This is a genomic window from Mycobacterium sp. WMMD1722 (genome assembly GCF_049315205.1).
Classification (GTDB): Bacteria; Actinomycetota; Actinomycetes; order Mycobacteriales; family Mycobacteriaceae; genus Mycobacterium.
This window is the reverse complement of sequence record NZ_CP186056.1, coordinates 5,110,168-5,167,838: the sequence shown is the minus strand read 5'-3', so window position 1 is coordinate 5,167,838 and position 57,671 is coordinate 5,110,168. Positions and strand designations below refer to the sequence as shown.

Genomic DNA, 57,671 nt, shown 5'->3' with positions numbered 1-57,671 from the left:
GATCTGGACGTCCGACTGGCCGCCGGGGAGGTGCTCGGCGCCGGGGACGAGACGGTCGCGGGGGTGGTGCTCGACGGCGCGGTGGTCGCCCGGCTGCGCGTCAGCGCTGCGCGCACCGCCCTCAGTTCCCTGGATGTGCGCGCGATCGAACACGCCGCCGTGGTGGCGGCGTTGGAACTGCTGCGCGCCCGCACTGCGGCCGAGGTCGAGCAGCGGCTGCGCGGATCGCTGGTGGCCGACCTGCTCAGCGCCGACGGCGGCGACATCGCTGTGCTCGCCGAACGCGCCCGTCGGCTGGGGTGGGATCTGTCGGGCGACCAGATTCTGATCGCCGTGCGATGCGCCGAGCCACCGCACCGCGGCGGCCGGCCCGCCGCCGATCGCCTGCTCTCGGCCGCCGACCGCGCCGTCGCCGGAATGCCGGCGAAACCGCTGACCGCCGTGCACCGCGGGGATCTGGTGCTGGTGTGGGCCGAGCATCCCGGCGCCGGCGCGGCACGCGAGGTGGCCGCCCGGATCGTCGAATCCGTCGCGGTGAGCGGGCTGGGCACCGCAGCCGTCGCCGCGGTGGCCCCACCCGCGCCCGCCGCCGAGCTGGCCGCCACCTTCCGCACTCTGCGCGGAGCGTTGTCGCTTGCCGCACAATCGGATTCGCCGGCGGTCATCGACCTGCGGGAAACCGTGCTGGACCATCTGCTGCTGCAACTCGACGATCCGCAACGGTTGCGTGCCTTCGCCCGCGCGGTACTCGGACCGGCGCTCGACTACGACCGCGACCGCGCGGCCGCGTTGCTGCGCACCGCACGGGTGCTGCTCGACCACGACCTGGACCGGCGGGCGGCGGCTGCCGCCCTGCACCTGCACCCCAACACCGTCGCGCAGCGCATGCGCCGACTCGAGGAACTGACCCAGCTGCGGATCGGCCGCCCTCGGGATCTGCTGCAGCTGACCGCGGCGCTGACCGTCGCCCAGATCGCCGGCATGGGATGAGGCGTCGGCCCGGCGGCTGACACACTGGACCGATGGATCATCTCTCGCCGCTCGAACAGATCGGGATACGGCTCCTACGCCTGCACGATCTGATGTATCAGAAGTCGGGCGGACGCATCGGCCATCACATCCCCTTCGCACCGCCGAGTCTGCTGCTGCACACCACCGGCGCCAAGACGGGCATCGCCCGGATCAACACGCTGACCTACGCCGAGGACGGCGGAAAGTACTACATCGTGGCGTCGCTCGGCGGCGCCCCGAAGGCACCGGGCTGGTACCACAACCTCAAGGCGAACCCCGACGTCGAGATCAACCTGGGCACCCGCCGCCTGAAGGCCACGGCCACGCCGATCATGCCCGATGATCCGGATTACGCACGGCTGTGGCGGATCGTCAACGACAACAACTCCGGCCGCTACGACGCCTACCAGAAGCGCACCACCCGCCCGATCCCGATCGTCGAGCTGGCACCCTAGAAGAGCTCTTTGGCCAGCAACTCCAGCGTGGTGTCGCGGGCCGGCGCGGTCGCCGGATCGGTGCCCCGGCGCGCGGATGCGACGGGATTGACCATCACCTCGTCGACGCCGAACTCGGCGGCCAGCGCGCGGACCTGATCAGCCGCCTCGGCCGGCGAGCCGACCACCGCGCGGGCGAGCCCGTGTTGGATCACCGCCTGCGCCTGCGCGCCGAGCTCCAGCTGTTCGGCGTCCTCCACGAGGTCCAGCGGCGTGAGCGGCTGACCGGTGCGCAGCCGAGCCATCATCTGCAGATTCGGCAGCATCAGGGACATCGCCTCGTCGTGGGTGTCGGCCACCACGGCGTTGACGGTCAGGAACGTGACGGGTTCGGCCGTCAGGTCGCTGGGCCGGAACTCCGACCGGTAGACCTCCAGCGCCTCCTTGGTGCCCTGCCCGGAGAAATGGTGGGCGAAGACGTAGGGCAGACCCTTGGCCGCCGCGAGGTGCGCCGAGTACATCGACGAACCCAGCAGCCACAGCCTCGGCTCCGACCCGGCGGCGGGCGTGGCCTTGAGGATGTAGTTCTCCCGCATCAGATTTCGCGGCAGCGACACCCGCACACCGTCGGTGCTCATCAGGGCCGCGACGTCGTCGAGGTACTGCGGGAAGCGTTCGATGTCGGTGTCGTCCCGGCCGGCCGCGCCGCGCAGGGCCATCGACGTCACCGGATCCGAACCCGGCGCCCGCCCGATGCCCAGGTCGATGCGGCCGGGATGGGCGGCCTCGAGCAGCGCGAACTGTTCGGCCACCGCCAGCGGCGCGTGGTTGGGCAGCATCACCCCGCCGGAACCGAGCCGCAGCGCCGAGGTGTGGGCGGCGAGATGGGCGATCAGCACGGGCGGGCTGGTGGCCGCGACGGCGGGCATGTTGTGGTGCTCTGCGATCCAGAAGCGGGTGTAGCCCAGTCGGTCGGCGGTCTGCGCGAGGCGCGTGGTGGCGGCCAGCGCATCCGAGGTGGACTGGTCGGTCCGCACCGGAACGAGATCGAGGACGGAAAGGCGCATGGCAGGGTCAACGCATCCGGGTGGCCGTACGTTCCCGGGCGGCGGTCCTCACCGGCCCGCCATCCGCTTGGCCGCGGAGAAGACGGCGTCCATCATCGCCGGGGTGAGCCTGCCGGTGAACGTGTTCTGCTGGCTGGGGTGGAAGCAGCCGAGCAGCGTGACGTCCCCGATCACCGCCTCGACGAGGTGACCGAATTTCGGCGCCGGGACCGGCACGACGGCGCCGGCGCGGCGCAGCATGTCCAGCGCGGCCTTCCAGGCGAAACCGCCGAGCGCCACCACCACCCGAACCTCCGCAGCGACCAGACGCCACTCCGCGTCCAGCCACGGCGCACACGTCGCCCGCTCGGCCGGCGCCGGCGCATTGCCCGGCGGCGCACAGCGCACCGCGGCGGCCACCCGCGCGCCGGTCATGGCCAGGCCGTCGGCGGCGTCGACGCACAGAGCCTGATTCGCCAGTCCGGCCCGGTGCAGCGCGGCGAACAGGAAGTCACCCGAGCGGTCGCCGGTGAACACCCGGCCGGTGCGATTGGCCCCGTGCGCGGCCGGCGCCAGGCCGACGACGAGGATGCGCGGGTGCGCGTCGCCCAGTCCGGGGGCCGGCCGGCCCCAGTACGGCTGCTCGGCGAAGGCCTTGCGCACGGCCACCTCTTTGCGGGCGACCTGCTCGCGCCACTGGACGAGCCGCGGACAGGCGCGGCACACCGAGACCAGGGCGTCGAGTTCTGCCAGCGTCTCGGTGGCCGCCGCCAGCGAGGCCACGGGCGCCGCCGACTCCGCGACCGCGGTGTCGGAGGTGGCGGGGTCCGAGGGCCAACCCGAGCCCGGCGGGACCGGCGAGGCGAACTGCGCGCCGGTGCGCGGATGGGGTAACTGCACGGCTCCACTGTGCATCGCCGCGAAATTCGCTCGCTACCGGGTTGCGGCGCTGCTAGATTCGGCCGCGATATCCATGATCACCGGCAAACGCGGTCCGCTGCTCCTCATTCTGTTCTCGGCGTTGAGCGCGGGTGCAGGCAACGGCATCTCGCTGGTCGCGTTCCCGTGGTTGGTGTTGCAGCGCAACGGCTCCGCGGTGGACGCGTCGATCGTCGCGATGGCGGGCACCCTGCCGCTGCTGGTCGCCACGCTGATCGCCGGCGCGGCCGTCGACTATCTGGGCCGGCGACGGGTGGCGATGATCTCCGATGCGCTCTCGGCACTGTCGGTCGCGGCGGTGCCGGTGCTGGCGCTGACCTTCGGCGTCCAGGTGATCAATGTCGCCGTGCTGGCCCTGCTCGCCGCCCTGGGCGCGCTGTTCGATCCGGCCGGGATCACCGCGCGCGAGACGATGTTGCCGGAGGCCGCACAGCGGGCCGGCTGGACGCTCGACCATGCCAACAGCGTGTACGAGGCGGTGTTCAATCTGGCCTACATCGTCGGGCCGGGGCTGGGCGGTCTGCTGATCGCCACCCTGGGTGGGGTCGACACGATGTGGGTGACCGCAGGCGCCTTTCTGCTGTCGATCGGCGCGATCGCGGTGCTTCGGCTCGAGGGCGCCGGGGCGCCCGCGCGCGACCAGATCCCTGACCGGGTCTTGGCCGGCATCCTGGAGGGTCTCCGGTTCGTCTGGCGCACACCGGTTCTGCGTACGCTGGCGATCGTCGAGCTGATCGCCACCGGTCTGTACATGCCGATGGAGAGCGTGCTGTTCCCGAAGTACTTCACCGACCGCGATGAGCCCGCGCACCTGGGCTGGGTGCTGATGGCCCTGTCGATCGGCGGTCTGGTCGGCGCGCTGGGCTATGCGGCGCTGTCCCGGTACGCCAATCGCCGCACGGTCATGCTCACCGCGGTGCTCACCCTCGGCATCGCGATGACGGTGATCGCCTTCCTGCCGCCGCTCCCGGTGATCCTGGCACTGTCGGCGATCGTCGGGCTGGTGTACGGCCCCATCGCGCCGATCTACAACTACGTCATGCAGACCCGCGCACCGTCGCATCTGCGTGGGCGGGTGGTCGGGGTGATGGGCTCGCTGGCCTACGCCGCCGGGCCGCTGGGTCTGGTGGTCGCCGGACCCCTGGCCGACAGCGCCGGTCTGCACGTCACCTTCCTGGCGCTCTCCGTGCCGATGGTTCTGCTCGGTCTGGTCGCGGTGGGGTTGCCCACGCTGCGGGACCTGGACCGTCCACCCACTACCGGGGCGGGCGCGGACTAGCGCCGGAACCTGTCCAACCACGTCCGCAGGCGAGTGGCCCGGCGGAACCGCGGGCACGCTCCCGGCGGGCACAGCGCGCAGTCGCTGCCTGAGCGGTGGTGCTCATGGGCGGAGCGGCCGTGTCGGCACACACACAACTCTGTCTCCACGCGAGGAGACATTACTACGATCCGCCTTTGCTCCGGCTAGGCCAACCGGTACTGCCGCGCCCAGTCCACGGCGAGCTGACCGCCGGCGCCGGTGTCGCCGCCGAAGTCATCGAGTTGCAGGCACAGATGCATCGAGCGGGGCGGGAAACGGCTGGGGTCGGTGCTCTGCGCCCACTGCTGTCCGTCGACGAAGACGGCGATCCGCTCGGGGGTCCACTCCACCGCCCAGCTGTGCCACTGCGTCGCGTCGACGAAGGTCTGATGACCCTCGCGCCGGTCGTCGGACCCGTAGTGCAAGTTGTAGTCGACGCGCTGGCGGTCGGCAGTCACGATCTCCATGAAATCGACCTCCCCGCCAATCGGCCAGTCGTTGGCGTCCGGCCACAGCAGGGCCACCGAGTGGTAGGTCTCTGCCGCCACGGTCGATCGGGCGCACACCTCCCACCGCCCGTACATCTGGCCACCGCCGCGCCAGGCCATACCGCCGGAGTTGCCGACCGCGTCGCCGGCGATCGTGAGTTCGCCGTCGGCGACCGAGATGGCCGCGGGTGTCCGGCGGCCGTTGCCGTCGTGGCCCGGGCCGTCATAGAGCCACCAGTCGTTCAGCGCGGACGGGGCGTCGAACCCAGCCTCGCGATCCGGAACACCCCAACCCTGGGTGTCGGCGGCGGTGGCAGCGCAGTTCCCGTTCGACGACGGCGCTCCCTCCGCGGCCCCCGTAAGGCATCCAGCGAGAATGGCGGGAACACTGACGACGAACAGCGAATTCCGTAGCACGCGAGGAAGTGAGAGTTCGACGAGTCGAGGCATTACTCAAAATATCACGGAATTTATGTCGCCAATTCTTCCCGCGGGCCTCTACGCTGTCCTCGTGAGAATTCGGAAACATTCGCCCTCCGGCGACGGCATTCGGTGGTGACCGCGCGCCGTATCGCCCTGGCGGCCGGTCTCGCGTTCTCCGCGGTGTCCGCCGCTGCAATCGCCGCCCGTTACGTCCCGATCACCCATCACGCCGCCGTCGTCGCAGCGGCCTTCGTCCCCGTGCTGTCCCTCTGTGCTTTCGCGGCCTTGCTGTTGTCGGTCGCGGCCCGGCATTGGCCGGCAGCCGTGGCGGCGACAGGTTTGTCCGTGACCGCCACGGCTGTTCAAATGCCGCAGTACCTACCCGCCGAAGCCCGCACCGGCGCGGTGACCGTACGGGTCATGACCGCCAATGTGCATCTGGGGCAGGCAGATACCGAGCAACTCGCGCGGTCAGCCGAGGATCGAGCCGACATCCTCGCGGTCCAGGAATTGACTCCTTCGGCGGCGCGACGGCTCTCATCTCGACTCTCACCCACCTTCCCATTCCGGGTCGTCGAGGCGCGCGACGAGGCGGCGGGCGCGGGCCTGTGGAGCCGGTACCCGATCCGCGACGCGCAGCGCATCCCCGGCTATCGGATGGTGATGCTCAGCGGTCGCGTGCACATCGACGATGGCGGCACCGATCCGACCGTGGTGGTCGGGCACATGTCCGGGCCCTGGCCGCAGCCCGTCGCCGACTGGCAGGCAGACATTGCGCAGGCCAGCGAGACCATGCGGGAGTTGGCCCGCGGGGCGAATGGCGCGGCAACCGTCGTGATGGGCGACTTCAACTCCACCCTCGACGCACGTCCGTTCCGGGCTCTGCTGCACAACGGATTTCGGGATGCCGCCCAACAGGCCGGGGTGGGCAGCCCGCCCACCTACCCCGCGGATTCAGCCGTCCCGCCACTGATTGCGATCGACCACGTGATCTCGCGCGGCGCCACAGCGGTCTCACTCTCGGCGGTGGCCCTACCGGGCTCCGATCACCGGGGACTCGTCGCCACCCTAGAGTTCGACTGGTCCCCGTCGCGGTGAAATTCCAACTGCGCGAACAACTCCTCGTAGCGGCGCACCGATTCATCCCAGGACGCCGGATCGTCGTTGCGGGATCCCCGCATCCGAGCCAGCCGGTACAGGGCCTCTCGCAGTGCCTCGACGTCCCCCGGCGGGAAGAACACACACCCTCGGTAACCGGCGGCCGAGTCCACCAGGGCCGGAATGTCGGACACTGCGACAGGTAGCCCCAGAGACATGCCCACGTGCAGCGGTCCACTGGCCGACGAGCGGCGGTACGGCAGCACGAGTGCATCAGCGCCGGCCAGCCAACGCGCGGCCTCGGCATCGCTCACATAGCTGTTGACGAAGGTGATCCGGTCCGCGAACGGGCTGCCGGCGATCAGTTCGGCCGGCGACGTCCAACCTTCCCAGGTCTCCCCGATCACGGTCAGCCAGAACGGGTTGCCCTCGGGGAGGTCGTTGAAGACGCGAACCAGATCCTCCAACCCCTTGTAGGGCCGGATGGTCCCAAAGAACATCAGGTTGACCCGGTCGGCGGGTGCTTCGCGCAACATATGCCGAGGCGCTGCCGAATACTGTTCGTACGGCCCGTGGTGGATCACCTGGACCGGTCGCGAGCCGACCTCGTGCGCGTCGGTCAGGGGCCCACGGTCGGCCTCCGAGTGGATGACGAACCCGTCCACCATCGGTGTCAACAGCCGCATCACCGCGCGCGCGTAGCCCGCGGCCAGCGGTATCTGCGCCTCGCCGGTGTCCTGCAGCTCGTGCATCTCCAGCACAATGCGCGAGCCACGCAGCCGGGCCACCGCCGCCAGCAGTAGGTAGGTGTGCGCGACCGCGCCTGTCCACCAGTGCATCACGACGGTGTCCGGACGTTCGCGCCACAGCATCCGCACCGCGACGAGAAGAGACGGGAACCAGAACCAGTCGACGCCGTCGTAGACACGCACACCGGGCGGGTACACATGGTCGGAGATGTGGGCGCCCACCCGGTCGGCACCCGGGTACAGACGCCGTGGGAGCAGCCGCCGGATCAGCACGACCGAGACCCGGTGGCGTTCACTGAGCGCACACGCCAGCGCGTGTGTGTAGTGACTGATCCCACTGACGAACCGGGTCCCCGACCCGATCACCATCACCCGAGACTGTTGAACCACGCGACGATGTCCTTTCCTTGGATGCACGACGGGTCCATGTGCTCACCGCTGCACATGACCGTGGAGATGTCGGCGACACCCCCGTATCGCCGCTCGAAGGCCGTGGCGTTGCGGTCGGTGGGCACCAGCTGGTCATCGGGTGTCACGTAGAAGCGCAATTTCTCGTCTTTCATCTTCGCCACCGGTATATCGATCGGATTCACCGCCGATATCGGCACGTCGGAATTGGCGTCCTCGGCCTGTGCAACATATTTGGGTTCTAGCGAACGGACATCCAACAATGGGTTGATGGCCACCATTCCGGAGATATTGAATTCGCCGCCGGCCATCAAATTCGTCGCGGCGATGGCGCCCATGGATTCGGAGAGTAGAAACAATTTGTCGACTCCGTAGTGCTCGGCAGATCCATAGGCCAGATCGGCGTAGACACGGCGGGACGCGGCATTCCCCCACACGTTCCCGCCGGCCCGGCTGGCGACGACGACATAGCCGGCGCCGGTAAGCGCCTCGGTCAGCTCACGATGCGGCTCGTCGACGTCGAGGATCGTCTCGTCGCGGTCCATGCCGTGGAAGAACAGCACGATGCCGCGCGGCTCCGCGCCCTTGCGCGAGACCCCCACCGCGTTCTCGCCGTCGAGGGTCAGGCGGTAGTACTCCAGTTCCTGCCGCGCGCACGCCGTGAAAGTGGCGATCAGCACCGCCACGGCGGACACCGCGGCCAGGCATCTCGAACGCACGATCTACCCCCATCCCCCGCCGCCGCGGTAGACCTCCGCGATCCGATCGGCGCGGATGTCGGCGGTATAGGCCCGGCGCACCCGGTCCTGTCCCGCCCGGGCGATGCGTGCGCGGAGCTGTCCGTCCCGCAACAGCCGGGACAGCGCCCCGGCCAGGGCTCCAGGGTCTCCCGGCGCGACGAGGAGGCCGGTGCGGTCGTGGGTGATGAACTCGAGCGGGCCACCGGACGCGCTCGCCACGACGGGCACACCGCAGGCCTGCGCCTCGAGCAGGATGAGTCCGAAGGGTTCCTCGAACGACGGACAAGCCAGGATGTCGACCGCCTGCAGGACCGCGGGAACGTCGTCGACCTGGGGCACGATGCGCAGCGCATCGCCGAGGAGCCGGTCGCCGAGGGTCCGGAGCTCGGCCAGATATCCGCCGCCGTCTTTGCTGGGGGAACCCACCAGCGCCAGCTGCGCCTCGACCCCCGAGGCCCGCAGCTCCGCCACCGCCTCGACGAGGACGTGCAGACCCTTCTCGGGGTCGAGGCGACCGACGGCGGCGATCAGCGGGACCTCGGGCGCGGCGGCCAGCCGGGTGCGCCAGTCACCCGGCGCGGCGGCGGCGCCGAAGCGCTCGACGTCGACGCTCTGCGGCACCACCACGACCTTTTCACGCGCCCACCGAGGCAGCTGGTCACGCACCGCCGAGCTGATCGCGATGGCCCGGCCGGCGATCCGCACCGCCACCCCCATGAACAGCCGCCCGATGCCGGGCGCCACGATGTCGTGCAGCTCGAGCACCGGCGTCGCGCCGGTGACGCGGCCCGCCACCGCGCAGTCGAAATGCGTGATGAGGCAATTGGAGTGAATGACCTCCGCGCGGCTACGGCGCACCAGCGTGACGATGCCGATGATCGCCCGCACCGTGCGGATCGGTAACCGCGCCAGTTCAGCCACGCTGTTGAAGCCCCTACCTGTGTTGGGCCGGAAACCCTGTCGCCGAGGCAGATCGAGGTCGTAGAACGTCAGACCCATGTCACGCCAGCGGCTCTCGAAGCTCCCGCTCCGCTCGGCGGCCAGCATCATCTCGAGTCCGCGAGACGACAACCGCGGCGTGACGTTGAGCAGGCTGTGCTCGGTCCCCATCACGTCGCGAGCGGAGGACACCGCGAGGACCCTGGTCATCGCGCCAGCCTCGGCTCGCACACCAGCCGGGCGGGGCCGGCCGCGAGGACGTCGAGCGCCTGACGCATCTGCGCAGCGTCGACCGCGTTGTCGTGGAAACTGGCCGTCGCGATGGTGGAGTCGCGGGTGTGGGTCAGCGCGATCGTCACGCCCAGCGGTCCGTCGGGGTTCCCGCCCGCGGCGTAGATGCTCGGCTCGCCGAGGAAGAACGGAATGTGCTCGAGGTAGGGCGAATCTCCCAGATCGGTCACGGTCACCACCAGCGGCGCATGCGGGTCGTAGGAATCCGGCTGAGCCGTTCGGTATCCGAATCCACCCGCCCGTATGGACGTGAGGATCTGATTCGCGAGAGGCCGACCGGACCGCAGGGTGGTCTTGACCGACGCCGCGAACTCCTGCGGCGTCATGTCCGGCTCAAACCGCATCGGGACACCGGCGACGAAGTTGCCGTTGATCGGGCCGGCGCCCAGATACTTGCGCAGGTCCATCAGGACGTGGATGTCACGGGACACGGCCAAGCCGGCTGCCCGCATCGCGCTCAGCACGGCGCACGTCAGCAACACGAACCTGCTGGGCGTGGGAGTGAACCGCCGGCCCCAGTCGACCATCTCGTCGGTGCGGCTGCGCGGGAACGCCACCACGGCGGTGCGCCGCGACGGCTCCCAAGCCAGCATGGTGCCCGAGGCTTGCGGGTACTCCGGCTCGAACTTGTCGGCCAGCGCCGTGCGGATCAGCGAGGGATGCCGGCCGAAGGTGCGCAGCCCCGCGGTCAGCAGCGGGAACCGGCCCGTCGTATGCGACGACCACGGGGCCACCTGGCCGGTGAACGCGGTTTCCGCCACGCCGCCCAGGTACTCGAGGAAGCTGCGGCCGTCGCCGACGGCATGCGCCATCACCAGCCCGAGATGATGCGGATAGCGGATGAAGGTCAGCGGCCCGCCATCGCTGTGGCGCGTCCACATGTCGTCGAGCATGTCTCCGACGGGCTGGCCTGGGACGCCGGTTTCCTCGACGACCATCTGTTCGGGCCGGCGGTCGCCGATCCAGCGCCGTTGCGAGGCATCGAAGCGCCAATCCAGGCGGCTGTGCGGATAGGCCTCGGTCAACGCCCCGATGGCCTGTTCGATCTCCGCGACGGCCGGCGTGTCGAACGGACCGATGATCAGGGCGGGTCGCGAAGAGCGCCACGGCCGGTCGCGGCGCTCCACCGTGTGCGTCACCGGCCGGTCACCTCGTCGGGGGGCGGTGGACGTAGACGCCGAGATCTCGTTCGTCTTCGACAGTCTGCCAGCGTGGGTCATCTCTGAGTCGCTCCCTCAAGTTCGTCACTGCGTCGTATGGGAAGAGCCCGAAATAGGCTCCGTAGTCGGCCATCGGTTCGGTCAGCACCAGATAGGTGGTGGCGTCGGTTCTGGCGTCGATAAGCGTCATGAACGCGTCGAAGTCCGCGTCGTCGGCGAAGTGCCTGCCCAGCAGCTCCGGCTGGAAGATCAGCGAATGATCGTATCGCTCATCGTATTCCGCGTAGCGGACGTACTGGCCGGCGCTGCGTTCCGGCCAGACCGGGCTCAGCGGGGTGATGTAGGCGGGATAGTCACCCTGGGTCAGCAGATCGTCGGCGGCCCTCACCTGCGCCGCGGTCAGCAGGTTGGTCGACCAGTTGCCGAAGTACGCCTGCGCCGAGGCCGCCGTCACCAGGAGCAGAACCGCCACAGCCCCGGCCGCACGCGCGGTGGCGGCACGCAGGCCGGCCAGCAGGATCGGGGCGAACAACAGGGCGCACCCCGGCAACGAGTACAAGAAGACGCGGAAGACCGCCTCGCCCCCGTAGCCCTGGCCCCCGAGGATAAGGACCGGACTCAGCGCCAGCACGCCCAGCGCCCACACCGGTTGTCCTCTGCGCCAACGGATGACGAGCACCAGCGCCGCGCCACACCACATGGCCACCGACAGCGTCCGCATCACCGTGCTGGTGAGCAGCTGACCGACGGCACCGGGCCCCGGGATGTTGGTCGAGGCGTTGCCGACGACGTCGAGGGAGAAGTTGGCGTATTCGCGGGTGGTCTCGAAGTTGTAGAAGAACAACGCCAACAGCATCGCGGCCATCGGCAGCAGAATCCACCACGGCCTGAACTTGCGCCCGGCCACGAGCAGTCCGACCGCGAGAAAGATCCAGTAAGGGGTCAGCTGGTGGGAGATGGTGATCGCGGCGAAGAGCACCAGGATCAGCGGAACGGCCACCGGGCGTTCCCGCGACAGGCCCGCCAGGGTGAACAGGGCGACAGTCAGCAGCATCGCCACCGCCTGGGGGGCGAAGTAGTCCTGCTCCACCCAGTTGAGGGTGACCACGATGAACGCGGCCACCAGCCCCTGGTCCGTGCCGAGCCGCCATGCGCGCGCCGCCGCGTACACCAGCCCGGCCATGGCGAGGTGGAAGAAGAGCGTGAACCAGTGCGCGACGTCGATCGGCGGGACGCCGGTGAGATCGGAGAACCAGGCGGTGACCGCGAACAGGCCGGGCCACCCGTTGTAGACGTCCACCCCATGTGCCAGAGCATGATTCGCCTGGATGTAGTCGACGACGCCGAGGTGTTTGTAGGTCCACGCGTACATCGGGACCTCGGTCGAGACCACCCGCGGTAATCGCTGGCACACGATCATGGCGACCGTGGCAGCCACCGCCGCGGAGGCGTTCCTCTGGCGGATGGCGATCGCGAAGGCGCCCGCGGCGAGCAGGATGGACAACGCGTACAGGGGCGAGGCGGCGGCCAGCAGTCCGAACTGGCTGGCGGGGGCGGACGGGATCGTCCGAACCCCGTAGGCGAACGCGCCCAGGCAGGCGAGCAGGACGAGCCACGGCAGTCGAAGTGACAGCCACGGTGAGCGGCGCCGATCGGCGACCTCGCCAGTCGTCGGGTCGGCCGGGGCGTGGCGTCCCTTGCCGGCCACCGCCGTGTTCACGCCGTGGTCCGTTCACGTCGGGCCAGCACCGCGCAGCGGGAGAGGGCGCCGACCACGGTGGCGAGCGCCAGGCCCGTCAGCACCGCCGGGGGGTCGTAGACACCGATCATCAGTAGTCCGGTGACGGCGAGGACGCAGACGGCCAGTCCAGCGGTCGGGATCAGGGCCAGCCTCGCGGACCGCGGCAGTTGCGCGAAGAAGGAGACCGCGAGGCAACCGGGGCCGGTCAGCACGAACGCGGCGATGATCAGTGCGCGTAGGCCCGGGGGCAACGCCTGCACCGTGCCCAGCGCCGCGACGGCTCCGGCCAACAGGCCGCTCAGCGCGAGCCGACCCGACGTGCCGGCAGGTCCGGACTCGCCCCACATGCGTCCGTGACGGACGTCGAAGTGCCGCAGTAACACCGGGCGCGGCCTCAGTGGCGCCGCACGGCGCCCCGACAGGCGCCCACGCACCAGTGACCACGGTCCAAGGATCACTCCGGACATCTCGGCCCGCTTGAGGGACCGTAGGCCCGGCGCGGCGTCGGCCGAGGCATCGTCGCGCACCTCGGTGACCCGGCCCAGGTGGCGCAGCCCGATCACCAGGCGGCTGACGACGAGGGTGAAGGTGCGGGGGCTCACGAGGAGTTTGGTGATCCACGCGCTGAGGCCGATTCCGTAATTGTGCATCTGGGTGCGCAGTCCCTCGACGGTCCGCCGGTGGCTGTGCCACACGACCGCCGCGGGTTCCCTGACCAGCAGGTGACCCGCGACCATTATGCGCAGGAAGATGTCCACATCCTCGCCGCTGCCCGTCGGGGCACCCGCGCCGAGGGCCTCGTCGAACCCGCCGAGCTCGGTCACGACGGTGCGGCGCACCGCGAAATTGGCGCCGGTGCCGAACTCCGAGACCTCCAGCGGGAACAGCCCGCCGCCCGATGGGGTCCGCAGGTCGTAGACCGCCGGATCCCACCGCTGCGCCCAGCCGACGCGCCGGTCGAAATACGACTGCGCCGGCGTGACCAGTTCGGAGGTCGGCACCATGCCGCAGACGCAGGCGACGCGCTCGTCGCGGGCGAAGCCGTGCGCGAGGTTGCGCAGCCACCTCCGGTCGATCACCACGTCGTCGTCGGTGAAGGCCACGATGTCATGGCGCGCGTCGCGCAGACCCACGTTGCGAGCAACCGACAATCCCTGCCCGACCGCGTCGACGACTCGCACCGACCGGCCCCGGTAGGCCTCCACGACCGGGCGGGTCAATCCGCTCGCCGGGTTGTTGTCGACGATCAGCACCTCGAATTCGGGGTAGTCGAGACCGCCGAGGCTGCCGAGGACGGTGCGCAGCTGATCCGGCCGGTCCCGGGTGCAGATGACGATCGAGATCGGCGGGCGTACGGCGTGGCGGTCCAGGGGGGCCGGGTCGGCCAGCCCCCCGGCCGCCTCCCGCACCGCGGCGAGGTCGATCTCGCCGCGCTCGATGCCGACCTCCACCGACCCGCGTGGACGGTCGGCGTTCCAGATCAGCAGCCGCGCCCGCCGGTAGCCGTCCGCGCCGGCCAGCCGCGCCCGGTCACCGTCGAGCCCACGCTGGTCTATCTCACCGATCCACGTGGCGCCGTCCCATCCCGGTGCGCCGTCGTCGGGCAGCACCGGATGCAGCGTCGGGACCGGCCCGGCCGGCCGGAGTGCGTCGGTGCTAGACATCCGCGCACACCTCCTCGCGATGACGGAGAACCCGGAAGTGAACGCCGGCTGCGACGGTGAGCCCGATCTGGTGCACCAGCACCGCAACGGCTCCGCCCAGGGCTCCGTAGGCATCGCACAGGACCGGCATCACGGCGATCATCACCAGCGCGCCAACCGAATTGAAGACCAGGGGCATGCGCAGGCTGCGGCGGGCCTGCTGCAGCGCCGCCCAGACGATGTAGGGCACCCGGCAGATCGTCGCGGCACAGAGCACAGCGACGACGGCGAGCGTATCGGAGACGCCGTACTGGGGATTGAGGAACTGCAGCGCCGTGGGCACGACCAGAACAACCGCGGCGGTGCCCGCGATCGTGAGCGCTCCCGCGCGCAGCAGGATTCCGCGCGCCATGGTGCCCGCGTGCTCGGGTGAGCTCGAGGCGTGCACCACCAAAGAGACCGCCATGGCGGCGGCGATGTAGTCGAACGTGGTGACGATCGAGAACGACAGTGCGAACAAGGCGCCGCCGGCGGCGCCGGCGAACACGGTCACGAGGAACGGCGTGAGTGTCACCACGCCGATCCCCATCGCGGACAACGCGACGGTGCGCACCACGACGCGCCGGAACTCTGCAGAAGCGCGGTCCGCCGAGATCATCGCGGTCGTCGGCAACTCGCGCCCGTCGACGATGATCCGGATCAGGACGGGCTGAACGATCAGGACGATGACCAGCACCGGCAGGACGACGGCCAGTTCTACGCTGTGCCAGCCCACATAGACCGAGAGCGCCGCCAACAGAACGATTTTCGCCAACCCGAGCGAGATGTTGACCGTCGGAACCCAGGCCGCCCGCCCGACCGCGGTCATCGTGGCGTTCTGCAGGTTGAACGACGCCCAGCCGATGATGCCCACCGCCACGAGGACCGCGACCGCCGTCGAACCCCGGACCTGCTCGAGCAGAAGTGTGGTGCCCAGGGCGCCCAGCACACCGGCCGTCAGGGCCAGCGCCAGGAAGACACGCTGACCCATCCAGTAGATGCGGGGGCGGGCCGTTCCGACGGCGGGCAGCAGCGCACTGTAGGCGTCACCGACACCGACGGCGACGACATTGCCCACCGCGAGGATCACCGCGAGAATCGCGGTCATGACACCAAGGTGTTCCGGCGCCACGAATCGGGCCGCGAACCCCCAGAACGCGACGCCCAGGCCGGCGTTCGCCACCGACGACAGGGCCATGGCGGCGGCGTCACGATGGACCCGCCGGACGCCGAATCGCGAGCGGGCTTCGCGCGCAGGCGAGTCCGTCAGCGCGGTCACGATGCCCTCTCCGACCCCTCTGTCATCACGAGATTCGTTGCCACAGGCCTAATCCGCAGCCGGATCGGACTGCGACGATCCGACTTCGCCACGCGGCGCGCCGCAACGAACTCGCGCCGGATGGTGCGCAGGACCCGCACGCCGTCGCGCACGGCGTTGAGATTGCTGTCTCCGTGGATGCGCGACGCCTCGAAGCTGTACACCTCGGCCACCGACAGTCGGCTCATCGCCACCCGGACGTTGATCAGCGTCTCGATCTCGAAACCGTCACCCCACTGGTCGACGTCGCTGTCGGTGGCGGGCAGTCGCATCGCGTCCAGGCACTCGCGCCGGAATGCGTTGTATCCGTAGCAGAGGTCGGTGTAGCGGCACGGGAATAGGACGTTAACCACCGCGTTCAACCCCCAGTTGCCCGCTCGCCGGAAACGGGTGATGTCAGCACTCCCGCCGCCTTCGACGAATCGCGAGCCCTTGGCATAGTCAGCTCCCGCGGTCAGCGCCGCGACGTAGCGCGGGATCTCACCGGGGTCGGTGCTGCCGTCGGCGTCGATCATCACGATGATGTCACCTGTCGCGGCTTTGAATCCGCACGCGAGTGCGTTGCCCTTACCCGAACGAGTCTGCTTGACCTGCAGGGCATCTGGCCACAGTCGGCGACTCACCTCGACCGTGTCGTCGACTGATCGGCCGTCGACGAACACGATTTCGTCGACGTCGACAGGCATCCGTGCCGCAACATGAGGCAGGTTGCGGGCCTCATTCAGCGCGGGAATGACGACCGACACCTTGGGCCGCTCGCCGATGGTGGACAGTTCGCCCCAGATCTTGGTGTTCGTGGCCATTCCCGTCTTCCTGTATTCGGATTGATGGAAGTGCGTTCGTGAAGTGCGGTGGTGTTGCGCGGTGACCACTTCGGCCCTGTACGCGGCGTTCGTCGGGTGGATCCGCCAGTGCGATCCGGCCGGCGCTAGGGGCACCGACCCTGGTTCGAAGAAACGAGAGCACACCGCTCGAATTTTCTTACCGAGCAGTAAGTTCATCCGCGAACAAACATCGCACAGACATAGCTGTCGATCAACTCGGGCGGCGCAGCGCGGCCTCCGAAAGCGGGGTACCGAACCGGATTCTCGCACGCAAATGCCTGTTTTCAACGTCGGAACAGGTCGGCGTCAGGTTGCGGCTCGAAGTAGCCACAAATTTGCCCAATATGCGCGCGACCGTCAATTTACTGGAGATCGGAATGTCAGAGCGTGGCCTCATCGCGCCGCTCACGCGACGGTTTGCATGCCTGTGATCAGCCACGATCGGAGCAAGTCACAATTTGACAGCTAGGTCAAGAAACGTAAGGCCGACGACGGGCCGAGCAGGCAGAATCGCCGCGAACATCGTATGCGGAGCGTTGCGGGCGCACGCCCAAGCCGGGCGCTGCCGGAGTTTCGGCCCGCCAGCTCTGACCCGTTTGTGACGCCTCGCGAAATGTGTCCGGCGTCACATCACGGAATCGCTGTACCGCGACGCCCGAACCTTCGACGGCGCCAATCCTTTCGGTGACCTGCGGAAATCCTGTGAATTACCTGCCGCAGGAGACGGCCGATGGCCCGAAGCTACTCCACCCGGGCGGAGGCGGTCGCTGAGGCGCGGACGCGTCGAACTGTTCCGCAGGTGTCCTGGGCAAGATGATCTCGCCGCAGAACCTGGCGATCGCCTCGGCCGCGGCCGGGCTCGACGGCAAAGAGCGAGAGATCTTCTGGCGGGTCGCCCTCGGGAGTCCGGGCTTCCTGGCGCTGATGTGTGCGCTATCGGCGCTGCAGGCCGGCCCGGTGCTGTCCTGGATGGTGCCGTCGTGAGCGCTCGTAGCATGAGGCCATGGATGCGCTGGCCGAGCTGAAGTCCGAACTGCCCGACGGTGTCGTGGTCACCGACCCGGACATCGTCGCCTCCTACCGGCAGGACCGGGCCGCCGACCCGAGTGCGGGGACGGCGCTGTCCGTCATCCGGCCCACCCGCACCGAGGAGGTACAGACGGTGCTGCGCTGGGCCTCGGCACACCGGATCGCGGTCGTGCCGCGCGGTATGGGTACCGGGCTGTCCGGCGGTGCAACGGCACTGGACGGAGCGGTGGTGCTGTCCACGGAGAAGATGCGGGACATCGCCGTCGACACGGTCACCCGCACGGCGGTGGTGCAGCCGGGCCTGCTCAACGCCGAGGTCAAGAAGGCCGTCGCCGAGCACGGCCTGTGGTACCCGCCCGACCCGTCGTCCTACGAGATCTGCAGCATCGGGGGCAACGTCGCCACCAACGCCGGCGGCCTGTGCTGTGTGAAATACGGCGTCACCACCGATTACGTTCTCGCACTGCAGGTCGTGCTCGCCGACGGCACCGCGGTGCGCCTGGGCGGCCCCCGGCTCAAGGACGTCGCCGGCCTGAGCCTGACCAAACTGTTCGTCGGCAGCGAAGGCACGCTCGGCATCATCACGGAGGTGACGCTGCGTCTGCTGCCGCCGCAGCACACCCCGTGCACGGTGGTGGCGACCTTCGATTCCGTGGAGACCGCCGCCGACGCGGTGGTCACCATCACCGGCCGGATCAGGCCGTCGATGCTGGAGTTCATGGATGCGGTCGCCATCAATGCGGTCGAGGACAAACTGCGGATGGGTCTGGACCGCAACGCCGCCGCCATGATGGTCGCCGCCTCCGACGACCGCGGCGCGGCGGGCACCGAGGACGCCGAGTTCATGGCGAAGGTGTTCGCCGATGCCGGCGCGACGGAGGTCTTTTCGACATCGGATCCCGACGAGGGCGAAGCTTTCGTCGCCGCCCGACGGTTCGCCATCCCGGCGGTCGAGGCCAAAGGCGCGCTGCTGCTCGAGGACGTCGGCGTGCCAGTGCCACGACTGGCCGATCTGTGCGCCGGCATCGAGAAGATCGCCGCCGATCGCGACTTGATGATCTCAGTGATAGCGCACGCCGGCGACGGCAACACCCACCCCCTGATCGTGTTCGACCCGGCCGACGCCGCGATGGCCGAGCGCGCGCAGACCGCGTTCGGCGAGATCATGGACCTCGCCGTCGGACTGGGCGGAACGATCACCGGTGAACACGGGGTCGGCCGCCTCAAGCGGCCGTGGCTGGCGGGTCAGATCGGGCCCGAGGCGATGGAACTGAACCGCCGCATCAAACAGGCACTCGATCCGCACGCCATCCTCAATCCGGGCGCCGGGTTCTAGGCGGCACCCGGCGGCTGATCCATAGACAGGAACGGGGAGACTGCGCGATGAGTGATGCTGGGCCGATCGGTGCGGTGCCCGCCGTCGAGGTGCCGCGCTACGCCGGAAAGGGGACCTTCGCCCGGATCGCCGACGTCCACGAGGTCGGCGATTACGACGTGGCGATCCTCGGGGTGCCCTTCGACGGGGGCACCTCTTACCGGCCGGGAGCCCGGTTCGGGCCGATGGCGGTCCGGCAGGCCGCCCGCACCTTGCGGCCGGGCTACCACGTCGAACTCGGCGTCGCACCGCTGGAGGTGGTGCAGGTCGTCGATGCCGGCGACGTCACCGTCACCCCGTTCGACATCGACGAGGCGTGCCGCCAGATCCAGCGCCACGCCGCCGACGTGCTGGGCGAGGGCGGCCACCGCCGCATTGTCTCCATCGGCGGGGACCACACCATCGCGCTGCCCAACCTGCGGGCGCTGCACGCGGTGCACGGACCGGTCGCCCTGGTGCACTTCGACGCCCATCTGGACACCTGGGACACCTATTTCAACGCCCCGGTCACCCACGGCACCATCTTCCGGCGGGCATTCGAGGAGGGTCTGTTGGTGGAGGACCACTCGATCCACATCGGGATCCGCGGACCGATCTACGACCGCGCCGACCTCGACGACGACGCCACGATGGGGTTCCGCATCATCCGCGCCGGTGACCTCGACGTCATGGGCATCGACGCGGCCGTCGACGTCATCCGGCGGCGGGTGGGCGACGAACCGGTGTATCTGTCCGTCGACATCGACGTGCTGGACCCCGCCTTCGCCCCCGGCACCGGCACACCCGAGTCCGGCGGGCTGACCGCGCGGGAACTGTTGCGAATGCTGCGGCGCCTCACCGGCCTGAACCTGGTCGGTGCGGATGTCGTCGAGGTCGCGCCGGCCTATGACCACGCCGAGATCACCTCGATCGCCGCGGCGACGGTGGTGTTCGACCTCGTGGCACTGATGGTCGAGGGTCGCCAGGTGGTTGACACTTAGGCTTCCAATGTCGTATGCATGAGACATGACGACGCGTCTGTCTCACGAGGTGCCCCGTTTCGAGCTGGCCTCGGCGCGGACCTGGGCGGCTCCGTGGTCGATGTATGCGGCGTTGCGCGACCACGATCCGGTGCACCGCGTCATACCTCCGGACGCCCCGCACCTGGACTACTACGTGCTCTCTCGACACGCCGACGTCTGGCGAGCCGCCCGCGACCACGAGACGTTCTCCTCGGCGCAGGGTCTGACCGTCAACTACGGCGAACTCGAACTGATCGGCCTGGCCGACAATCCGCCGTTCGTCATGCAGGATCCCCCGACGCACACCGCGTTTCGCAAGCTGGTCTCCCGGGGTTTCACGCCGCGGCAGGTCGAGGCGGTCGAACCGGCGGTGCGCGCCTTCGTCGTCGAGCGCATCGAGGGGTTGCGCGCGAACGGCGGAGGTGACATCGTCGCCGAACTCTTCAAACCGCTGCCGTCAATGGTGGTCGCCCATTATCTCGGGGTGCCTGAGGCGGATCGGGTGCAGTTCGACCACTGGACCGAGGCGATCATGGCCGCGAGCACCGAGGGCGGCGGGATCACCGACGCCGGTGACGCCATCGGCGCGATGATGGGGTACTTCACCGAGCTCATCGAATATCGCCGCCGTGAGCCGGGCGACGACACCATCTCGCATCTGGTGGCCGCGGGTGTGGGCGCCGACGGCGATCTGGCCGGGACACTGTCGGTGCTGGCTTTCACCTTCACGATGGTTACCGGCGGCAACGACACCACCACCGGAATGCTCGGCGGTACCGCCCAACTGCTGCATCAACGCCCCGATCAGCGGCGCCTGCTGGTCGAGTGCCCCGAGCTCATCCCCGATGCCATCGACGAATTCCTGCGACTGACCTCGCCGGTGCAGGGTCTGGCGCGCACCGCCACCCGTGACGTCACCATCGGTGACAGCACGATCCCCGCCGGACGCAAGGTCCTGCTGCTGTACGGCTCGGCCAACCGGGACGAACGTGAATTCGGTTCCGATGCCGGGGAACTCGACGTGAACCGACGGCCCCGCAATATCCTGACGTTCAGCCACGGCGCCCACTTCTGCCTCGGAGCGGCCGCGGCCCGCATGCAATCGCGGGTCGCGCTGACCGAATTGCTCGCGCGCTGCCCCGAATTCACGGTGGACGAGGGGCACATCGTCTGGGCCGGCGGCAGTTACGTACGGCGCCCGTTGTCGGTGCCGTTCACGGTCGGCAGCTGATGGCCGCCGGCTGGCTGGCTGACCGGCGCACCGAGGCCGCGGCCGACCGGATCCTCGATGCCGCTGGGGATCTGTTCACCCGCCGGGAGGCCGCCGACGTCGGAATGAACGAGATCGCCAGAGCCGCAGGATGTTCACGGGCGACGCTGTACCGGTACTTCGAGAACCGCGAAGCGTTGCAGACGGCGTATGCGCACCGCGAAGCGCAGCGGCTCTACCGGGTGCTCACCGAGCGCGTGGCCACGCTCACCGATCCGGCCGCACGCCTGGTCGAGGGCATGCTCACCGCCTTGCGCAGCGTGCGCGAAAACCCGGCGCTGTCTTCGTGGTTCGCGCCCACGGCGCGTCCGATCGGCGGTGAACTGGCCGAGCGGTCCGATGTGGTGGGGGCGATGGTCGGCGCATTCGTGCGGTCGCTGGGCGTCGAGGACGAGGTGACCGTCGACCGTCAGGCGCGTTGGCTCGTGCGGGTCCTGACGTCGCTGCTGATGTTTCCCGGCCGCGACGACGTCGAAGAGCGTGCGCTGCTCGAGGACTTCGTCGCGCCGGTGGTGGTCAGGCTTCCCAGTAACCCTGCGCCTTGATCGACTTCTTCGGGATCTTGTAGTCCTCCCGGAGGACCTTGGCCACCGCCCTGGTGGTGCGGTTGTCGCAGGCGACCCAGCCGAAGTGGTCAGCCGCGTCGAAGGCAGCGGCCGCAACCGTTTCGATCAGCGCCTCGCCGTTGTTCTTGCGGTCCACCCAGTGGACATCGGCCGAGCGCAGTACCGGCAGCTGCTTGTCCTCTTCGTGCTGGGCCTCCAGGAAGATCCGGGTGGGGGCGTCGCCGATGGCGGCCAGCAGCGAGTTGATGGCGGGCAGGGAGGCGGTGTCGCCGACGATCACGTAACCGGCCGGGCGTGGATCAGGCAGACCGAAGTTGCTGCCCAGCACCGTGACCTCGATGGTGTCCCCCGGCTGGGCGGCCTGCGCCCAGCGCGCGGCGGGACCGTCGTGCAGCGCGAACTCGATGTCGACGGTGTCGGCCACCGGATCGGGGTCGACCAGTGTGTAGCCGCGCTGATGCAGCTTCTCGCCGTCGTTGAACCACATCCGGATCCACTGCGTGGGGTGCAACGGCTTGTCGGCGAGCATGCCGCCGGCGGTGAAGCTCAACCTCAGGTAGTACGGCCCGATCTTTTGTCTGCCGGTGACGGTCATCTCGTAGTCGCCGGCGCGCATCAGCTTGAGCACCGCGCCGGAGAACCCGCGCGACGGCTTTCTGTCGGACATCTGTGCCACACCCTTCGTCTAGAAGTTAGGGCAGCTTAACCTAATTTCAAGGCGCTGTGCGGCGTCCGCGACGAGGGCCGCTGCGGGTCAATGCGCCCGTGATCCCATCTGCGATGCCGCTTGCCGATGTCCGCCGAGACGTCGATGTCACTCAGAGTCGTACATGTGTAAGACTCCGAGGTGAGCCGCCGCAAAGTTCTCGGCAATTCGTTCCTTCAACCACATGAGCCACGTCGTATCGGACTCGAAATTCGCTCGGTCAGCTCTGAGCATCTTCACAAGCTGCTCAAGGGGTACGTCGGGTCTAGGCACGAATTCAGTGAGGTAATGCCACTTCGCAGATCTGTCGTAAAGGCCGTGCTCATTCGGCGCCCACCCAGGTGCGATCATCACGTTGATCTCGAACTCACGGGCGGACCAGTAGATCTGAAGTTTGCAGTCCCACCTTCGGTAGAAAACTACCGCACCCGTCCTACCTCCCTCATCGACGCTGTCATCCACACCGTCCAAGACAAAACCGAGATCAGTCATGAGTGGGCCGATTACGGATTGGACGTCGGATACGAATTTCTTAGTCACGGTTCACCGGACTTCCACGACTTTCAGTGACCATTCACTCAACCTCGGCGACGTCTACTTCCATCAGGTGACTGAAAACCTGCGCTATCGACCGCGGCAGAACCACCAGGCCACCCTTAACCTACGCGATGTCGCTGCTGACCAGCTTCTCGAGATCATCTACCGGCATCAGCATGACGTGGCTGAACACTGTTGAGCTCGACACAGGCAAGATTGCGTCTCCGACCGAGGCTTGCAGTCGAACGAAGTAATACCGGTCTGTCGGCAAGACGTCCACGTATGGCGCAACCCCAGCCCGGTGAAGCCGGACGCCCAAAGGAGTGGAACCGATTGCGCTACGCGTTACAGATGCCCAATTCCAGATCAGGTATTTCTCCGCCAGTTCATAGGTCGAGAGCTTCGCAGTTGCTTCATAGAGTTTGCCGCGGTCGTCCATCTCGTCGACCACCCACCACCCAGAGTGCCGCCTTAAGAAGAAAGACTGATCGTCGGACGTGAAGGCAACCTGGTTTTCACCAAGCGACGCTGACACACGGGTCATGCCGGCCAGGTCGGTCCACTTCCGCCAGTTCGCCAGCAGCCGGGAATGATCAACCGTCATCGTCGGACCTCTCTCAGGAATCCCCAGTCGACAAGCACCTGCGCAGATGCCCTAACCCCGTCGGGGGCGATAATTCGATATTGCGTGCCGCCTCCCGGCTGGTGGAACCAAGGGGCTGCTATCGACTGTTCCACGCGCCAGCCCGGTGGGAGGTTCGCGGGATTGTCGACGACATAACCGAAGTATGGCTTCATGGCGCTGTCCGGAGGCAGCGACAACCCGGCGAAGGGTGTGCCCTCCGGAGCTAGGTACGTGCCGCCCGGGTAGCCGAACCGACCGAGTTCGGTGCCTCGCGGCAGTTCGACGTGATCGATGACCGTGCCGGGTATCGCGTAGGGCTTCTCCGGCGAACTGTCATCCGGGTAGATAAGACCGCCGTCCGGATTGGTGAACTCCGGGCCCGGCGGTATGGGGTCGTATCCGTCGAAGAGCGGAGAGTCTGCCGGAAGGGCCGGCGGTGGCCCGTCTGCTATGGGCGCCGGACCGTGGCTGTGTGTCGGTACGTCATGGACCGGGCCCTGGTGGTCTGGCAGCTGCAGAGGGTGATCTGCGGTGCCTGAGTGTGCGGGGCCGTGGAGGACGTCGTGCGGGATCGCGCCCGCGCCGGCCAGGTCGTCGAGGGCTCCGGCTCGGGCGACGAGGGCGCCTTCACCGCCGAAGACCACCCCGGGTGCGGCGGCCGCCGCATCGGCGGATTTCTCGCCCAGATAGTAGGCGGCGCTGGGTGAGTTCAGGGCGTGTTGGACCTCGTCGACGGCGGCGCTGACCGGATTGGTGAGTTGGTCGTTGGTGCTCTTGGCGAGATCGCGCCACGCCTCCAGGACGCCGGGTGCTCCCGGGCCGCCCTGCCCGATCAGCTCTTTGATGCCCTGTTCGGTCGCCCGCCAACGGTCACCGAACCCCTCACCGAATCCGGGCGCCGGCATCTTTGCCGGTGCGGGCGGCGTGTAGGCGGGCAGCGGCCGTTGCGCGGCGGCAACCATGGCGTCCAGACGCGCTTCGATCTGGTCGGGCGCCACACCCTCGCGTGCGAGCACCCCGCGGGCCAGGTTCTTGAACTCATCGACCTTCGCCGGATCCAGCGGGATCGGCGCCGACGAGGCCGCGGCACGCGGGTCAGTCGGGCGGATCGGCTGACCAGTTCCGGCGAGCTGACCCAGCGCGTCGTCCAGATCTGCCGGACCCGGGGCATGACCACCGGACTGCGCCGTCCCGGCAGCCGTGCTAATCGCCTGGGCCAGGTCCGCATCCAGGCGCTGCCCGTCAGCCACCGCAGCGGCGATCCGCCCCCGCAGATCAGTGACCTTGGCCGCGACCTGAGCGGCGTACTCCTCGGTCATGAAACTGGTGTCCGGAGGAATCACCGCGTTCGTCGACTCATCAACGGTCACCGCCGGCGCGGCGGCGGCATCATCGAGGATCCGCTTGATGGTCTCGGCGAGCGCCTCGGCCTCCTGCGCAACCCCATCCATGGCTCCGGCCGCGGTTGCCAGCCGGTCAGCCACCGAATCATGGTCGCTCGCAGTGGCTTCCATTGCGGTGCGCGCGGCCTCGGCACCGTGACCCTGCCATGCCGACACCGTGGTCAAAGACCGATAGAACTCAGCGGCCCCGCCGTGGCTGGCTGCCGACCCGCGAGTTGCCGTGACCAGGTCCTCGATCTCCGGAGCCCACCCCTTGAGCTCCCCGATGCTCAACGCCACGCCGTCAGCCCCCGGCGTTCAGACCCGCTTCGCCAATCCACCCAGCACCCTCGACGTCGGTGCGTTCATACGCGTCCGCTGCCTCCCGGTGCCCCTGCGCATGCTTCCGGGCGGACACCTCGAACCGCGCCGTCTCGGCCTCCCAGGCCGCCGACAACCCTGCCAAAGCCGCCCCCGCCGCGCCGGAGCCCAACGAGACCTCACCCGCTCGTGAGCGCGCCGCATCCTGAGCCGACCGGAACTCACCGGCATGCCCCTCCACCCGGGTCGCCGTTGCACGCAGCTCGACGGGATCGGCTCTCAGCGGCTCACCCGGATGACTCACCCAACCCCCTAGCGATGACGCTGCTCCCCCGTCGAGCCTAGCGGCGCCGTGCAGCCGGCCAGCGCACTGATTTTTAGCCCCGCACCCGGGTGAAGCGGTGCAGCAACCACGCCAGCGGAAGCGTGATGAGCATCGTCACGGCGAACAGCGCCAGCATCGAGCCCGTGTAGATCGGGTAGCGCAGGATCTCGACCATGGCCACCTCCATGGTGATCAGGTGAATCAGGAAGATCTCGTAGGAGATCTCACCGAGGAACACCATCGGCCGGCTGGCGAGCACCCGCGAATAGAGCCCGCGGTCGCCGAGCGCCAACGGCGCCACCACCAACGTCGCGATCACCGCGTAGAAGGCCGTCTTCGCCAGCGCCTCCCCCAGCCCGGCCGGTGAGGTTGTCGGCGCCCCGGCGATCGGTGTCGATGCGATCAGGTAACAGACCACCGCCAGCGGGATGCACACCAGTGCGTAGACGCGCACCCCCATGGCCTGCAGTACCGCGAGCAGCATCCCGCCGAGGAACCACACCAGATACGTCGGTAACCACAGCCGCGCGCCGTCGGGCAGCCAGTCCACCGAGTGCACCAGCCACAGCCACAGCGGCGAGATCGCGGCCAAACCCGCCAACCCCGCCAGCAGCACCCCCGGCCGCCAGCGTCGCCGACACAGCAGCACCAACAGCAGGTAGGCCAGCAACGGCAGGACGACGTAGTACGCGGCCTCGACCGCCAGACTCCACATCTGCGTCAGGCCCTGATGCAGGAACGAGTACAGGTAGTTGTCGGTGTAGATCTGGGTCAGCGTGAGGTTGCGGAACAGGCCCTCCCAGGTGTGCCCGGGATTGGGCCCCGCCGTACGGAAGTGGTAGACGAGGTAGGCCGCGAGGACCGTGACGACATAGGCCGGCATGATGCGGCGCACCCGGTGCCAGGCGTAGCGGCGCACCGACGGCGCCGTGGCGCCTTCGGAGTCGGGCCGCCGACGACAATCCGACACGGCAGCGGCCTGCACCCACGGCCGGAAGAGTAGGAACCCGGACAAGACGAAGAAGATCGGCACGCCGATCTCCATCCGGGAATACACCAGACCGGCGAAACCCTGCGCGTATCCACCCGTGGTGTAGGCCGCGTGGGTGAGCACCACGAGCAGGGCCGCCACCGCGCGCACCCCGGTCAGCGAGGCGACCCGGTCGACGGTGGAGACCGACTCCAGTCCGCCCTGATCCACACCCGCCGGTCCGGTGTGCCGGACGCCCCGGGATGCGGTCACGTCACTTGTTCTTGTGGCGCGCCTTGGGCCCACGGTCCGGCTCCAGGTGGATCAGCTGACCCTGGATGCGGGTGCGTTCGAGCTTCTTGAGGGTGTCCGGCGGCAGCTTCGCCGGAAGCTCCACCAGGGAATGATCCATCTTGATCGAGATGTGCCCGAAGTCGCTACGGTTGAGCCCACCCTCATTGGCGATCGCGCCGACGATAGCCCCGGGCATCACCTTGTGCCGCTTGCCGACGGCGATGCGGTAGGTGGCCAGATCCGTCCGGGCGGTCCGTTCCCGGGGCTTGCGTGGGCCGCCGTCCTCGCGGGCGGGACGCTCGCGGCGCTTCTCCGGGGGCGGCTCGGTCATCAGGAACGCTTCACCGTTGCGCGATTGCACCGCCAGCGCCGCCGCGATGTCGGCCAGCGGCACGTTGTTGTCGCGCTCGAAGTCCTCGATGAGCCGGCGGAACAGCTCGATGCCGGGAGCGTTGAGCGCTTCGCTGATCGAATCGCGGAACTTCTCCACCCGCTGGGCGTTGACGTCGTCGACCGATGGCAGCTGGATCTCCACCAGTTTCTGGCGGGTGACCCGTTCGATCGAGTTGAGCAGATGGCGCTCGCGCGGGGTGACGAACAGCAGCGCGGTGCCCGACCGTCCGGCCCGGCCGGTGCGCCCGATGCGGTGCACGTAGGACTCCGGGTCGTGCGGGATGTCGTAGTTGACGACGTGCGAGATGCGCTCGACATCCAGTCCCCGGGCGGCGACATCGGTGGCGACGAGAATGTCGATCGTGCCGTCCTTGAGCTGGGAGATCGTCCGCTCACGCACCGCCTGCGGGATGTCGCCGTTGATGGCCGCCGCGGCGAACCCACGGGCCCGCAGCTTCTCGGCGACCTCCTCGGTGGCCTGCTTGGTGCGGACGAAGACGATCATCGCGTCGCCCTGCTCGGTCTCCAGCAGCCGGGTCAGCGCATCCATCTTGCGCGGGTAGGACACCTGCAGATAGCGCTGCGTGATGTTCTCGGCGGTCTGGGTCTTCGCCTTGACCGTGACCTCGACCGGGTCGTGCAGATACTTGGCCGTAATTTTTTTGATCGCCGGCGGCATCGTCGCCGAGAACAGCGCGACCTGCTTGTACTCCGGGGTGTCGGCCAGGATGCGCTCGACGTCCTCGGCGAACCCCATCTGCAGCATCTCGTCGGCCTCGTCGAGCACCATGTAGTCCAGATGCGAGAGGTCCAGACTGCCCTTGTCCAGGTGGTCGATGACCCGGCCCGGCGTACCGACCACGACCTGTGCGCCGCGTTTGAGGCCGGCCAGCTGCGGACCGTAGGAGGATCCGCCGTAGACCGGCAGCACGTTCACGTTCAGGTGGGCGCCGTAGCGACCGAATGCCTCGGCGACCTGCAGGGCCAGCTCGCGGGTGGGCGCCAGCACCAACGCCTGGGTGGTGCGGCTACCGGTGTCGATCTTGGACAGAATGGGGATGGCGAAGGCCGCGGTCTTACCGGTGCCGGTCTGGGCGAGGCCGACGACATCGGAACCGGCGAGCATCGCCGGAATCGTGGCGGCCTGGATCGCCGACGGCGACTCATACCCCACATCGGTGACGGCACGCAGCACGTCCGGGTGAATATGCAGGTCAGCGAACGTGGGATCGGCGCCGGGTTCGACCGGTTCTGGCGAGGTCATAGCGCTTCGAGTCTAGTGCGTGATCGCCCCGCCGACGCCCAGCGCGCCTTTCCGGTGCCGGCCGGCGATGCCGGTACGGTGCGCTGTTGTGAAGCGGTTGGTCATGGCGTCGACGACGGGAGCCCTTCTGCTGACCGCCACAGTGACGCTGGCGGGCTGCGGTTCCGGTGACTCGACGGTGTCCAAGACGCCTGAGGCGACCGCTCCGGTGCAGACCACCAGCGCCGTGCCCACACCGCCCCCGGCGCCGACCGTGGGCCCGCCGCCGACGGCCGCCCCGGCCTCGGATCCGTGTGCGGTCAACCTGGCCGCCCCGGAGATCGCCAAGGCCGTCTCGGCGTTGCCCCGCGATCCGCGCAGCGAACAGGGGTGGAGTCCGGAGCCCATCGCAGGCAACTACAACGCCTGCGCCCAGCTGTCCGCGGTGATCGTGCGCGCGAACTCCAACGCCGACAATCGCAGTACCAGGGCGGTGATGTTCCACCTGGGCAAGTTCATCCCCACCGGAGTCCCGGACACCTACGGCTTCAACGGCATCGACAACACCAACACCACCGGCGACACCGTCGCTTTGAAGTACTCCGGCGACGTCGCCGGTCTGGCCAGCGTGGTGCGGTTCCGGTGGAACGGCAACGGCGTGGAACTGATCGGCAACACCGGCTGAGCTGTCGGCGTCCTGCCCTACAGTGGCAGGCGTGTTCGTCACCGATGGCGGCGTCATCGTCTACAGCGCTTCGGATCTCGCGGCGGCGGCACGCTGCGAGTACGCGCTGTTGCGGGCCTTCGACGCGAAGCTCGGGCGCGGTCCGCGCCGCGTGGTCGGCGACGATCTGCTCGACCGCACCGCCGCCCTGGGTGATGACCACGAACGCCGCACCCTGGGGGATCTGCAGGCCGAGTTCGGCGACGACATCACCGTCATCGGCCGCCCGCACTACACCGACGCCGGACTGCGAGCGGCCGCCGCGCAGACCCGGCATGCCGTCGCGGCCGGCTCGCCGGTGATCTACCAGGCGGCCATGTTCGACGGCCGCTTCGCCGGCTTCGCCGACTTCCTCATCCGGACCGACCAGGGGTATCGCGTCGCCGACACCAAGCTGGCCCGTTCGGCCAAGGTCGAGGCGCTGCTGCAGCTCGCCGCCTACGCCGACGCGCTGAGCGCCTCCGGGGTGCCGGTGGCGCCGGAAGCAGAGCTCGTGCTCGGTGACCGACGGTCGAGCCGGTACCGGCTCGACGAGATCGTTCCGGTGTACCGCGCCCGTCGCACCGCACTGCAACGGCTGCTCGACGACCACCATGCCGGACAGCGGGCGGTCAGCTGGGCCGACGACGTACGGGCGTGCTTTCGCTGCCCGGAATGCGCCGAGCAGGTCCGCGGGTCCGACGATCTGTTGCTCGTGGCCGGGATGCGGGTCAGCCAGCGCGCCCGGTTCATCGAAGCCGGGATCACCACGACCACCGCACTGGCCGCACACCGCGGCCCGGTCGACGGACTCGCTCCGCGCACGGTGCGGACCCTCGCAGCGCAGGCGGCGCTGCAGACCGCGCCGCGGGTGGACGGCAAACCGCCCTACGAGGTGGTCGACGCCCAGCCGCTGATGGTGCTGCCCGACCCCGACCGAGGAGACCTGTTCTTCGATTTCGAGGGTGACCCGCTGTGGACCGGCGACGGACGCGACTGGGGGCTGGAGTACCTGTTCGGTGTCCTGGACATGACCGGCGATTTCACCCCGCTGTGGGCGCACGACCGGGGTGCGGAGAAAGCCGCGCTGCGGGCGTTCCTCGATCTGGTTCGTAAGCGGCGCAAGCGATATCCGAAGATGCACGTCTACCACTACGCACCGTACGAGAAGACGGCCCTGCTCCGGCTGGCGGGCCGCCACGGCACCGGTGAGGACGAGGTGGACGAGCTGCTGCGGTCCGGTGTTCTGGTGGACCTGTTCCCCCTGGTGCGCAAGAGCGTGCGGGTGGGCACCGAGAACTACAGCATCAAGTCGCTCGAACCGCTCTACATGGGCACGCAGCTGCGCGACGGTGACGTCACCAACGCCGCCGACTCGATCACCGAATACGCGCGGTTCTGCGAGCTGCAGGCCCGGGGCCGGGGCGAGGACGCGGCCACCGTGCTCAAGGAGATCGAGGACTACAACCACTACGACTGCACGTCCACCCGCCGGCTGCGCGACTGGCTGGTCACGCTGGCGATCGAGAATGCGGTGCCGCCGATGGGCCCGCAACCGGTCGAGGGCGGTGCGCGGGTGGCCGACGATGACGCGGTCGCCCGCACGCTGGCGAAATTCGCCGGCGACGATCCCGCCGCCCGCAGCCCCGAGCAGACCGCTGTGGCCATGATCGCCGCGGCCCGCGGATTCCACCGCCGTGAGGACAAGCCGTTCTGGTGGTCACATTTCGACCGGCTCAACAGCCCGGTCGACGAATGGTGCGACCACCCGGACGTTTTCGTCGCCGATCGGGCAGAGGTCGTCGAAGACTGGCATCAGCCTCCGCGGGCCCGCAAACCGCGCCGACAGGTCCGGCTGTTCGGTGAGATCGCCGCCGGGGAGCTGAGCCGGGACATGTACGCGATCTACGATCCCCCCGCGCCGGCCGGTCTGGCCGACGACCCGGACCGCCGTGGCTACGGTCAGGTCGAGGTGGTCGGCTGCGACGATCCCGATATCCCGTCGGCCGTCGACATCATCGAGAAGCAGCCCAAGGGCGGCGAGATCTTCGACCAGCTGCCGTTCGCGCTGACCCCCGGTCCACCCATCCCCACCCCCAAGCAGCGTGAGTCGATCGACGCGACCGCTGCCCAGATCGCCGCCGGACTCCCCCGCCTTCCGGCCACGCCGGTCGTCGATCTCCTGCTCCGCCGGCCCCCGCGGACCCGCGGCGGCAATGCTCTCCCCCGCACCGGCGACATCGGCGCCGACATCACCGCCGCCCTGCTCGACCTGGATTCGTCCTACCTCGCTGTCCACGGTCCGCCCGGGACCGGCAAGACGCACACCGCCGCACGTGTCCTCTCCGCCCTCGTCAACGATCACCGCTGGCGGGTCGGTGTGGTGGCGCAGTCCCACGCGGTGGTCGAGAATCTGTTCGCCGACGTCATCGCCGCCGGGGTGGCACCCGAACGGGTGGCCAAGAAACCCGGTGGCGGCGAGGGCGACTGGCAGCGGATCGACGGATCGGCGTACCCGGCCTTCATCGCCGACACCGCGGGCTGCGTGATCGGCGGCACCGCATGGGATTTCGCCAACGAGACCCGGCTGCCGCCGGCCGCGTTGGATCTGCTGGTCGTCGAGGAAGCCGGCCAGTTCAGCCTGGCCGACACCCTCGCGGTGGCGCGTGCGACGCGCAATCTGCTGTTGCTCGGCGATCCGCAGCAGCTGCCACAGGTCAGCCAGGGGATCCATCCGGAATCGGTCGACGAATCGGCGCTGGGCTGGCTCGTCGCAGACGGTCCGGCCGGTCAGAACACGCTGCCCGCCGAACGCGGCTACTTCCTCGAACAGACCTACCGGATGCATCCTGCGGTGTGCGCCCCGGTATCGCGGCTGTCCTATGACCGCCGACTGCACAGTGTGGAATCCATCACCGCGGCAAGGGTTCTCGACGGTGTCGCACCCGGCGTGCGGACGCTTGCGGTGCGCCATGACGGCAACGCCACCGACAGCCCCGAGGAGGCCGCCGAGATCGTCGCCGAGATCGTCACCATGCTGGGCCGCACCTGGACCGACGAGAACGGCACCAGGCCGCTGACGCAGACCGATGTGCTGGTGGTGACGCCCTACAACGCCCAGGTGCTGATGCTGCGCCAGCAACTCGACGCGGCGGATCTGACCCAGGTGCGGGCCGGCACGGTGGACAAATTCCAGGGACAGCAGGCTCCGGTGGTGTTCATCTCGATGGCGGCCTCGTCGAGTGATGACGTTGCGCGAGGGATGTCGTTCCTGCTCAACCGGAATCGGCTCAACGTGGCGATCAGCCGCGCCAAGTTCGCAGCGGTGATCGTGCGATCGTCCGCGCTGACCGAGTATCTGCCGTCGACGCCGAAGGCTCTCGTCGAGCTGGGAGCGTTTCTGGCGCTGACCGGCGACGCGGATTAGGGCCGCGCGTGCCGGCCGGTTGCCGGAAGATCGTCCCGGTCGCGCAACGCATGCCTGCCGGCGGGACGCGGCTGCTCCGCATCGAACCCGTTGTGGGTGAACGCGACCGGTTCGGGGTCGGGGCGCGGTGACACTTCGGGCAGCAGTTCGTCCAGGACGCGGCGCCACGGGTCCTCGGCCGCCGGCGCCTCGGCGCGCTCGGGCGCGACGGTGGTGAGCGGCTCGGTCACGCTGTCGACGGGCGCATCGGTATCCGACGGATCGTCCCAGGCGATGGTGTACTCCAGATACTCATCGTCGTCGGGGATGTCCTCGGAGATCTCGTCGGGTACGTCCTCCGAGACGTCGCTGCGCGCCGGGGTTGCCGGTGGCCGTCCCGCCGGGGCGTCGCGGAACCCGAGCAGGAAGATCGCTGCCACGATCCCGAAGAGGGCGGCGAAGGCCGGCAGGAGCAGTGACTGCGACATCGCCGCGGCGAACGGCTCGTGCAGGAATTGCGGCAGTGCGGCCACCGCGCCCTCCCCCTGCGGTGCGCCGCCGGGCCCGGCAGGCAGCTCGGCGCTGATCCGCGAAGTCATGAACGCGGCCATCCCGGCGCTGCCCAGCACCGAACCGACCTGTCGCGTCGCGTTGTAGACACCCGACCCGGCGCCCGCCAGGTGCGGCGCCAGGCCGCGGGTGGCGGTGGCGGCCAGCGGTGACCAGATGAACGCCATGCCGGTGCCCATCACGAGGAACGGCAGGACCAGCCGCCAGATCGGCGTGTCGGGCTGCATCTCGATCGACAGCCAGGTCAGGGCGATCGCCAACGCCGAGAACCCGGAGCCGACGATCGGGGTCGGGTGCACCCGGTCGACCAGCCGCCCGACGAACGGCGCCAACACTCCCGACGCGATGGCCATCGGAGCGGTCAGCAGCGCGGCCTCGGTGGGGGTGAGCCCACAGACGGCCTGGGCGTAGAACATGACCGGCAGGATCATGCCCGTCACCACGAAGCCGATGGTGGCGATGCCGAGATTCGACAGCGAGAAGTTACGGTCGGCGAAGATCCGCAGCGGGATCAGCGGTTCGCCGGGATTGACCGCCTGCCAGTAGACGAAGCCGGCGAACACGAGCAGACCGGCGGCGATGAGCCCCCAGATCCACCACGCCCAGCCGTGCGCCTGCCCCTCCTGCAGTGCGAAGACCACCAGGAACATCCCGATGCCGGACAGCACCACACCCAGCAGGTCGAATCGTTGTACCGACGTCGCCAGCGCGGGCACATACCGCCAGGCCAGCACCAGACCCAGCACGCCGATCGGCACGTTGACGATGAAGATCCACTGCCACCCGAGATGGTCGACGAGCACCCCACCGGCCAGCGGTCCCACCAGCGTGGCAACCCCGGCCGTCGCGCCCCACACGCTCATCGCCACCCCGCGCCGGTCGGGCGGGAAGATGCGGGTGATCGTCGAGAGGGTCTGCGGCGTCAGCAGGGCGGCACCGATGCCCTGCACCACCCGAGCCGCGATGAGCATCTCGATGGATCCGGCCAGTCCGCACCACAGCGACGCCAGGGTGAACACGACCAGCCCGAGCAGATACAGGTTCTTCGGCCCGAACCGGTCACCGAGGCGCCCGGCGACGAGCAGCGGGACCGCATAGGCGAGCAGGTAGGCGCTGGTCACCCAGATCACCGCGTCGTAGCCGGCACCCAGATGTTCCATGATGCTCGGGTTCGCGACAGCGACGATGGTCGCGTCGACCAGGATCATGAAAAACCCGAACAGCATCGCCCAGAGGGCCTTCCACGGGTCGGCGGCAGCGTCGTGTCCCGGCCGCGGCGGTGCCGCACCGGCCCGGCCCGGGCCACGGGCGGCGGAGGTGGAAGTCATGTCAGTGGGATGCCCTCATGAACGGGTGAACGTGCCGACGCTACGTACCCACCCCGGCGCCGGACAACACCGGGTGGGCGTCGCGTCAGGCCGGTTCGGCCGCGCGGGCCGGGACGCCGAGCAGAACCGACTCGTCATCGGCGGCGGTGTCGTCGGACCGGCCGACGGTGAGCAGGGCCAGCAGCGCCACGGTCATACCGACCAGCATCACCGACGCCAGCGCGAGTTCGTCGTTGCCCAGGACGCCGACCAGCGGAGCCACCACCGCACCGAGACCGAACTGCGCCGCGCCGAGCAGCGCGGCTGCCGTCCCGGCAGCCTCGTTGTGCCTCGAGAGCGCCACGGCCGGCGCGTTGGGCAGGACCAGGCCCATCGCGGCCAGGACGATCCACACCGGCACCACGAAACCGGCGAGGCCGCCGACCCCGGCGACGGTGACGCCGACGAACACCGCGCCGGCCAGTGTCGCGAACCCCAGCGCCCACAACATGATCCGCTGCGGCGAGAACCGCCGCAGCAGCACCACGTTGTACTGGGTCGCGCCGATCAGGGCGATGGCGCCGGCGCCGAAGAGCAGCGCGAAGGTCTGCTGGTCCAGACCGTGCCGGCCTTGCAGCACATAGGGCGCCGCGGAGATGTAGGCGAACAGACCGGACATGCCGAGCGCCGCGACCAGCACCAGCGTCACGAAGCGGGCGTCACGCAGCAGCCGCCAGTACGTGCCGGCGATGCCGCGCACGCGCAGCGGGCGGCGGTGGGCGACGGGCAGGGTCTCGGGCAGCGCCATCGCCGCCATCAGCAGCAGGAGCCCGGCGAGTACCACCAGCGCGACGAACACCCAGTGCCAGGACGCCTGCAACAGGACGGCCGCACCCAGTGACGGGGCCAGCACCGGAGCCACCCCGAGGATGAGGATCAACCGCGACATCACCGTGGCCGCCACCGTGCCCGTGTACAGGTCGCCGACCACCGCCATCGCCACCACTGCCGCCGACGCGGCGCCCATCCCCTGCAGACCGCGAGCCACCCCCAGCACGGCGATGTTCGGGGCGAACACGCACAGCACCGACGCCACGATGTGCAGAGTGATGCCGACCATCAGCGGCCGCCGGCGGCCCAGCGAGTCCGAGAGCGGGCCCACGAGGAGCTGGCCGAGCGCCAACCCGGCCAGGGTGCCGGTCAAAGTGAGCTGCGCGACCGACGACGACACCCCGAGGTCCTCCCCGATGCGGGGCAACGCGGGCAGATACATGTCGATGGTGAGCGGACCGAGGGCCACCAGTGCGCCGAGCACCAGAATCATGCGCAGTCGGCTGGGGGTCACGGCAGGCACAGACGGGGATGTTGCCATGCAAATGGTTAGCGAGTCATATCAATATTTTCTTCCGCCCTGGGCGTAACAGTGACCGCCGTCACCCTGCGACACCCGGCTTCCGGACCCGTTCGACGCCGGGAGGCTAGCCTGGGAAGACAGCATGAGGAGGCCTGCGATGAGTGCTCGGTCGAACCGCAAGAATCAGCTGACCCCCGCCGGGGCGGACGAGGAGAAGCCGGGCGCCGCCGCCAAGGTGCTGTCGCAGATCCTCGAGCGCAGCTCGCGCGCCCAGGCGCCGGCCGTCCGGTCCTACGTCGACCGGCTGCGGGCTGCCAATCCGAACGCCGCACCCGCGGAGATCGTGGCCAAGCTGGAGAAGCACTACATGGGTGCGGTGATGGCCAGTGGCGCGGCGGTCGGATCGGCGGCCGCATTCCCCGGCCTCGGCACCCTGACCGCGATGTCGGCGGTGGCCGGGGAGACCGTCGTCTTCCTGGAGGCCACCTCGGTGTTCGCCCTGGCCGTCGCCGAGGTCTACGGAATCCCCGCGCATGAACGTGAACGCCGGCGCGCGCTCGTCCTCTCGGTGCTCGTCGGTGACGACGGCAAACGTGCGGTCGCCGACCTCATCGGCCGGGGGCGCACCGGCGGCGGCTGGATCGGCGACGGCGCCGCCACGCTGCCGCTGCCCGCGGTGTCCCAGCTGAACTCGCGGCTGCTGCGCTACTTCGTCAAGCGCTACGCCCTCAAGCGGGGCGCACTGGCGTTCGGCAAAGTGCTGCCGGTCGGGATCGGCGCCGTCGTCGGCGGCGTCGGCAACCGGATGATGGCCCGCCGGATCATCGCCAACACCCGCACGGCGTTCGGCGATCCGCCGCATCGCTGGCCGGCGACGCTGCACATCCTGCCCTCGGCGCGTCCTCAGCTGTGACCAATACGACCACAAGCGGCCGTACCGGCGTTGACGTGGTCTGCCCGTTTGCATAGCGCTAGCCTTAAGCGGTGGAAAAGCGGGTAACCGCTGACAACGAGCGGCGAGCGGATTTGCCTACCGGACATGCTCGCCCGAGTCGAAGGAATCGAGGCGAGCAGCTGCCGTGAGCAGTTCACCTTCACCATTCGGTCAGAACGAATGGCTGGTCGAGGAGATGTACCGCAAGTTCCGCGAGGATCCCTCCTCGGTGGATCCGAGCTGGCACGAGTTCCTCGTCGACTACAACCCGGAACCGACGAGCGACAACGGTTCGTCGGCCGGCTCCACGTCGGGCAACGGCACGTCGCCCCGCAGCTCGACCGCCACCGCGCCCAGGGCGCCGGCCGAGCCCGCCCCGGCGCCCGCGCCCAAGGCGCCCGAGAAGCCGGAGAAGAAGGACACGGCGAAGCAGCCGGCCGCGGAGTCCACATCGGCGGAGAAGCCGGCGGCGAAGGCGACTCAGAAGCCCGCCGAGAAGAAGGCCGACGACAAGAAGGCCGACGAGAAAAGCACCGACGACAAGAAGCCGGCCGCCACGAAGTCCGAACCGGCTCCGGCCGCCACGTCGAACTCGTCCTCGGACGCCGACGAGAACCAGGTGCTGCGCGGCGCCGCCGCGGCGGTGGCCAAGAACATGTCGGCCTCACTCGAGGTGCCGACGGCCACCAGCGTGCGCGCCATCCCGGCCAAGCTGATGATCGACAACCGGGTCGTCATCAACAACCACCTCAAGCGCACCCGTGGCGGCAAGATCTCGTTCACCCACCTGATCGGGTTCGCGATCGTGCGCGCGGTCGAGAAGTTCCCCAACATGAACCGCCACTTCGCCGAGGTCGACGGCAAACCCAACGCGGTCACCCCGGCGCACACGAATCTGGGCCTGGCCATCGACCTGCCCGGTAAAGGTGGTGCGCGGCAACTGGTCGTCGCGGCGATCAAGAAGTCCGAATCGATGCGGTTCGGCCAGTTCATCGCCGCCTACGAGGACATCGTGCGGCGCGCCCGCGACGGCAAGCTCACCGCCGAGGACTTCTCCGGGGTGACGATCTCGCTGACCAACCCCGGCACCATCGGCACCGTGCACTCGGTGCCGCGGCTGATGCGCGGGCAGGGCGCGATCATCGGTGTGGGTGCGATGGAGTACCCGGCGGAGTTCCAGGGCGCCAGCGAGGAACGCATCGCCGATCTGGGCGTCGGCAAACTGATCACGCTCACCTCGACATACGACCACCGCATCATCCAGGGCGCCGAGTCCGGCGACTTCCTGCGCACCGTGCACCAGCTGCTGCTCTCCGACGATTTCTTCGACGAGATCTTCCGCGAACTCGGCATTCCGTACGAGCCGGTCCGGTGGCGCACCGACAACCCGGACTCGATCGAGGACAAGAACGCCCGGGTCATCGAGCTGATCGCCGCGTACCGCAACCGCGGCCACCTGATGGCCGACATCGACCCGCTGCGCCTGGACAACAACCGGTTCCGCAGCCATCCCGACCTCGACGTGCTCACCCATGGTCTGACGCTGTGGGACCTGGACCGCGAGTTCAAGGTCAACGGTTTCGCCGGGTCGGAGCGCAAGAAGCTCCGCGACGTGCTGGGCCTGCTGCGCGACTCCTACTGCCGCCACGTCGGCGTCGAATACACCCACATCCTCGAACCCGAACAGCAGAAGTGGATCGAGGAGCGCATCGAGGTCAAGCACGAGAAGCCGACCGTCGCCGAGCAGAAGTACATCCTGAGCAGGCTCAACGCCGCCGAGGCGTTCGAGACGTTCCTGCAGACCAAGTACGTCGGCCAGAAGCGGTTCTCGCTGGAAGGCGCCGAGACCGTCATCCCGATGATGGATGCGGTGATCGACCAGTGCGCCGAGCATGCACTGTCCGAGGTCGTCATCGGTATGCCGCACCGCGGCCGCCTCAACGTGCTGGCCAACATCGTCGGCAAGCCGTACAGCCAGATCTTCGGCGAATTCGAGGGCAACCTCAACCCGTCGCAGGCCCACGGCTCCGGCGACGTGAAGTACCACCTCGGCTCCACCGGCACCTACATCCAGATGTTCGGCGACAACGACATCGCCGTGTCGCTGACCGCCAACCCCAGCCACCTCGAAGCCGTCGACCCGGTACTCGAGGGCCTGGTGCGGGCCAAGCAGGATCTGCTCGACGAGAGCCGCGACGCCGACGAATCCGCGGTGTTCCCGGTGGTACCGCTGATGCTGCACGGTGACGCCGCGTTCGCCGGGCAGGGTGTGGTGGCCGAGACGCTGAACCTCGCCCTGCTGAAGGGCTACCGGACCGGCGGCACGATCCACATCATCGTGAACAACCAGATCGGGTTCACCACCTCGCCGCATGCGGCGAAGTCCTCGGAGTACTGCACCGATGTCGCGAAGATGATCGGAGCGCCGATCTTCCACGTCAACGGCGACGATCCGGAGGCGGCGGTCTGGGTGGCCAAGCTGGCCGTCGACTTCCGGCAGAAGTTCAAGAAGGACGTCGTCATCGACATGCTGTGCTACCGCCGCCGCGGGCACAACGAGGGCGACGACCCGTCGATGACCCAGCCGTCGATGTACGACGTGATCGACACCAAGCGCGGCGTCCGCAAGACCTACACCGAAGCCCTGATCGGCCGCGGCGACATCTCCATGAAAGAGGCCGAGGACGCCCTGCGCGACTACCAGGGACAGCTCGAACGGGTCTTCAACGAGGTTCGCGACCTGGAGAAGCACGAGATCGCGCCGAGCGAGTCGGTGGAGTCCGATCAGCAGATCCCGACCAAACTGGCCACCGCCGTGGACAAGTCGCTGCTGGCCCGGATCGGCGACGCGTTCCTCAACGTGCCCGAGGGCTTCACCGTGCACCCCCGCGTCAAGCCGGTGCTCGACAAGCGCCGCGAGATGGCCTACGAGGGCAAGGTCGACTGGGCGTTCGCCGAACTGCTGGCGCTGGGCACGATGATCGCCGAGGGCAAGCTGATCCGGTTCTCCGGTCAGGACACCCGCCGCGGCACGTTCACCCAGCGGCATTCGGTGGTCATCGACCGCAAGACCGGGCAGGAGTTCACCCCCCTGCAGATGCTGGCGACCGACGCCGACGGCAACCCGACCGGCGGCAAGTTCCTGGTCTACGATTCGCCGCTGTCGGAGTTCGCCGCCGTCGGTTTCGAATACGGCTACTCCGTCGGCAACCCCGACGCGATGGTGCTGTGGGAGGCGCAGTTCGGCGACTTCATCAACGGGGCGCAGTCGATCATCGACGAGTTCATCAGCTCCGGTGAGGCCAAGTGGGGCCAGACCTCCGACGTCGTGCTGCTGCTGCCGCACGGTCACGAGGGACAGGGCCCCGACCACACGTCCGGACGTATCGAGCGGTTCCTGACGCTGTGGGCCGAGGGGTCGATGACCATCGCGATGCCGTCCACCCCGGCCAACTATTTCCATCTGCTGCGCCGCCATGCCCTCGACGGCATCCAGCGGCCGCTGATCGTGTTCACGCCGAAGTCGATGCTGCGCAACAAGGCCGCGGTGAGCGACATCCGCGACTTCACCGAGAACAAGTTCCGCTCGGTGATGGAGGAGCCGACCTACACCGACGGCGACGGCGACCGGGACAAGGTCACCAGGGTGCTGCTCACCAGCGGCAAGATCTATTACGAGCTGGTGGCCCGCAAGGCCAAGGAGAAGCGCGACGACATCGCGATCGTGCGGATCGAGCAGTTGGCCCCGCTGCCCAAGCGGCGCCTGGCCGAGACGATGGACCGCTACCCGAACGTCGAGGAGAAGTTCTGGGTGCAGGAGGAGCCGGCCAACCAGGGCGCCTGGCCGACGTTCGGGCTGACGCTGCCGGAGATGCTGCCGGACTACTTCACCGGCATCAAGCGCATCTCGCGACGTGCCATGTCGGCTCCGTCATCGGGATCGTCGAAGGTGCACGCGGTCGAGCAGCAGGAGATTCTGGACGAGGCGTTCGCCTGAGGGACGAAGGCGGTCCCAGCTCAGAACAGGTTGGGGATCGCGGGGAGGCCGGGCAGACCCGGTAGCGGGATCGGCGAGTTGCCTGCGGCCAGGGCCGAGACCGCGCCGGGGCAGAAGATCTGGATCGCCAGGCCGGTGAACATGGTGGCCGGTCCGAGCGGTCGGCCGATCGCATCGGAGACGTCGGCGGCGACGTTGGCGAGGTTCTGGCCCGGCTCGGCGAGCATCGGGCACACCTGCTGGCCCACCCGCGCGGCCGTGGCCTGATCGATGCCGGCCAGCCCGGAGCCGTTGATGGTGGACAGGAACACGTCGGTTGCGGTGTCGGCCTGGGCCGGGGCGGCCGCCAGGGACAGCGCGACGCTCGACAGTCCGGCGGAGACGATGAGCGAGGCGGCGGCTACACGGTGGATGCGCTTCATGCCGGGGAATCGCGTCGGCTCCGTCGATCGTTACCCCGATACGAGTGATCGTTACCCCGGTACGAGGTGGTACCGCTGGTACCGCTAGTGTCGTTTCGAGTCGACCGACCAGAAGGAGTGCATATGCAGGGCTTCGCCGGGAAGGTGGCGGTGGTGACCGGTGCCGGTTCGGGTATCGGACAGGCGCTGGCGATCGAGCTGGCACGTTCGGGCGCCAAGGTGGCGATCAGCGACGTGAACACCGAGGGCCTCGCGGTCACCGAGGAGCGCCTCAAGGCGATCGGCGCGTCCTACAAATCCGACCGCCTCGACGTCACCGAGCGCGAGGCGTTCCTGCTCTACGCCGACGAGGTGCGTGAGCATTTCGGCAAGGTCAACCAGATCTACAACAACGCCGGTATCGCCTTCACCGGCGACATCGAGGTCTCCCAGTTCAAAGACATCGAACGGGTGATGGACGTCGACTTCTGGGGGGTGGTCAACGGCACCAAAGCGTTCCTGCCCCACCTGATCGCCTCCGGCGACGGACACGTCATCAACGTCTCCAGCGTGTTCGGCCTGTTCTCGGTGCCCGGCCAGGCCGCCTACAACGCGGCGAAATTCGCGGTCCGCGGCTTCACCGAGGCGTTGAACCAGGAGATGGCGGCCGCGGGACGTCCGGTGAAGGTGACCACGGTGCACCCCGGCGGGATCAAGACCGCCATCGCGCGCAACGCCACCGCCGCCGAGGGGCTCGAACCCGAACAGCTCGCCAAACTGTTCGACAAGAAGCTCGCCAAGACCTCACCGGAGACGGCGGCCAAGGTGATCCTCGAGGGCGTCCGCAAGAACAAGTCGCGCGTGCTGATCGGCAACGACGCCAAAACCCTCGACGCGGTCATCCGGATCGTCGGCCCGCACTATCAGCAGCTGTTCTCCAGAGTCACCGGCAAGCTGCTGCCCCGGCCGCACTAGTTTCCCGATCAGTCCCGCAGCGGGTGCGCGATCAGCCATTCGTCGGCGACCACCGCAGGGTCCGCGCCGTCGCGCACCCGGGCCCGCATCTCGGCCAGCGCCGCGGTGTCGAGCACCCCGGCCACCTCGTTGACCGCCAGCACCTGCGCTTCGTCGAGGGTGTTGCGGCGATAGATCGGCACCACGTTCTCCGCCCGGATCAGCGCGGTCGGGTCGGCCAGGATCACCAGCTCGGTCGGCACACCGGGCGCTGCGGTGGTGGTCCAGGCCGCGTTGATCTCGCCGCTGCGCAGCGCCGCGAACAGCTGCGACGCATCGGGGAACCGCTTGGGTGGCGCCGGACGGCACGTCCCGACCGCCGTCGGCACCGCGCCGGCCCGCACCGCGCCGGCCCGCACCTCCGCACAGCGGCGCACCAACGTCGACAGATCCTCACCGCCCCAGGCGGTGGCCGTCGCCTCGGTGACCGCGACGGCGGGTTTGTCCTCCGCCGAGGTGGTGTAGTCGCCGGCGGCCAGGCCCTCGGGTAGGGCCGACACCATCTCCCGGTAGACCTGTTCGTCGGCGCGCGCGCTGGCATCGGGTTCGAACCGGGTGAGCAGGCGGCCGGTGAACCCGGGCACCACCGCGATGTCACCGGCGTCGAGCGCCACCAGCGGATCGTCGGCCTCCTCGATGCGGGTGCCGGTGCCGTAGTGCCGCAGCGCCGCCGCGTAGAGGTGCGCGATCACCTGGGACTCGTCGTCGGGGTGGGTGCCGATGGACAGGGTCGGACCGGCCGGCGGGGCGCCGCACGCCGCGACCAGCATCGCGGCGCCGACCACCAGCGCCCTGACCAGCCCGCGCTGCGTCATGAAGCCGCTCAGGACTCGGCGGCCGCCGCGACCGCGGCGGCCACTGCCGGACCCACCCGCGGGTCGAGCGCACTCGGGACGATGTGATCGGGGGCCAGCTCGTCGCCGACCACCGAGAAGATCGCCTCGGCCGCGGCTACCTTCATCCGCTCGGTGATGCGGCGAGCACCGGCGTCGAGCGCCCCGCGGAAAACGCCCGGGAACGCCAGCACATTGTTGATCTGGTTGGGGAAGTCGCTACGGCCGGTCGCCACCACCGCGGCGTATCTGCGGGCCGCGTCGGGGTGGATCTCCGGATCCGGGTTCGACAGGGCGAACACGATGCCGGCCGGCGCCATCGTCGCGATGACCTCTTCGGCCACCAGGCCGGCCGACAGCCCGAGGAACATGTCGGCCCCGTCCAGCGCCTCGGCGACGCCGCCGGTGCGGCCGGCGGGGTTGGTGCGCTGCGCCAGGTCGGCTTTGACCGGGTTCAGATCGTCGCGGCCGGTGTGCACGATGCCCTTGCTGTCGAGCACCGTGATGTCGGCGATGCCCTGGGCCAGCAGGATGTTCGCGCACGCCACCCCCGCGGCGCCGGCCTCGGAGATGACCACGCGCAGCGAGGTGAGGTCACGGTCGAGCACCTTCGACGCACCCAGCAGAGCGGCGAGCACCACGATCGCGGTGCCGTGCTGGTCGTCGTGCATGACCGGACAGTCGAGCGCCTCGATGACCCGGCGCTCGATCTCGAAGCAGCGCGGCGCCGAGATGTCCTCGAGGTTGACCGCGCCGAAGGTGGGGCGCAGCCGGATGAGCGTCTCGACGATCTCGTCGGGGTCGTTGGTGTCCAGCACGATCGGGATGGAGTCCAGACCGCCGAAGGTCTTGAACAGCGCGCTCTTGCCCTCCATCACCGGCAGCGACGCCGCGGCGCCGATGTCGCCGAGGCCGAGCACCGCGCTGCCGTCGCTGACCACGGCCACCAGCCGGTTGGCCCACGTGTAACGCGCCGCCAGACTTTTGTCGGCGGCGATCGCCCGACTGACCTGCGCCACACCCGGGGTGTAGGCGATCGACAGCGCGCGTTGGGTGTCCAGCGGCGAGTTCAGCTCGATGCAGAGTTTCCCGCCCTCGTGTGCGGCGAAGATCTCCGCATCATCGATGACGACTTGCGGCGTGCGCACATCGGTCACGGCGTCAGGGTAACCAACCGGAGACCTCGGCGGCCGGGGTTCCCCCGCCGGGAGGGCCGATGTCAGCTTCTGCGCGTACGATGCGTTCGCCCTGTCACGCCGATTGGTCCCGGGAGGCCGCATGCCGTCGTTCCGCGGACTCCCACCGTCGCTGCGGCCGAGAACCGATACCGCGCCGCAGGCCGAGCGCATCCGGGTGCCGGTGGCCCGGGCGATGGTCGACTGCGCGGTCTACGCCGACGGCCTGCGACTGCCGGGCAAGTACACCCACGCCGCGGCCCTGAACAAGGTGCGCGAACTCGAGGCCGACGGCGGCCGGGCGTTCGTCTGGATCGGGTTGCACGAACCCGACGAACACCAGATGCAAGCCGTCGGCGACGTGTTCGGCCTGCACGAACTGGCGGTCGAGGACGCGGTGCACGCCCACCAGCGGCCGAAACTGGAACGCTACGACGACACGCTGTTCCTGGTCCTCAAGACGGTCAACTACGTCGAACACGAGTCGGTCGGCAAGGCCCGCCAGATCGTCGAGACCGGCGAGATCATGATCTTCGCCGGCCGGGACTTCGTGGTCACCGTGCGCCACGGTGACTTCAGCGGACTGGCCGGGGTGCGCCACCAGATGGACACGTCACCGGCGAACTGCGCGCTGGGCCCGTACGCCGTCCTGCACGCGATCGCCGACCACGTCGTCGACTCCTACCTCGACGTGACCGACCTGATCGAGACCGACATCGACGCGATGGAGGAGAACGTCTTCTCCCCCACCAGCGCCACCGACGTCGAACACATCTATCTGCTCAAGCGCGAGATCGTCGAGCTGCGCCGTGCCGTCGCACCGCTGACACTGGCTCTGCAGCGTCTCAACAGCGACCACAACGACCTGATCTCCAAGGAGGTGCGGCGCTACATCCGCGACGTCCTCGACCACAACACCCAGGCCGCCGACCGCATCACCACCTACGACGACCTGCTCAGCTCGCTGGTGCAGGCCGCGCTCGGCAAGGTGGCGATGCAGCAGAACCTCGATATGCGCAAGATCTCGGCATGGGTGGCCATCGCGGCGGTACCGACGGCGATGGCCGGGATCTACGGTATGAACTTCGACAACATGCCTGAACTGCACTGGACCTACGGCTATCCGGCGGTGCTGCTGGTGATGCTGGCGGTGTGCGTGACGCTGCACCGGGTGTTCCACCACAACGACTGGCTCTGAGGAGCGACGCGCGACGGGTCAGTCGTCGTCGTCGCGATCGGGGAGATAGGGCTGGATCGCGGCGGCGAGTTTCGCGACGGTCATCGACTGCAGCCAGATCCGACCGGGTCCGTGCAGCTCGGCCATGAAGAGCGAGTCACCGAAGAATTTGTTCTTGACGCCCTTCACGCTGGCGAAGTTCAGTGCCATGTCACCACCGAACATGGCCAGGTGGCCGGGGTGCACCAGGAACGACTCCCCCGGTCGCAGTTCGTACTCCACCAACTCACCGGCGACCTGGACCCAGGCGACGCCCTGACCGCTCAACTTCTGGAACACCACACCGGCACCGCCGAACACGCCCGCGCCGAGCTTCTGCTGCAGCCCCACCGACACCTCGACATCCGGAGTGCTCGCCATGTAGGCGCCCGACTGGACCATGTAGGAGTCGGCGGAGTCGATGCGCACCTCCTTGATGACACCCGGAAGATTCGTCGACAGCGCGAGCATGCGACCGGGGGCCTGCGCGGTGTACTGGGTCAGGAACAGGTTCGCGCCGCCGAGCATGCGTTTGAGGCCGCTCATGAATCCCCGCTTGCCGCCCGATCCGAACCTGGTGGAGGTCTCCAGCGCGAATCCCGGGGTGTACCAACTGACGTCACCGCCCTCGGACACGATCGCCTCTCCGGCGTCGAGGGTGATCTCGAGGATGGGCATGACGGTACCGACGATGGTCGTCTTCACATGGGTGACTGTACGGGCAATTGACGGACCCGCAACAGATCAGCTCGGGCTGGCGGCCCGGCGGTGCGGATCCAGGACGTCCACTCCGTCGGTGCGCCAGGCCTCGCGCATCGCGTCGGCTCCCTTGAGCCGCACCCACGCCGCCTCGGTGGGAGTGATCGGCGTCGCGCAGAAGATCCGTACGGCGGGCATCGGACCCGGGAGGCGTACGTCGTCGAGATCGCTGTCGCCCAACAGGAATGCGGTGAACGCGGCGCCCTCCCACAGCGGGGACCCGAGGTCGATCAGCGCGTCGGCGTCGAGGACGAGACCCTCGACCGCGGGTGCCGCGGCCACCACCGCCAGCGAGCGGGCCAGCCCCGTCGGAGTCGAACCACGGAGTGAGACAACGAGTTCCGCCCGGGGACCGTGCACCGGATCGGTGACCATCTCGGTCGGATCGAACATCGGGTGACGCGAACACCCCAGCGACACGTAGTGTCCGACGCCCTGTGGGTCGGGCCCGAAGCGCAGCACCTCGATGCGTTCGGTACCCAGAAAGGTGATACTCGCCGAGGTCGGCTCGGCACTGATCCCGGCCTCGAGGAAGTGCTCGCCCACCCGGGCGCGCACCGCGGCCAGGACGTCGGTCACTGCGCCGGTGGCGCCGACTCCTGCGCCGGTGCCTCGGTGACCTCCACGGCGTCGCCGCCGGCACCGTCCGGGATGGTCAGGTTGGCGCCGGTGTCGGCGTCGAAGATGACGATCTTCGAGGTGTCGAGCGCCAGCGTCACCTTCTCACCCTGGCGGACCGGGGATTCGGTGGATACCCGGGCGACGAATTCGTTCTCACCGGCCCCCGACTCGAGGGCCAGCGCAGCCAGCTGGTCGGACTGCGCGCCCGCCCCCTCGATGCGGAAGTGCACGTACTTCTCCGCGCCGAGCGATTCGACCATATCGGCGGTCACATCGAAGTTGAGCGCCCGGATCCGCGCGTAACCGTCGAGGATCGACGCATCCTCGAGGTGTTCGGGCCGCACCCCGACGATGATGTTCTTGGCGTTGCGCCGGGCCAGCAGATCGCTCATCTCCTGGGTCAGCGTGATCTCGCCGAACGGCAGCCGCACCCCGACGTCGGTGCGCGAGGCCGGGAAGAAGTTCATCGCCGGTGAGCCGATGAATCCGGCGACGAACAGATTGGCCGGCCGGTGGTAGAGCTCCTCCGGTGATCCGATCTGCTGGGCCACCCCGGAGAGCATCACCACCACGCGGTCCCCGAGGGTCATCGCCTCGGTCTGGTCGTGGGTGACGTAGACGGTGGTGGTGCCCAACCGGTCCTGCAGTCGGGCGATCTCCGAGCGCATCTGCACGCGCAGTTTGGCGTCGAGGTTGCTCAACGGCTCATCCATCAGGAACGCCTTGGGGCTGCGCACGATCGCGCGGCCCATCGCCACGCGCTGCCGCTGGCCACCCGACAGTTGACCGGGTTTGCGGTCCAGCAGTGCGGTCAGATCCAGGATCTTGGCGGCCTCCTCGACCTTGGCGTTGATCTCGGCCTTGTCGACCTTGGCCAGGGTGAGCGGAAACGCGATGTTCTGGCGCACCGACATGTGCGGGTAGAGCGCGTAGGACTGGAACACCATTGCGATGTCGCGGTCCTTGGGAGCCTTGTCGTTGACCCGCTGACCGCCGATGCGCAGCTCGCCCGACGTGATGTCCTCCAGGCCGGCGATCATGTTCAAGGTGGTGGACTTCCCGCAGCCCGAGGGTCCGACCAGGATGATGAACTCGCCGTCGGCGATGGTGATCGACAGATCCTGCACGGCCGTCGCGCCGTTCGGGTAACTCTTGGTCACCCCGTCCAAGACGATTTCGGCCATCGAGCTACCCCTTCACCGCACCGGACGTCAGCCCGGCGACAATCCGTCGCTGGAAGATGAGAACAAAGATAATGATCGGGATCGTGATGACCATCGCGCCCGCGGCGATCGAGCCGGTGGGCTCCTCGAACTGCGAACTGCCGGTGAAGTTCGCGATCGCCACCGGCGCGGTGATGGCACGTTCGGTCGCGGTGAGCGACAGCGCCAACAGCAGGTCGTTCCAGGCGAAGATGAACACCAGGATGGCGGCGGTGACGATGCCGGGAGCCGCCAGCGGCGCGATCACCTTGCGGAACGCCTGCGCCGGCGTCGCGCCGTCCATCTTCGCGGCCTTCTCCAGATCCCAGGGGATCTCCCGGAAGAACGCCGAGAGCGTGTAGATCGCCAGCGGCAGCGCGAAGGTGATGTAGGGGATGATCAGCCCGGGCCAGGTGTCGAACAGCCCGACGCTGCGCTCGATGTTGAACAGCGGCGTCACCAGCGAGATCTGGGGAAACATCGCGATCAGCAGCGCCACACCGACGAGCAGCTTCTTGCCCGGGAATTCAAGGCGCGCAACGGCGTACGCGGCCATTCCACCGAACAGCACGGCGATGAGCGTGGTGATCAACCCGATGCCGATCGAGTTGACCAACGCCGAGGAGAACGCGCTGCCCGAGAAGATTCCCTTGTAGTTGTCGAAGGTGATCTCCGACGGGATCAGCTTGCCGTCCTTGACGCTCGAGGTCGGCTTGAGCGACAGCGACAGGATCCACAGCACCGGGAACAGCGCGTAGAGCACCACCAGCACATTGACGACGGCCCACCCGGTCGCCCGGCCCGGAGTCGCCCGTTGATCGCTCATTTCCGCCCCTCGCCCGCATCCGACCCGGGAGCCGAGGCCCCGAAGAGTTTGATGTAGATGAACGCGATGATCGCCACGCACACGAAGATCAGCACGCTGATCGCCGAACCCAGCCCCAGATTGAACGCCTTGAACAGGTTGTCGTACCCCAGGATCGACACCGAACCGGTGTTGTTGGCGCCCTGGGTCAGCACGTAGATGTTGTCGAACACCCGGAACGCGTCCAGGGTGCGGAACAGCAGAGCCACCAGGATGGCCGGTTTGATCAGCGGCAGAATGACTTTCACCAACCGCTTCCAGGCGCCGGCGCCGTCCATCTGAGCCGCGTTGAGCAGATCCTGCGGCACCAGGGCCAGACCGGCGAGCAGCAGCAGCGCCATGAACGGAGTGGTCTTCCACACCTCGGCGAGCACCACGATGGCCAGCGACGGCAGCTGCTGGGTGAGTGGTGCGCTGCCGTCGGGGAGCAGGTTGGCCAGATACCCGGTGCCCGGCGTCCACGCGTAGTACCAGCTGTAGGACGCCGCCACCGTGACGATGCCGTAGGGCACCAGGATCGCGGTGCGCACCACACCCTTGCCGAAGATCGTGCGGTGCATCACCAGCGCGAGCGCCATCCCGAGCACGAACTCGATGGCCACCGACACGATGGTGATGCCCAGCGTCACCGCCAGTGCGGTCCACCAGTAGCCGTCGGTGAGCACGGTGACGTAGTTCTGCAGCCCGACGAATTCGGCGTCGTCGGGCGTGGCCAGGTTGTAGCGCTGCAGGCTCAGCCACACCGAGTACAGAATCGGGTAGGCGGTGACGGCGAGCATCAGCAGCACCGCGGGCGCGATCAGCAGAAACGCCAGCCGCCGTTCGGAGCGCTTGTCGTCGGTGGCGCCCAGGGTCGCGGTCACGGGATCAGCCCTTTGCCGTCGATCGCCTTCTGCACCTGGTCGGCGAGCTCGTCGGCCGTCCGCTCGGGATCGATCTGCGAGATCGGCGCCAGCGTCACCGAGATGCGGGTCGACACCGCCTGATAGTTGGGGGTGGCCGGCCGCACCGCAGCGTCGGTGAGCTGGCGGCGGATGATGTCGTACTGCGGATAGCGCGCCTGGAATGCGGGATCGTCGTACAGCGACGCCCGGACTGCGGGCAGCCCGCCCTCCACCGAGGTGATCCGCTGATTCTCGGGGCTGCGCAGACAGCGCATCACCTCGAACGCCTCGGCCTTGTGCTGGCTGGTCTTGGCCACCGCGAGATTCAGGCCTCCGAGGGTCACCTTGGCGGGTGTGCCGGGCTGCACCTCGGGATAGGAGGCGAACCCGAACACCTCGCGGCTGGCGTCGTAGGCGGCGGTGAACTGCTCGTCGGACGGGGAGAAGGTGCCGGCGTCGTTGATGGCGCCGACCAGATCGGGACGCTGGTCGAGCGGCAGGAACTCCACACCGCCCTTGACCGCGTTCTCCAGCATCGACGGCAGCACGAACGGCCAGTTGACCTCGAGCGCGGCCTTGCCCTGTTCGAGCGCGAGGCGAGCGGTGCTCTCGTCGGTCTGGGTGATCGAGGGATCGGCGCCCGGAGCCGTGGCCACGGATTTGATCACCTGCAGCGCCTTGACGGTCGCGGCGCGATGCTCAGGGGTGTCGGTCAGCGTCACCGTGGTGCCGTCGTCGGAGAGGACCTGACCACCCGCGCTCTCCAACAGCGTGTTGAACCACACCACCAGGCCCTCGTACTGCTTGGCCTGGACGGCGATCCAGCTCGGCTGCCCCGCGGCGTGTAGACGGGTCGCCTCGGCGACCATCCCCTCCCACGTGGTGGGCGGTGCCGGCATGAGGTCGGCGCGGTACCAGAGCACCTGGGTGTTGGTGGTGACCGGCGAGGCGTAGAGACGGTCCTGCCAGGTGGCCGTCTTCAGCGGGCCGGGCAGGGTGTCGGTCCGCGCATCCTGCTCGGCCAGGCCGGCGGGATCCTCGTCCAGCGGGACGATCCAGCCCGCCTCGGCGAACTCGGCGGTCCACACCACGTCCATGGCCATCAGGTCGAGGGACTCGTCGTTGCCGGTGAGCCGGCGGGCCAGCTGCAGGCGCTGCTCGTCGGCGCTCTTGGGCAAACTGATCTGGCGGATGGAGAATCCGTTGTCGAGCTGCTCCTCACAACGCTTGGCCAGCGCGGAGAAGGTGGCCATCTCGTTGGCCGACGTGTAGAGATTGATGACTTTGCCGTCGCCGCCGGAACCGCATGCCGACAAGGTCGACACGGCCGTCAGCGCGGCGAGTGCCGCAGCACAGAGCCGCCGAGCGCGCACCGCCAGCCTCCCGTCAGGCTCCGGGTTCGCCGCGTCGCTGCGGCGCCGGGCGGGAACCTCCCGCGGGCAAACCGTAGAGGCAGACGCGCGTGATGTGCAACACCTCGGCGCCGGCGACGGGTGATTGGCGCCCCGATCTTGACCTGCGGCTCAGATGGTCAGGCGAGCCAACAGGTCCCGGCCGCGCTCGGCGCTCTGCGGATCGCACAACACGTCGTAACGCCCCGCGACCAGTTGCATGGTGGAACTGAAATCTCTTGTGCCACGCGCCATCGCATACGGGATCGCGGAGGTGATGAGCCCGAAGAAGACACCGGCGATCAGACCGGTGAGCAGGGCGCTCCACGGGTTGGGACTGAAGAAGCCCAGGATCAGGCCGATGAACAGACCCAGCCAGGCCCCGGTCAGCACCCCGCCCCCGAGCACCTTGGGCCAGGTGAGCCGGCCGGTGACCCGTTCGACCTGCATCAGGTCCACGCCGACGATGGTCACCTGCTGTACCGGGAACTCCTGATCAGACAGATGGTCGACGGCGCGCTGCGCCTCGGCGTAGGTGGGGTAGGAACCGATCGGCCAGCCGCGCGGTGGGGTCGGCAACGGGGCGGCGCCGGCACGCACGCCCGCCGGATTGGTCGGCGTCGCGCCAGGGGTGGCGCCGGGCTGGAATGGACTGGTCATGGCTCGTCATTCTCCTCGTCCGGAGGGCCGTTTTCTCCATTGTCAACGTCTGTACCCGCGATTTGGTGCCCATTCCCAAGCCCCGCCGTGACCTGACGCTGCGCGCTAGGTTGAGATCCATGACGAACCCGGACCCGCCGTCACCGACACCCTCCGGTTCCGGATCCACCGAGCCGTCGGCCGGCGGCTACGAGGCACCACCGATCGAACAGTCGGATCCGCCCGCGTATCTGCCGCCGCCCGCCTACGACTATCCGCCCCCGTACCCACCGCCGTATCCGCCGCCACCGGCCGGATACCTGCCGCCCCCGGTCTACCCCCCGCCGCCCGGGTACCCCGGATATCCGGCCTACCCGGGCCCTCCCGGGTATGGCGGCGGTTACCAACCCGCCCGGACCAACCAGCTCGCGATCTGGTCGCTGGTGGCCTCCGCGCTCGGGTTCGTCTGCTGTATCGGCTCGGCGGTCGGGGTGGTGCTGGGAATCATGGCCCTCAACCAGATCCAGGAGCGCCAGGAGGACGGCCGGGGGTTGGCCATCGCCGGCATCGCCGTCGGCGGCGTGTCGCTATTGCTCGCTCTGGCGTTCTTCGGGTTCGTGCTGAACGCCTGACCCTCAGGTCGGTGGCCGGAACGGCTCGCTCTGGCGCGTCATCCCGGCCGCGCGTCCCTTGCCGGCGATGACGAGCGCCATCTTGCGGCTGGCCTCGTCGATCATCTCCTCGCCCAGCATCACCGCCCCGCGTGCACCGCCGGCCCGGGACGTGTGCCACTCGTAGGCCTCGAGGATCAGCTCGGCGTGGTCGTAATCCTGCTGGCGTGGGCTGAAGATCTCGTTGCCCGCGGCGATCTGGTCGGGATGCAGCACCCACTTGCCGTCGTAGCCCAGCGCCGCCGACCGGCCCGCCACCCGGCGGAATGCCTCGACGTCACGCACCTTCACGTACGGGCCGTCGATGGCCGCGACGCCATGGGTGCGCGCCGCGATCAGAATCGTCATCAGCACGTGGTGGTGCGCGTCGCCGAGGTCGTAACCCTCCGGCTGGCCGCCGACCTCCAGCGTGCGCATGTTGAGACTGGCCGCCATGTCCCCCGGCCCCAACACCAGCGCCGCCACCCGCGGCGCCGCGGCGATCGCGTCGATGTTGGTCAACCCGCGGGCCGTCTCGATCTGCGGTTCGATGGCGATCCGCCCCACGGGCAGTCCGTTGCTGCGCTCGAGCTGGGTCAGCAACAGGTCGAGGGCCTGTACGTGGGCGGCCTCCTCGACCTTGGGCAGCACGATGACGTCGAGGTGCGCCCCGGCGGCGGAGACGACCTCGATGACGTCGGTGTGGGTCCACGGCGTCGTCCAGTCGTTGACCCGCACGCCGCGCAGCTGTCCGGAACCGACCCCGCGGTCGCTGCGCTGCTGCCCGCCGATCCAGCCGTCCTCGGCCAGGGCCGCGGCCACCCGGGCGCGCGCCTCGGCCTTGGCCTGCGGCGCGACGGCGTCCTCGAGGTCGAGGAACACCTGGTCGGCGGGCAATCCCTTGGCCTTCTCGATCATCTTGTCGCTGCTGCCGGGCACCGAAAGACAGGTCCGGCGCGGCCTGATCGCGTTGATCACGCTTTCACTCTCTACCCTTTGTGACATGGCGGCGGTGAACAGGGTCTACGTGGCCAGACTCGCGGGAATGGTGGTGCTCGGCCCCGACGGCGAGTCGATCGGCCGGGTGCGCGATGTGGTGATCAGTATCAGCATCGTCCGCCAACAACCCCGGGTGCTGGGCCTGGTGGTCGAACTGCTCACCCGCAAGCGGATATTCGTGCCCATCCTGCGCGTCACCGCGATCGAGCCGAGTGCGGTCACCCTGACGACGGCCAACGTCTCGCTACGCAAATTCGCCCAGCGCCCGGGTGAGGCCCTGGCGCTGGGCCAGGTGCTCGAGACCCAGGTGCGGGTGGACGATCCGGACCTGCCCCAACTGGCCGGCATCGAGCTCGTGGTGGTCGACCTGGGCATCGAGCAGGTGCGCACCAGGGACTGGATGGTCACCCGGGTGGCGGTGCGCCAGCATCGGCGCCTGGGTCGCCGGTCGAACATCCACACCGTCGAATGGCACCACGTGCACGGCCTCACCCCCTCCGGTCTGGCGATGCCCGACCAGGGGGTGGCGTCACTGCTGGAGCAGTTCGAAGGACAGCGACCGGTGGAGGTCGCCGAGGCGATCCGCGAACTGCCCGCCAAACGGCGCTACGAGGTGGTCAACGCGCTGGACGACGAACGCCTCGCCGACGTGCTGCAGGAATTGCCTGAAGACGATCAGGCCGACGTGCTGCGTCAGCTCAAAACCGACCGCGCCGCCGACGTGCTCGAGGCGATGGACCCCGACGACGCGGCCGACCTACTGGGCACCATGACCCCGGCCGATGCGGAGACCCTGCTGCGCAGGATGGACCCCGAGGACTCCGAGGACGTGCGCCGACTGCTCGCCCACTCCCCCGACACCGCCGGCGGTCTGATGACCTCCGAACCCGTCGTCCTGGCCCCCGACACGACGGTGGCCGAGGCGCTGGCCCGGGTGCGCGATCCCGACCTGACCCCGGCGCTGGCGTCGCTGGCGTTCGTGGCCCGGCCACCCACCTCCACCCCGACCGGCCATTACCTGGGTTGCGTGCACCTGCAACGGCTGTTGCGCGAACCGCCGGCGGCGCTGGTCAGCGGCATCCTCGACACCGATCTGCCGAGTCTGAGCCCCGAGGATTCGCTCGGCGCGGTCACCCGGTACTTCGCCGCCTACAATCTCGTCTGCGGTCCGGTCGTCGACGAGGAGAGCCATCTGCTGGGCGCGGTGTCGGTCGACGACGTCCTGGACCACCTCCTCCCGGACGACTGGCGAGAACGGGTCGACGAACCTGAACTGAGCGGTGCAGAAGGGACGACATGAGCGATGGGTCGACGCGCGGACGGCTGGACACGCCGCGCTCCTCTCGCCGATCCGTCTTCGCCGTCCGGGTCAACTCGGAGGCCATCGGCCAGTTCAGTGAGGACCTGGCGCGGTTCCTGGGCACCGGACGGTATCTGGCCTGGCAGACGATCGTCGTCATCGTCTGGATCCTGCTCAACCTGTTCGCCGTCAGCCTGCGGTGGGACCCGTATCCGTTCATCCTGCTCAACCTGGCGTTCTCGACCCAGGCCGCCTATGCCGCGCCGCTGATCCTGCTGGCCCAGAACCGGCAGGAGAACCGCGACCGGGTGGCCCTCGAAGAGGATCGCCGGCGGGCCACCCAGACCAAGGCCGACACCGAGTACCTGGCCCGCGAACTCGCCGCGCTGCGCCTGGCGGTGGGTGAGGTCGCCACCCGCGACTACCTGCGCCGCGAGCTCGAAGAGCTGCGGGAGTTGATCACCGCGTTGCCCGGCTTTGATGACGCGGAACGCCCCGACGCGTCCGACCGCCGGCACAAGCGTGGGAACTGACCACACGCGTTTCCGATAGCTGCTACGCACGTGACGCAAGGTATGTATGGTGACTTGGTTCACATACCTCGTGGGCGGTGCGGAGCGGGGAACTGGCAGTCGGGGAAGACGCTGAGGACGGTTGGGTGCGCGTAGGGGGTAAGGCCGCTGTCACCGCGGCGCGGCGCCGGGCGGGGCAGGTGCTCCGGACCCCGGCCGCCACCGGTATCGCCGTGATCGCCCCGCTGGTGCTCGCCGGAGCCGTCGGCGCGGCTGCGCCCACCCCGGTGCGCGACTCGGCCGTCACCCCGCTGGCCGCGGTGGCTCCGTCGGTCCCGAGTGACACCGGCGCGTCCGTGGTCGCCGTCACGAAGAATCCCGGCGACTTCCACATCGCGGCGTCGGCCGCGTCGGCACCGCCGCCGGCCATCGTGGTGAACTCACCGGGCAGCATGAGAATCCCGGCGATGGCGCTGAGCGCCTACCGCAACGCCGAACGCATGATGGCCGCCGCGGCCCCCACCTGTGGCGTGAGCTGGAACCTGCTGGCCGGTATCGGGCGCATCGAATCGATGCACGCCAACGGGGGCGCGACCGACGCCAGCGGCACGCCGGTCAACCCGATCTACGGTCCCGCCCTCGACGGCACCCTCGCCGGTAACGAGGTCATCGAACTGAGCCGCAGCGCCGGTCGCGTCACCTATGCCCGCGCCATGGGTCCCATGCAGTTCCTGCCGGGCACCTGGGCGCGCTATGCCTCCGACGGTGACGGCGACGGCAAGGCCGACGTGCAGAACCTCTACGACTCGACGCTCGCCGCGGCGCGCTACCTCTGCAGCGGCGGTCTGAATCTGCGTGACCCGTCGCAGGTGATGACCGCGATCCTGCGCTACAACAATTCCGTGGCCTACGCCCGCAATGTGTTGAGCTGGGCCGGCGGATACGCCACCGGCGTCGTACCGGTCGATCTGCCGCCGATCACCGGCCCGGTCCCGCTGCTCGGTGACGCCCATCTGGACGCCTACCAGGGGCTGGGCCCCGGTATGCCGGTCAACGCGACCGGTCTGCCCGCGGGTGATCCGATGGCGCTGGTTCCGCTGATGACCCGCAACGACGCCGGACAGCTGCCCACCGGGCCGGGTCCGCTGCTCGGGCCGCTGCCCGGGCCTGCGCCGGAGGTGGTTCCGCAACCGGCGCCCGCGCCGGCACCGTGGACGCCGCCGTGGCTGGCTCCGCCGCCTCCCCCGGCTGCCCCGGCACCCGCACCGGCGTGTGCGGTGTTCTGCCTGCCCGGCGCGCCACCGGCATCCGCACCGGCGCCCGGACCGGTTGCGCCCGCGCCCGGACCGGTTGCGCCTGCGGCGGGGCCGCCCGCGGGGCCGCCGCCGGGCCCGGCTCCCCTCGGGCCGCCGCCCGGACCGTTGGCCTGAGCGGCCCGCACGCCTGCGTCCGAGCCACCACCCGCATCGGCCTAGACTCGCGGGTGATGTCTGCGAACCCCGAAGAGCGCGAATCCGCCATCCGCGCCGCGCTGGCCAAGGTGATCGACCCCGAACTACGCCGACCGATCACCGAACTGGGCATGGTCAAGAGCATCACGATCGACCCCGACGCGAGTGTGCACGTCGAGATCTACCTGACCACCTCGGCCTGCCCGAAGAAGACCGAGATCACCGAGCAAGTCCAGCACGCGGTCGCCGACGTGCCGGGCACCGGTGCGGTGCGGGTCAGCCTCGACGTGATGAACGACGACCAGCGCGCCGAACTCCGTAAGCAGCTGCGCGGAGACTCCCGTGAACCGGTGATCCCGTTCGCCCAGCCGGGCTCCCTGACCCGCGTCTACGCCGTCGCCTCCGGCAAGGGCGGTGTCGGCAAGTCGAGTGTGACGGTCAACCTGGCGGCCGCGATGGCCGCGCGTGGACTGTCCGTCGGCGTCCTCGACGCCGACATCTATGGGCATTCGGTGCCCCGGATGATGGGCGTCACCGACCGGCCCACCCAGGTCGACTCGATGATCGTGCCGCCGATCGCCCACGACGTGAAGGTCATCTCGATCGCGATGTTCACCCAGGGCAACACACCCGTGGTGTGGCGCGGCCCGATGCTGCATCGGGCGCTGCAGCAGTTCCTCGCCGACGTCTACTGGGGCGACCTCGATGTCCTGCTGCTCGATCTGCCGCCCGGCACCGGTGACGTGGCGATCTCGGTGGCGCAGTTGATCCCCGGCGCCGAGATCCTGGTGGTGACCACTCCGCAGGCGGCCGCGGCCGAAGTGGCCGAGCGGGCCGGCGCGATCGCGCTGCAGACCCGC

Annotated in this window: 51 protein-coding genes (2 of these 51 only partly in view); 20 read left to right on the top strand and 31 right to left on the bottom strand. The window is 68.8% G+C overall.

Annotation, left to right across the window (positions count from 1 at the left end):
- Window positions 1-990, top strand: the 3' portion of a protein-coding gene (locus ACN27E_RS25100; RefSeq protein ID WP_422745670.1) for a helix-turn-helix domain-containing protein. The gene continues 747 nt to the left of window position 1, outside the view; only the last 990 of its 1,737 coding nucleotides appear in the window; its start codon lies beyond the left edge, outside the window; its stop codon occupies window positions 988-990.
- A 32-nt stretch (window positions 991-1,022) separates the two neighbouring features.
- Window positions 1,023-1,466 carry a nitroreductase family deazaflavin-dependent oxidoreductase gene (locus tag ACN27E_RS25095; protein WP_422745669.1) on the top strand — a complete coding sequence of 148 codons (444 nt, stop codon included), beginning with the start codon at window positions 1,023-1,025 and terminating at the stop codon, window positions 1,464-1,466.
- On the opposite strand, the gene ACN27E_RS25090 is transcribed toward ACN27E_RS25095, so the two are convergent.
- Both ACN27E_RS25090 and ACN27E_RS25085 read right to left on the bottom strand, forming a co-directional pair.
- On the bottom strand, window positions 1,463-2,512 hold the full coding sequence (locus tag ACN27E_RS25090) for an LLM class flavin-dependent oxidoreductase (RefSeq protein ID WP_422745667.1): 1,050 nt from the start codon (window positions 2,510-2,512) through the stop codon (window positions 1,463-1,465). The two genes, ACN27E_RS25095 and ACN27E_RS25090, sit on opposite strands and share 4 nt — an antisense overlap.
- 48 nt (window positions 2,513-2,560) lie before the next feature.
- Window positions 2,561-3,406: a uracil-DNA glycosylase family protein gene (locus ACN27E_RS25085; RefSeq protein WP_422745666.1), complete on the bottom strand. Its 846-nt coding sequence runs from the start codon at window positions 3,404-3,406 to the stop codon at window positions 2,561-2,563.
- A 58-nt stretch (window positions 3,407-3,464) separates the two neighbouring features.
- On the opposite strand from ACN27E_RS25085, the gene ACN27E_RS25080 reads away from it, so the two are divergent.
- A complete protein-coding gene (locus ACN27E_RS25080; RefSeq protein ID WP_422745664.1) occupies window positions 3,465-4,709 on the top strand; it encodes an MFS transporter in 1,245 nt (414 codons plus the stop codon).
- A 185-nt stretch (window positions 4,710-4,894) separates the two neighbouring features.
- On the opposite strand, the gene ACN27E_RS25075 is transcribed toward ACN27E_RS25080, so the two are convergent.
- Window positions 4,895-5,635, bottom strand: a complete 741-nt coding sequence (locus tag ACN27E_RS25075) for a glycoside hydrolase family 16 protein (RefSeq protein WP_422745662.1) — start codon at window positions 5,633-5,635, stop codon at window positions 4,895-4,897.
- A 138-nt stretch (window positions 5,636-5,773) separates the two neighbouring features.
- Between ACN27E_RS25075 and ACN27E_RS25070 the strand changes: the two genes are divergently transcribed.
- A complete protein-coding gene (locus ACN27E_RS25070) occupies window positions 5,774-6,739 on the top strand; it encodes an endonuclease/exonuclease/phosphatase family protein (protein WP_422745661.1) in 966 nt (321 codons plus the stop codon).
- Here the strand turns inward: ACN27E_RS25070 and ACN27E_RS25065 are convergent.
- Genes ACN27E_RS25065 through ACN27E_RS25030 form a run of 8 tightly spaced genes read right to left on the bottom strand, consistent with a single transcriptional unit; the run spans window position 6,688 to window position 16,570 of the window.
- Window positions 6,688-7,878 (bottom strand): glycosyltransferase, encoded by a 1,191-nt coding sequence (locus tag ACN27E_RS25065; protein ID WP_422745659.1) that lies wholly within the window; start codon window positions 7,876-7,878, stop codon window positions 6,688-6,690. The genes ACN27E_RS25070 and ACN27E_RS25065 overlap by 52 nt on opposite strands.
- Window positions 7,857-8,582: an alpha/beta hydrolase gene (locus tag ACN27E_RS25060; protein WP_422745657.1), complete on the bottom strand. Its 726-nt coding sequence runs from the start codon at window positions 8,580-8,582 to the stop codon at window positions 7,857-7,859. The genes ACN27E_RS25065 and ACN27E_RS25060 overlap by 22 nt, the downstream gene beginning before the upstream one ends.
- 36 nt (window positions 8,583-8,618) lie before the next feature.
- Window positions 8,619-9,785 (bottom strand): glycosyltransferase family 4 protein, encoded by a 1,167-nt coding sequence (locus ACN27E_RS25055; RefSeq protein WP_422745655.1) that lies wholly within the window; start codon window positions 9,783-9,785, stop codon window positions 8,619-8,621.
- Entirely contained in the window at window positions 9,782-11,005 is a 1,224-nt protein-coding gene (locus ACN27E_RS25050; RefSeq protein WP_422745652.1) for a hypothetical protein, read from the bottom strand. Before ACN27E_RS25050 ends, ACN27E_RS25055 begins: the two co-directional genes overlap by 4 nt.
- Window positions 11,006-11,012: 7 nt before the next feature.
- The gene (locus tag ACN27E_RS25045; RefSeq protein WP_422745651.1) at window positions 11,013-12,746 is read right to left on the bottom strand and encodes a hypothetical protein; all 1,734 of its coding nucleotides are present in this window, start codon (window positions 12,744-12,746) and stop codon (window positions 11,013-11,015) included.
- Window positions 12,743-14,431: a glycosyltransferase family 2 protein gene (locus ACN27E_RS25040; protein ID WP_422745649.1), complete on the bottom strand. Its 1,689-nt coding sequence runs from the start codon at window positions 14,429-14,431 to the stop codon at window positions 12,743-12,745. The genes ACN27E_RS25045 and ACN27E_RS25040 overlap by 4 nt, the downstream gene beginning before the upstream one ends.
- Window positions 14,424-15,728 (bottom strand): hypothetical protein, encoded by a 1,305-nt coding sequence (locus tag ACN27E_RS25035; RefSeq protein WP_422745647.1) that lies wholly within the window; start codon window positions 15,726-15,728, stop codon window positions 14,424-14,426. The genes ACN27E_RS25040 and ACN27E_RS25035 overlap by 8 nt, the downstream gene beginning before the upstream one ends.
- On the bottom strand, window positions 15,725-16,570 hold the full coding sequence (locus ACN27E_RS25030; protein WP_422750108.1) for a glycosyltransferase family 2 protein: 846 nt from the start codon (window positions 16,568-16,570) through the stop codon (window positions 15,725-15,727). The genes ACN27E_RS25035 and ACN27E_RS25030 overlap by 4 nt, the downstream gene beginning before the upstream one ends.
- 834 nt (window positions 16,571-17,404) lie before the next feature.
- On the opposite strand from ACN27E_RS25030, the gene ACN27E_RS25025 reads away from it, so the two are divergent.
- Genes ACN27E_RS25025 through ACN27E_RS25005 form a run of 5 tightly spaced genes read left to right on the top strand, consistent with a single transcriptional unit; the run spans window position 17,405 to window position 21,811 of the window.
- Window positions 17,405-17,575, top strand: a complete 171-nt coding sequence (locus tag ACN27E_RS25025) for a hypothetical protein (RefSeq protein ID WP_422745645.1) — start codon at window positions 17,405-17,407, stop codon at window positions 17,573-17,575.
- A 19-nt stretch (window positions 17,576-17,594) separates the two neighbouring features.
- A complete protein-coding gene (locus tag ACN27E_RS25020) occupies window positions 17,595-18,956 on the top strand; it encodes an FAD-binding oxidoreductase (RefSeq protein ID WP_422745644.1) in 1,362 nt (453 codons plus the stop codon).
- A 47-nt stretch (window positions 18,957-19,003) separates the two neighbouring features.
- On the top strand, window positions 19,004-19,975 hold the full coding sequence (gene speB / locus ACN27E_RS25015; RefSeq protein ID WP_422745643.1) for an agmatinase: 972 nt from the start codon (window positions 19,004-19,006) through the stop codon (window positions 19,973-19,975).
- Between the two features lie 25 nt (window positions 19,976-20,000).
- Window positions 20,001-21,227, top strand: a complete 1,227-nt coding sequence (locus ACN27E_RS25010) for a cytochrome P450 (protein ID WP_422745641.1) — start codon at window positions 20,001-20,003, stop codon at window positions 21,225-21,227.
- Window positions 21,227-21,811, top strand: coding sequence for a TetR/AcrR family transcriptional regulator (locus ACN27E_RS25005; RefSeq protein ID WP_422745639.1), 585 nt, complete (start codon window positions 21,227-21,229; stop codon window positions 21,809-21,811). Before ACN27E_RS25010 ends, ACN27E_RS25005 begins: the two co-directional genes overlap by 1 nt.
- Here ACN27E_RS25005 and ACN27E_RS25000 read toward each other — a convergent pair.
- From ACN27E_RS25000 to ACN27E_RS24970, 7 genes are all read right to left on the bottom strand, one after another.
- Entirely contained in the window at window positions 21,783-22,499 is a 717-nt protein-coding gene (locus ACN27E_RS25000) for a siderophore-interacting protein (RefSeq protein WP_422745637.1), read from the bottom strand. The genes ACN27E_RS25005 and ACN27E_RS25000 overlap by 29 nt on opposite strands.
- A gap of 147 nt (window positions 22,500-22,646) precedes the next feature.
- Window positions 22,647-23,078 (bottom strand): hypothetical protein, encoded by a 432-nt coding sequence (locus ACN27E_RS24995; RefSeq protein ID WP_422745636.1) that lies wholly within the window; start codon window positions 23,076-23,078, stop codon window positions 22,647-22,649.
- 121 nt (window positions 23,079-23,199) lie between these two features.
- Window positions 23,200-23,679 carry a hypothetical protein gene (locus tag ACN27E_RS24990; RefSeq protein ID WP_422745634.1) on the bottom strand — a complete coding sequence of 160 codons (480 nt, stop codon included), beginning with the start codon at window positions 23,677-23,679 and terminating at the stop codon, window positions 23,200-23,202.
- Window positions 23,676-25,382, bottom strand: a complete 1,707-nt coding sequence (locus ACN27E_RS24985) for a glycohydrolase toxin TNT-related protein (RefSeq protein WP_422745632.1) — start codon at window positions 25,380-25,382, stop codon at window positions 23,676-23,678. Before ACN27E_RS24985 ends, ACN27E_RS24990 begins: the two co-directional genes overlap by 4 nt.
- Before the next feature lie 4 nt (window positions 25,383-25,386).
- Window positions 25,387-25,707, bottom strand: a complete 321-nt coding sequence (locus ACN27E_RS24980; protein WP_422745630.1) for a WXG100 family type VII secretion target — start codon at window positions 25,705-25,707, stop codon at window positions 25,387-25,389.
- 73 nt (window positions 25,708-25,780) lie between these two features.
- Window positions 25,781-26,929 (bottom strand): acyltransferase family protein, encoded by a 1,149-nt coding sequence (locus ACN27E_RS24975; RefSeq protein WP_422750106.1) that lies wholly within the window; start codon window positions 26,927-26,929, stop codon window positions 25,781-25,783.
- A 43-nt stretch (window positions 26,930-26,972) separates the two neighbouring features.
- Window positions 26,973-28,649 carry a DEAD/DEAH box helicase gene (locus tag ACN27E_RS24970; protein WP_422745628.1) on the bottom strand — a complete coding sequence of 559 codons (1,677 nt, stop codon included), beginning with the start codon at window positions 28,647-28,649 and terminating at the stop codon, window positions 26,973-26,975.
- 67 nt (window positions 28,650-28,716) lie between these two features.
- On the opposite strand from ACN27E_RS24970, the gene ACN27E_RS24965 reads away from it, so the two are divergent.
- Window positions 28,717-29,313 carry an LppP/LprE family lipoprotein gene (locus tag ACN27E_RS24965; protein ID WP_422745626.1) on the top strand — a complete coding sequence of 199 codons (597 nt, stop codon included), beginning with the start codon at window positions 28,717-28,719 and terminating at the stop codon, window positions 29,311-29,313.
- A gap of 31 nt (window positions 29,314-29,344) precedes the next feature.
- Complete coding sequence (locus ACN27E_RS24960; protein ID WP_422745624.1) at window positions 29,345-32,758, top strand: TM0106 family RecB-like putative nuclease; 3,414 nt, start codon at window positions 29,345-29,347, stop codon at window positions 32,756-32,758.
- Here ACN27E_RS24960 and ACN27E_RS24955 read toward each other — a convergent pair.
- Both ACN27E_RS24955 and ACN27E_RS24950 read right to left on the bottom strand, forming a co-directional pair.
- Complete coding sequence (locus tag ACN27E_RS24955; RefSeq protein WP_422745622.1) at window positions 32,755-34,635, bottom strand: DHA2 family efflux MFS transporter permease subunit; 1,881 nt, start codon at window positions 34,633-34,635, stop codon at window positions 32,755-32,757. The genes ACN27E_RS24960 and ACN27E_RS24955 overlap by 4 nt on opposite strands.
- A gap of 85 nt (window positions 34,636-34,720) precedes the next feature.
- Window positions 34,721-35,986, bottom strand: coding sequence for a multidrug effflux MFS transporter (locus ACN27E_RS24950; protein ID WP_422745620.1), 1,266 nt, complete (start codon window positions 35,984-35,986; stop codon window positions 34,721-34,723).
- A 139-nt stretch (window positions 35,987-36,125) separates the two neighbouring features.
- On the opposite strand from ACN27E_RS24950, the gene ACN27E_RS24945 reads away from it, so the two are divergent.
- Window positions 36,126-36,881 carry a hypothetical protein gene (locus tag ACN27E_RS24945; protein WP_422745618.1) on the top strand — a complete coding sequence of 252 codons (756 nt, stop codon included), beginning with the start codon at window positions 36,126-36,128 and terminating at the stop codon, window positions 36,879-36,881.
- 166 nt (window positions 36,882-37,047) lie between these two features.
- The gene (locus tag ACN27E_RS24940) at window positions 37,048-40,899 is read left to right on the top strand and encodes a multifunctional oxoglutarate decarboxylase/oxoglutarate dehydrogenase thiamine pyrophosphate-binding subunit/dihydrolipoyllysine-residue succinyltransferase subunit (RefSeq protein WP_422745616.1); all 3,852 of its coding nucleotides are present in this window, start codon (window positions 37,048-37,050) and stop codon (window positions 40,897-40,899) included.
- 20 nt (window positions 40,900-40,919) lie between these two features.
- Here the strand turns inward: ACN27E_RS24940 and ACN27E_RS24935 are convergent, their stop codons facing one another.
- Window positions 40,920-41,321 (bottom strand): DUF732 domain-containing protein, encoded by a 402-nt coding sequence (locus ACN27E_RS24935; protein WP_422745614.1) that lies wholly within the window; start codon window positions 41,319-41,321, stop codon window positions 40,920-40,922.
- Between the two features lie 123 nt (window positions 41,322-41,444).
- Here ACN27E_RS24935 and ACN27E_RS24930 point away from each other — a divergent pair, with 123 nt between their 5' ends.
- Window positions 41,445-42,275 carry an SDR family NAD(P)-dependent oxidoreductase gene (locus ACN27E_RS24930; RefSeq protein ID WP_422745612.1) on the top strand — a complete coding sequence of 277 codons (831 nt, stop codon included), beginning with the start codon at window positions 41,445-41,447 and terminating at the stop codon, window positions 42,273-42,275.
- Between the two features lie 8 nt (window positions 42,276-42,283).
- On the opposite strand, the gene ACN27E_RS24925 is transcribed toward ACN27E_RS24930, so the two are convergent.
- Both ACN27E_RS24925 and ACN27E_RS24920 read right to left on the bottom strand, forming a co-directional pair.
- A complete protein-coding gene (locus ACN27E_RS24925; protein ID WP_422745610.1) occupies window positions 42,284-43,129 on the bottom strand; it encodes a glycine betaine ABC transporter substrate-binding protein in 846 nt (281 codons plus the stop codon).
- Window positions 43,130-43,137: 8 nt separating this feature from the next.
- Entirely contained in the window at window positions 43,138-44,295 is a 1,158-nt protein-coding gene (locus ACN27E_RS24920) for an NAD(P)-dependent malic enzyme (protein WP_422750104.1), read from the bottom strand.
- Window positions 44,296-44,425: 130 nt separating this feature from the next.
- Between ACN27E_RS24920 and corA the strand changes: the two genes are divergently transcribed.
- Window positions 44,426-45,520: a magnesium/cobalt transporter CorA gene (corA, locus tag ACN27E_RS24915; RefSeq protein WP_422745608.1), complete on the top strand. Its 1,095-nt coding sequence runs from the start codon at window positions 44,426-44,428 to the stop codon at window positions 45,518-45,520.
- A gap of 18 nt (window positions 45,521-45,538) precedes the next feature.
- On the opposite strand, the gene ACN27E_RS24910 is transcribed toward corA, so the two are convergent.
- From ACN27E_RS24910 to ACN27E_RS24880, 7 genes are all read right to left on the bottom strand, one after another.
- Window positions 45,539-46,243 carry an AIM24 family protein gene (locus ACN27E_RS24910; protein WP_422745606.1) on the bottom strand — a complete coding sequence of 235 codons (705 nt, stop codon included), beginning with the start codon at window positions 46,241-46,243 and terminating at the stop codon, window positions 45,539-45,541.
- A 39-nt stretch (window positions 46,244-46,282) separates the two neighbouring features.
- Window positions 46,283-46,876, bottom strand: coding sequence for a suppressor of fused domain protein (locus tag ACN27E_RS24905; RefSeq protein ID WP_422745604.1), 594 nt, complete (start codon window positions 46,874-46,876; stop codon window positions 46,283-46,285).
- A complete protein-coding gene (locus ACN27E_RS24900; RefSeq protein ID WP_422745602.1) occupies window positions 46,873-48,102 on the bottom strand; it encodes an ABC transporter ATP-binding protein in 1,230 nt (409 codons plus the stop codon). The genes ACN27E_RS24905 and ACN27E_RS24900 overlap by 4 nt, the downstream gene beginning before the upstream one ends.
- Before the next feature lie 4 nt (window positions 48,103-48,106).
- On the bottom strand, window positions 48,107-48,946 hold the full coding sequence (locus ACN27E_RS24895; RefSeq protein WP_422745600.1) for a carbohydrate ABC transporter permease: 840 nt from the start codon (window positions 48,944-48,946) through the stop codon (window positions 48,107-48,109).
- Entirely contained in the window at window positions 48,943-49,848 is a 906-nt protein-coding gene (locus ACN27E_RS24890) for a carbohydrate ABC transporter permease (protein WP_422745598.1), read from the bottom strand. The genes ACN27E_RS24895 and ACN27E_RS24890 overlap by 4 nt, the downstream gene beginning before the upstream one ends.
- A complete protein-coding gene (locus ACN27E_RS24885) occupies window positions 49,845-51,242 on the bottom strand; it encodes an ABC transporter substrate-binding protein (RefSeq protein WP_422745596.1) in 1,398 nt (465 codons plus the stop codon). The genes ACN27E_RS24890 and ACN27E_RS24885 overlap by 4 nt, the downstream gene beginning before the upstream one ends.
- 150 nt (window positions 51,243-51,392) lie before the next feature.
- Window positions 51,393-51,920 carry a general stress protein gene (locus ACN27E_RS24880; protein WP_422745594.1) on the bottom strand — a complete coding sequence of 176 codons (528 nt, stop codon included), beginning with the start codon at window positions 51,918-51,920 and terminating at the stop codon, window positions 51,393-51,395.
- Between the two features lie 119 nt (window positions 51,921-52,039).
- On the opposite strand from ACN27E_RS24880, the gene ACN27E_RS24875 reads away from it, so the two are divergent.
- Complete coding sequence (locus ACN27E_RS24875; protein WP_422745592.1) at window positions 52,040-52,531, top strand: DUF4190 domain-containing protein; 492 nt, start codon at window positions 52,040-52,042, stop codon at window positions 52,529-52,531.
- Window positions 52,532-52,534: 3 nt separating this feature from the next.
- Here the strand turns inward: ACN27E_RS24875 and ACN27E_RS24870 are convergent, their stop codons facing one another.
- Window positions 52,535-53,527 (bottom strand): HpcH/HpaI aldolase/citrate lyase family protein, encoded by a 993-nt coding sequence (locus ACN27E_RS24870; protein ID WP_422745590.1) that lies wholly within the window; start codon window positions 53,525-53,527, stop codon window positions 52,535-52,537.
- A 25-nt stretch (window positions 53,528-53,552) separates the two neighbouring features.
- Between ACN27E_RS24870 and ACN27E_RS24865 the strand changes: the two genes are divergently transcribed.
- The 4 genes from ACN27E_RS24865 to ACN27E_RS24850 form a co-directional block, all read left to right on the top strand.
- Window positions 53,553-54,848: a magnesium transporter MgtE N-terminal domain-containing protein gene (locus ACN27E_RS24865; RefSeq protein ID WP_422745588.1), complete on the top strand. Its 1,296-nt coding sequence runs from the start codon at window positions 53,553-53,555 to the stop codon at window positions 54,846-54,848.
- Window positions 54,845-55,381 (top strand): DUF1003 domain-containing protein, encoded by a 537-nt coding sequence (locus tag ACN27E_RS24860; protein ID WP_422745586.1) that lies wholly within the window; start codon window positions 54,845-54,847, stop codon window positions 55,379-55,381. Before ACN27E_RS24865 ends, ACN27E_RS24860 begins: the two co-directional genes overlap by 4 nt.
- Before the next feature lie 125 nt (window positions 55,382-55,506).
- On the top strand, window positions 55,507-56,790 hold the full coding sequence (locus tag ACN27E_RS24855) for a lytic transglycosylase domain-containing protein (RefSeq protein ID WP_422745584.1): 1,284 nt from the start codon (window positions 55,507-55,509) through the stop codon (window positions 56,788-56,790).
- Window positions 56,791-56,846: 56 nt separating this feature from the next.
- Window positions 56,847-57,671, top strand: the 5' portion of a protein-coding gene (locus tag ACN27E_RS24850) for an Mrp/NBP35 family ATP-binding protein (RefSeq protein WP_422745582.1). It continues 318 nt past the right edge of the window; only the first 825 of its 1,143 coding nucleotides appear in the window; its start codon is at window positions 56,847-56,849; its stop codon lies beyond the right edge, outside the window.

Excerpts from the sequence above, each read along its gene's own strand:
- ACN27E_RS25095 (WP_422745669.1), top strand. The coding sequence starts at position 1,023 with ATGGATCATCTCTCGCCGCTCGAACAGATCGGGATACGGCTCCTACGC.
- ACN27E_RS25090 (WP_422745667.1), bottom strand. The coding sequence starts at position 2,512 with ATGCGCCTTTCCGTCCTCGATCTCGTTCCGGTGCGGACCGACCAGTCC.
- ACN27E_RS25085 (WP_422745666.1), bottom strand. The coding sequence starts at position 3,406 with ATGCACAGTGGAGCCGTGCAGTTACCCCATCCGCGCACCGGCGCGCAG.
- ACN27E_RS25080 (WP_422745664.1), top strand. The coding sequence starts at position 3,465 with ATGATCACCGGCAAACGCGGTCCGCTGCTCCTCATTCTGTTCTCGGCG.
- ACN27E_RS25055 (WP_422745655.1), bottom strand. The coding sequence starts at position 9,785 with ATGACCAGGGTCCTCGCGGTGTCCTCCGCTCGCGACGTGATGGGGACC.
- ACN27E_RS25040 (WP_422745649.1), bottom strand. The coding sequence starts at position 14,431 with ATGTCTAGCACCGACGCACTCCGGCCGGCCGGGCCGGTCCCGACGCTG.
- ACN27E_RS25030 (WP_422750108.1), bottom strand. The coding sequence starts at position 16,570 with ATGGCCACGAACACCAAGATCTGGGGCGAACTGTCCACCATCGGCGAG.
- ACN27E_RS25025 (WP_422745645.1), top strand. The coding sequence starts at position 17,405 with ATGATCTCGCCGCAGAACCTGGCGATCGCCTCGGCCGCGGCCGGGCTC.
- ACN27E_RS25020 (WP_422745644.1), top strand. The coding sequence starts at position 17,595 with ATGGATGCGCTGGCCGAGCTGAAGTCCGAACTGCCCGACGGTGTCGTG.
- speB (WP_422745643.1), top strand. The coding sequence starts at position 19,004 with ATGAGTGATGCTGGGCCGATCGGTGCGGTGCCCGCCGTCGAGGTGCCG.
- ACN27E_RS25010 (WP_422745641.1), top strand. The coding sequence starts at position 20,001 with ATGACGACGCGTCTGTCTCACGAGGTGCCCCGTTTCGAGCTGGCCTCG.
- ACN27E_RS25005 (WP_422745639.1), top strand. The coding sequence starts at position 21,227 with ATGGCCGCCGGCTGGCTGGCTGACCGGCGCACCGAGGCCGCGGCCGAC.
- ACN27E_RS25000 (WP_422745637.1), bottom strand. The coding sequence starts at position 22,499 with ATGTCCGACAGAAAGCCGTCGCGCGGGTTCTCCGGCGCGGTGCTCAAG.
- ACN27E_RS24990 (WP_422745634.1), bottom strand. The coding sequence starts at position 23,679 with ATGACGGTTGATCATTCCCGGCTGCTGGCGAACTGGCGGAAGTGGACC.
- ACN27E_RS24970 (WP_422745628.1), bottom strand. The coding sequence starts at position 28,649 with ATGACCTCGCCAGAACCGGTCGAACCCGGCGCCGATCCCACGTTCGCT.
- ACN27E_RS24965 (WP_422745626.1), top strand. The coding sequence starts at position 28,717 with ATGCCGGTACGGTGCGCTGTTGTGAAGCGGTTGGTCATGGCGTCGACG.
- ACN27E_RS24955 (WP_422745622.1), bottom strand. The coding sequence starts at position 34,635 with ATGACTTCCACCTCCGCCGCCCGTGGCCCGGGCCGGGCCGGTGCGGCA.
- ACN27E_RS24950 (WP_422745620.1), bottom strand. The coding sequence starts at position 35,986 with ATGGCAACATCCCCGTCTGTGCCTGCCGTGACCCCCAGCCGACTGCGC.
- ACN27E_RS24945 (WP_422745618.1), top strand. The coding sequence starts at position 36,126 with ATGAGTGCTCGGTCGAACCGCAAGAATCAGCTGACCCCCGCCGGGGCG.
- ACN27E_RS24935 (WP_422745614.1), bottom strand. The coding sequence starts at position 41,321 with ATGAAGCGCATCCACCGTGTAGCCGCCGCCTCGCTCATCGTCTCCGCC.
- ACN27E_RS24930 (WP_422745612.1), top strand. The coding sequence starts at position 41,445 with ATGCAGGGCTTCGCCGGGAAGGTGGCGGTGGTGACCGGTGCCGGTTCG.
- ACN27E_RS24925 (WP_422745610.1), bottom strand. The coding sequence starts at position 43,129 with ATGACGCAGCGCGGGCTGGTCAGGGCGCTGGTGGTCGGCGCCGCGATG.
- corA (WP_422745608.1), top strand. The coding sequence starts at position 44,426 with ATGCCGTCGTTCCGCGGACTCCCACCGTCGCTGCGGCCGAGAACCGAT.
- ACN27E_RS24900 (WP_422745602.1), bottom strand. The coding sequence starts at position 48,102 with ATGGCCGAAATCGTCTTGGACGGGGTGACCAAGAGTTACCCGAACGGC.
- ACN27E_RS24895 (WP_422745600.1), bottom strand. The coding sequence starts at position 48,946 with ATGAGCGATCAACGGGCGACTCCGGGCCGGGCGACCGGGTGGGCCGTC.
- ACN27E_RS24880 (WP_422745594.1), bottom strand. The coding sequence starts at position 51,920 with ATGACCAGTCCATTCCAGCCCGGCGCCACCCCTGGCGCGACGCCGACC.
- ACN27E_RS24875 (WP_422745592.1), top strand. The coding sequence starts at position 52,040 with ATGACGAACCCGGACCCGCCGTCACCGACACCCTCCGGTTCCGGATCC.
- ACN27E_RS24865 (WP_422745588.1), top strand. The coding sequence starts at position 53,553 with ATGGCGGCGGTGAACAGGGTCTACGTGGCCAGACTCGCGGGAATGGTG.
- ACN27E_RS24860 (WP_422745586.1), top strand. The coding sequence starts at position 54,845 with ATGAGCGATGGGTCGACGCGCGGACGGCTGGACACGCCGCGCTCCTCT.